Raw genomic sequence first — 40,824 nt, 5'->3', positions numbered from 1 at the left:
GCGATCTTGTAGCCGATGTTGCCCGAGGCGAGGTCTGGGAAGACGAAGACGTTGGGGCGTCCCGTCAGGGCGCTGTTTGGCGCCTTTTTGGAACGGATCGCGTCGTCGAGGGCGGCGTCGAACTGCATCTCGCCGTCGATTTCCAGCCCCGGCGCGGTGGCACGCACCAAGGCCAGCGCCTCGCGGATCTTTGTCAGGCTTGGGTGGTCGGCCGAGCCGGCGGTGGAAAAGGACAGCAGGGCCACGCGCGGCTCCTCGGCCAGCAGGCGCCGGCAGCTGTCGGCGGCCGACAGCGCGATCGAGGCCAGCCCCTCGGCATCGGGTTCGACCACCAACCCGCAATCGGCAAAGATCATGCCGCCCCTGATCGGCGCCGCCGGGCCGCAGGACAGCATCAGGAAGAAGCTCGAGACGATGCCGGCGCCCGGCGCGCGGCCGATGATCTGCAGCGCCGCGCGCACCGTGTCGGCGGTGGTGGCGACGGCGCCCGCGACGGTGCCGTCCGCCTGGCCCAGCCGGACGCGCATCGCCGCCTGGCGGATCGGGTCGCGCATCTCGGCCAGGGCGCGGTCGGCGGTCATGCCCCGGGCGGCGCGCATCCTGTGCCAGTGCTCGGCAAGCTCGGGCAGGTCGGGCGCCTCGGCCGGGGCAAGCGCCGTCACCCCCGCAACGGCCGGCCCGTCCATCAGCGTGATCCGGGCCAGGCCTTCGGCGGTCATGCGGGCGGCGGCCTCGGCCACGCGCGGATCGCCCCCTTCGGGCAGGATGATGTGGCGCGGATTGGCCTGTGCCGCAGCCAGGATACGATCGAGCGGTTTCATGGCAAGGTCCTTCTCAGCTGAGGAAGTGCAGGCCGGCGACCACAAAGACGCCGAGGAAGACGGTTTCAGCGACGATCAGCCCGATTGCGGCGCCGCCCACGTCCAGCATTTTGGCCAGCGAGGTCTTGATGCCGACGGCGGCGATCGCGATCAGCAGCGCCCAACGGCTGAGAACGCCCGCCCAATCCGCGACCACGGCCGGGATCACGCCGAGCGAGTTCAGCGCCGCCAGCACCAGAAAGCCCAGCACGAAGCCCGGCAGCAGCGGCGGGCGCTTGCCGCCATCCATGTCCGCAAGGCCCCGTGCGCGGATGACCAGCGAAAAGCACAGCACCACCGGCGCCAGCATCGAGACCCGGATCAGCTTGACCAGCGTCGCCGTCTCGCCCGTCTCGGGGCCGATGGAAAAGCCCGCCCCGACCACCTGCGCCACGTCGTGGATGGTGCCGCCCAGAAACACCCCGCTGTCGCGCGGCGTGAACCCGAACAGGCCCGACAGCATCGGGTAAAGCACCATGGCCACCGTGGACAAGACCGTCACCGACAGCACGGTGAAGGCCAGGTCGCGTTCCGAGCGTTCATGGCGCGGCAACACCGCGGCGATGGCCATGGCGGCCGAGGCGCCGCAAATTGCCACCGACCCGCCGGTCAGCAGCGCAAAGCGCCAATCCCGGTTGACGAAGCGCGCCGCGATCAGGCCGAACAGGATGGTCAGGACGACCCCGGCGATGACCAGTGCGATCGCGGCGCCACCCAGCCCCGCCAGCATGTCGACGCTGATGCGCGCCCCAAGCAGCGCCACCCCCAGCCGAAGCACCGTCCGGGCGGTCAGCGCCACGCCCGGGGCAGTGCGGGTGCCTTCCTCGGCCAGGAAGTTCAGCGCCAGCCCCAGCAGCAGCGCCAGCAGCATGGCGGGGGCGCCGTAATGCTCGGACAGGAACTGCGCCGTGGCCGCCACCAGAACCGATACGGCAAAGCCCGGAAAGGCGTCCGATACCATCTGGCGGGCGGGAAGCAGGTCGGTGCTGGCCATGGGATGTCCTTCTTGAATGCAGGGCACCATCCGGCGCGAGAGGCTCGCGCCGGAGGGATCGTTTCAGCAGGGCAGGCCGGATCAGGCGGCGCCGCGCTGCGGGCGCATGTCGGCCGGATCGATGCCGGCCACGGGAACCGGCTTCTTCATCGCGTCGCGGCGGAAGGGCTCGCCCAGCTCCTGGTTCAAGAGCACCTCGATGAAGGTGGTCTCGCCCTGCTTCATCTGCCGCTCGACCGCCTCGTGCAGGGCCTGGGTCAGCTCCTCTTGCGACTTGACCTGCACACCGTTGACGCCGCAGGCCTTGGCGATGCCGGCATAGGTGGTGTCGCGGTCCAGCTCGGTGCCGACGAAGTTGTTGGCATACCACAGCGTCGTGTTGCGCTTTTCCGCGCCCCACTGGTAGTTGCGGAAGATCACCATGGTGATCGCCGGCCAGTCCTTGCGGCCCACGGACACCATCTCGTTCATCGAGATGCCGAAGGCGCCGTCGCCGGCAAAGCCGATCACCGGCGTGTCGGGGTTGCCGATCTTGGCGCCGAGGATCGCCGGGAAGCCGTAGCCGCAGGGGCCGAACAGGCCCGGCGCCAGGTATTTGCGGCCGGCCTCGAAGCTGGGATAGGCGTTGCCGATGGCGCAGTTGTTGCCGATGTCGGAGCTGACGATGGCGTCCGCCGGCACCGCCTGCATGATCGCCCGCCAGGCCTGGCGCGGGCTCATCAGGTCGCTGTCGCGGCTGCGCGCCTCCTCGTTCCAGACCGTGCCCGGATCGTCGTCCTCGTGGTCGAGGCTGGACAGCTCCTGCGCCCAACGCGATTTTGTCTGCGCGATCACGTCGCGGCGCTGCTGGCGGCCCTCGTCGCCGGCGGTCTGACTCAGTTGGGAAAGGATCCCGCGCGCCACCTTGCCCGCGTCGCCCTGGATGCCCACGGTGACCTTCTTGGTCAGGCCGATGCGGTCGGCGTTGATGTCGACCTGGATGATCTTCGCTTCCTTGGGCCAATAGTCGATGCCGTAGCCCGGCAGGGTCGAGAACGGGTTGAGCCGCGTCCCCAGCGCCAGGACCACGTCGGCCTTGGCGATCAGTTCCATTGCGGCCTTGCTGCCGTTGTAGCCCAAGGGCCCGACCGCCAGCGGGTGGCTGCCCGGAAAGCTGTCGTTGTGCTGGTAGTTCGAGGCCACCGGTGCATCCAGCCGCTCGGCCAGCTTGGCCAGATCCGGGATCGCACCCGACAGGACGACGCCGGCACCTGACAGAATCACCGGGAACTTGGCTTCCGATAGCAGCCGCGCGGCTTCGGTCACGGCTTCCTCGCCCCCGGCCGGGCGCTCGAAGGCCACGACCTGCGGCAGATCGACGTCGATCACCTGGGTCCACATGTCGCGCGGAATGTTCATCTGCGCCGGCGCCGAGTTGCGCCAGGCCTGCATGATGACGCGGTTCAGCACCTCGGGAATGCGCGAGGGGTCGCGGACCTCTTCCTGATAGCACACGCAATCGGCAAACAGCCGCATCTGCTCCATCTCCTGGAAGCCGCCCTGGCCGATGGTCTTGTTGGCGGCCTGGGGCGTCACCAGCAAAAGCGGGGTGTGGTTCCAGTAGGCGGTCTTCACCGGCGTCACGAAGCCGGTGACCCCGGGGCCGTTCTGCGCGATCATCATCGACATCTTGCCGGTCGAGCGCGTGAACCCGTCCGCCATCAGCCCGGCATTCGTCTCGTGCGCGGTGTCCCAGAACGTGATCCCGGCCTTGGGAAAGAGGTCGCTGACCGGCATCATGGCCGAGCCGATGATCCCGAACGCATGCTCGATCCCATGCATCTGCAGAACTTTGACAAACGCTTCCTCGGTCGTCATCTTCATGGCGGATAGCTCCTTATGCCCGCTCGTCGCGGTAGTGATAGAGGTGATAGAGGCCCCACTGGCCAAGGCGCCGGAACGGTGTCCTCCAGCCTTCGTGGGGCAATTCCTCGTTGAAAATCGGGAGGTTGGGGATGCGTTCGCCGGCGACCAGCTGCGCCATGCGGCGGCCGGCCATGGCGGAATACATCACCCCGTTGCCGCCATAACCCAGCGCATAGAAGGCGCCCGGCAGGTCGGGCAGGCCGGTGATGCGCGGCATCATGTCGTGGCTGACATCGACCCAGCCCCACCAGCTGTAATCCAGCGCGATGCCGCGCAGGGCGGGGAACTTGCGCGCCATGCCTTCGCGCAACCCATTGAGATGCGAGGGATTTGCCGCATCGCGTCCGGTAATCGCAGCGCGCGAGCCGATCTGCAGCCGGTTGTCGGGCAGCAGCCGGTAATAGTGCCGCAGCGTCCGGGTATCGGTCAGGGGCGAGCCGGTGCGGATGCCCACCGCCGCAAGTTCGTCGGGCGTCAGGACCCGCGTCACGATGCTGTTCGACATGATCGGCAGCAGCCGGTCCTTGATGCGGGGGTGCAGGCCGCGGGGGGCGTAGGCCGCGGTCGCGACCGCCACACGGCGTGCACGGACCGTGCCTCCGGGCGTACACAGGGTGTGCACACCCCCCCGGTAATCCCATCGCGTGACCGGGCTGTCGGGGTGGACGGTGGCGCCCAGCTCGCGCGCCGCCCGCAGATAGCCGAAGGCCAGTTTCGCCGCGTGGATACCGATGCCGTCGGGTTCCCACAGGGCGCCATGCGCTTCATGGTCGCGGGCGACCTCGCGATGGACCTGGTCGCCGTCGAGCATCCGGGCGCCATAGCCGAAGCTGTCGTTCAAAAGCGCCGCCTCGGCCCGCAGGGTGGGCATCAGCGCGGCCTTGTGGGCGATGTAGTAATGGCCGCCGTGCTGGGCGTCGCAATCGATGGCGTGGTCGCGGATCAGGCTGCGGAACAGGTCGAAGGCCTCGGTCATCTCGGCATGCAGGCCGCGCGCCACGTCGATGCCCCAGCGCTGGGTCCACTGGCTGCGCTTGAGCCGGCCGGCGCTGATCTGGGCCTGGCCGCCGTTGCGGGTCGAGCAGCCATAGGCGACGCCGTTCGCCTCGAGCACCGTTGCCTTGATGCCGTGCATCTTGGCCAGGTGCAGCGCGCAGGAAAGGCCGGTATAGCCCGAGCCGATCACCGCCACGTCCACGTCCATGTCGCGGCGGACCGGGCCGTCGTCCGCAGGCGCGGGGCCGGCGGTGCCGATCCAGTAGGTCGGCGCATAGTCGCTGCGGGGACCAAGCTGGCGCGCCTTGAGCGGGTCGTAAAGCGGATCGTAGGGGACAGAGCCTGCGCGTGGGGCGATGGTCTGCATGATGGCTGCACTCATTTCGCGGTTGCGGTTGCGGCGGGGGTCGGGACCGGGGCGGCGGGAATGGCGGGGCGCTGCTTGCGAAGGGCCTGTTTCTCGACGATCAGGCCGGCTTCGATGCGAAAGAGGTCCGCGCCCTGCACCTCGATCCGGCTGCCGTCGGGCTGGGTGGCGCGGAAGGTCCATTGGCTGACGCCGCGCGTGCCGTCCTGGGACAGGAAATGCCGGTGGTCGGCCCATTCCACGTCCGGCATGGTTTGCCAGACCGCCTGGAAGGCGCGGGCGATGGCCTCGCGCCCCTGGATGCGGGTGCCGTATTCGGCCTCGCCCGCGACGGTATAGAACACGCAAGCGTCGGCGAAATGGGTCATCACGGCGTCGATGTCGTGGCGATTGAAGGCGTCGAAGGTGGCTTTCAGGTCGTCGGCGGTCAGGGTGCGGGTCATCTGCGGATACTCCTGTCCCGGTCGAAGGCGGCGCTGCGCCTTCGATAGGGTCGTTCGGGGGTGATTCAGGGGGTCGTCGGTTCGGAGGACGGGCGGTCAGGCGGTCAGATCTTGCCCTTCCAGGGGATCAGCGCGCGTTCGATGCGCCGGATCAGCAGGTCGAAGGCGAATGCCAGCACGCCGATCACGATGATGCCCATGATGACCGCATCCGAGGCGAGGTATTCGGCCGAGTTCAGCACCATGAAGCCCAGGCCCCGGCTTGCGGCCACCATTTCGGCGGCGACAAGCGTGGTCCAGCCGACGCCGATGCCGATGCGCATGCCGGTGAAGATTTCCGGCAGGGCGGCCTTCAGGATGACGTGGAAGATCACCTGCATCTTGGTCGCGCCCATCGCATAGGCGGCGTGGATCTGTTCGATCGAGACCGAGCGCACCCCGGCCCGCGCCGCGATCGCCATGGGCGCAAAGATCGCCAGGAAGATCAGGAAAACCTTGGGAAATTCGCCGATGCCCAGCCAGATGATGATGAGCGGCAGATAGGCCAGGGGCGGCAGCGGGCGATAGAATTCGATCACCGGGTCCAGGATGCCGCGCATCCAGCGGTTCACCCCCATCAGGATGCCGGTCGGCACCGCCACGACCAGGGCCAGGAAGAACGCGCCCAGCACCCGGCCCAGGCTGGCCAGCGTGTGCTGGATCAGGGTCGAGTTAGACACGCCCTCGGTCATGGCCTGCATGAACTTGGCCCAGACCGCGCCGGGCGAAGGCAGGAACAGCGGCTTGATCCAGCCCATGCCCGTGACCAGGAACAACAGCCCGATCAGCGCCAGCGCCGTCACCAGGCTGATCAGCGCGCTGGAGCCCGAGCCGGGCGCGCCGTAGCTGGCGCCGGCCTTGGCCGGGCGGGCGCGCATCAGCCGGTCAAGCATCGAGTTCGGCCTGCCGTTCCTGACCGGCGCGTTCGTCGCCGTAGATGATGCCAAGGATCTGTTCACGCATGCGGATGAAGTCGGGGCTGGATTTGATGGCACGGGCGTTTCCCTCCGCCAGAAAGCGTTTGTTGAAGTCCAGGTCATAGGTGTGGGTGATGCGGCCGGGGCGCGGCGACATGACGATCAGCCGCGAGCCCAGGAACAGCGCCTCCTCGACGCTGTGGGTGATGAAGAAATACATCTTGTCGGTCTGCTGCCAGATCTTGAGCAGCAGTTCCTGCACGGTTTCGCGGGTCAGCGCGTCCAGGGCCGCCATGGGTTCGTCCATCAGCAGCATGGCCGGGTCGCAGGTCAGGGCGCGGGCGATGCCGACGCGCTGCTGCATGCCGCCCGACAGGTGATAGATCATGTGCTTGTGGAAATCCTGCAGGCCGACCAGCGCCAGGTTCCTGACCGCGCGTTCGCGCCGGGTGCGGGCATCGACGCCCTGCAGCTTCAGGCCGAATTCGACATTGTCGATCACGTTCAGCCAGGGCAGCAGGGCGTGTTTCTGAAACACCACGCCGCGTTCGGCGCCCGGGCCCATGACCGGCTGGCCGCCCAGCGTGATCTGTCCCGAGGTCGGCGCCATGAAGCCCGCCATCAGGTTCAGAAGCGTGGTCTTGCCGCAACCCGAGGCCCCCAGCGCCACGACGAAATCGCCGCTGTGGATGGTCAGGTCGACACCCTTCAGGGCGACGATCTCGCGCCCCTTGAGCTGGCCGGGATAGATCAGGCTGACGTTGGCGATGTCCAGGGTCTGCATCCGGGCTCTCTCGGACAAGGGAAGGGGGGCCGCAGCGGTCATTCTGCCGCAGCCTGGGCGAAGCTTGCGTTCACATAGGGGGCGTAATCGGGCAGCGCCTTGTCGATCTGCTTCTGCTGGACCAGGAAGGCCGCGCTTTCGCCAAGCGCCCGCGTGGCGCCGCCGCCCAGCCAGCTGTCCGAGACCTGCGCCGCCGCGTCCGGAAAGGACAGCATGTTCAGCGCCTGGACCGTGCCGGCCGGATCGCCCCCGATCATCTTGACGATGCCCTTGACCGGTTCGGATTCGGCGGTCCAGGCGGCCTTGTTGGCGTTGTAATCGGCATAGGCTGCGGCCAGGGCCTTGGTGAACTCGGTCATGAAGTCCTTGTGGACTTCGGCGAAATCGCTGGCCACCACCAGCCCGTCGAAGGTCGGCACGCTGGCCGCGCCCACCTGTTCGCTGTCGGAAATCACCGTGCCGTCCGCCAGAAGCTGGGTCAGCGCCGGCGGCCAGACATAGGCCGCGTCGATGTCGCCGCGCTGCCAGGCGGCCATGATCTGCGGCGGCTTCATGTTCAGGATCTGGACCTGCTTCGGGTCGATGCCCCAGACCTTCTCCATCCCGACGAGCAGGTGGAAATGCGAGGTCGAGACGAAGGGCACCGCCACCTTCTTGCCGACCAGATCGGCGGGCTTTTCGATGCCCGAGCCGTTGCGGGCGACCAGCGCCTCGGACTTGCCGATGTTGTCGAGGATCCAGAACAGCTGGAAATCGACGCCGCGCGTCGCCGCCGCCGCGATCCCGGTCGAGCCGATCACGCCGACCGGCACGTTGCCCGAGGCGAGCGCGGTCGAGATGTCGCCGCCCGAGCTGAACTGGCGCCAGTCGATCTCTACGCCCGCCTTTTTCGCGGCGGCGTCGAGGCGTCCGTCGGCGATGGCCGCGACGAAGGGGCCAACGATCTGCTGGTAGCCCACGACCACGGTTTCGGCGCTTGCTGCGGTTCCCGACAGCAGCACGGCGGTCATGCCCAGGGCGGCCAGCCGCCGCCCGGAAAGGGTCGTCATCATGCGTTATTCTCCCTGTGTGCGGCCCGGCGGATGGTCCGGCGGGCCTTGGTCGCGTGCGTTCAGCGTCACGTCATGGCAGGAAATGTTGCAGGGGAAGGGGCCGAAGGATATGACCAGATCGAGACGATTTTAAGTCCAGATGCCGAACCGTATCCCGCCCGAGATCATCCTGCTGCGCGACAACGACGCGCCGACCCTGCAGGGCCGGCTGGCGGCGGCGATCGTGCGGGCGATTCTGGAAAGCCGGGCCCCGCCGGGGGTGCGGCTGCCCTCGTCGCGGGGGCTTGCCGATGCGCTGGGGGTGTCGCGCATGACGGTGACGCTGGTCTATCAGGAACTGGTCAGCCAGGGCTATCTGGAGACGGCGCCGCGCTCGGGCGTGATGGTCGCGGCCACGGTGCCGCACGGCCGGCTGCGGGCGCAGGGCGGCGGCGGCGCGGCCGGGGTCGGGGCTGGGGTCGACTGGGAGGGCTGGCTGGCCCATGTCCCGCAGCGCCAGCGGGTGATCCGCAAGCCGGCGAACTGGCGCGACTATCGCTATCCGTTCATCTATGGCCAGGCCGATCCGGCGCTGTTCGACCACCACGCCTGGCGCGACTGCGCGCGCCGGGCCTGGGGCACGCGCGATTTCGCGGAACTGGCGGCGGACCAGTATGGCGTCGATGACGCGTTGCTGATCGACTATATCTGCTCGAACAGCCTGCCCCGGCGCGGCATCCAGGCCCGCCCCGACGAGGTGCTGGTGACGCTGGGCGCGCAGAACGCGCTGTTCCTGGCGATCGAGCTGCTGGCCCGCCCCGACCGGCTGGCCGTGACCGAGGAGCCGGGATACCCCGATTTCGCCGAGGCGCTGCGCCGGGCGCAAAGCCCCACCACCTTTCTGCCGCTGCGGGGCGGGGGCCTTGATCCGGCCGACCTGCCGCCCGGCACCCGGCTGGTGATCGTCACGCCCAGCCACAACATCCCGACCGGCGCGACCATGCCGCTGGACCGCCGCCGCCAACTGCTGGCGCGGGCCGCGGCCGAGGATTTCCTGATCATCGAGGACGATTACGATTTCGAGATGTCCTATCTGGCGCCGCCGGCGCCCGCGCTGAAGTCCCTGGACCGGGCCGGACGGGTCATCTATATCGGCAGCTTTTCCAAGGCGTTGTTTCCCGGCTTGCGGATCGGCTACATGGTCGCGCCCGCCCCCCTGATCGCGCGGGCGCGCGACCTGCGCGCGATCATGCTGCGCCACCCGCCCGCGCATCTGCAGCGCATCACCGCCTATTTTCTGGCCCAAGGTCATTACGACGCCCATATCGTGCGGCTGCGGCAGGCGCTGAAGGCCCGGCGCCAGGTGCTCGAGGAGGCGATTTCGCGCACCTCGCTGGTGATCGCGGGCGCGGCGGCCTCGGGCGGGTCCAGCGTCTGGATCCGGGGCGCGCCGGATGTCGACAGCGCGGACCTGGCCCGGCGGCTGCGCGCCGAAAGCGTGCTGATCGAGCCGGGGCACGTCTTTTTCGAAACCCCGCCCGAGCCCTGCCCGTTCTTTCGCCTGGGCTATTCCTCGATCAATGAGGCGGCGATCCCCGAGGGGATCCGCATCATCGGCCGGATGAACCCCGGCTAGGGCCCCCTGCGCCCCGAATGACGGGCGGCGGCACCGTCCTTAGGCGTAGCGTTCCACGAAAGCGATCTGGTGATCGCCATAGCGGTCGCCGTGCGCAAACCCGGCCGGAAGGACGCGCTCGATCTCGGCGATATCCTCGGGCGCAAGGGCGGGGGGCTGCCAGTCGCGCAGGTGATCCGCCGTCCGCGTGGCCGGGATCGGGATGATGTGATCGCCCTGCGCCAGCACCCAGGCCAGGGCCGCGCCGGGGACCGTCCAGCCGCGCGCGGCGCAAAGCTTCCGGAACGGCGCGATGGCCGCCAGATTGGCCGAGAAGTTCGGCTCGGTGAACCGCGGGTTGGTGTCGCGAAAGTCGATGCCGGCGCGGAAGTCGCGTTCCATCGGTGTGCGCCCGAACATCCCCCGGCCCAGCGGAGAGAAGGCGACGAAGGCCACGCCGAGGTCGCGGCAGGCCTGGATCAGGCCAAGCTGGGGCAGCCGCGTCCACAGCGAGAACTCGTTCTGAACCGCGGTCACGGGATGGACGGCATGGGCGCGGCGCAAGGTCGAGGGCGCGATCTCGGACAGGCCATAGCCGCCGATCTTTCCTTCCTGCACCAGCCGCGCCATCGTCCCGGCCAGATCCTCGACGGGGATCTCGGGCTGGCGGCGGTGGATGTAGTAAAGATCGACATGGTCGCGCTTCAGCCTGCGCAGCGAGTCCTCGAGGCATTGGCGGATATAGGGTTCGTCGTTGCGCACCGCGCGCGAGGGCGCGGTGACGATGCCGCATTTCGTCGCAAGGTGAATGTCCCGGCGGCCCCAGCGGCCCAGGATCTGTTCCGACACGCCCATGCCATAGATGTTGGCGGTGTCGAAATGGCTGATGCCCGCATCCACCGCCGCATCGAGGCAGGCCAGCGAGGTGGTCTCGTCCGTCGCGCCGAAGATGCCGCCAAAGCTCATCGTGCCAAGGCCGATGGCGCCCACATCGCGGTGTCCAAGCCGTCTTTGTTCCATTCCTGCCCCCTGTGCCGCGCTGCGGCAGGGAAGCGCGGCCCGCCCCGCCCGTCAAGGGGCGCGATTCACCCACAATGGCTTTCCGTCGAACGCCATGATGGCGCTGACGCTGTTGGCCTTGATGATCCCCGGCGTCGCGCCCGGCCCGAGCACGCAGCGCAGGGTCGTTCAGCCCTTCAGGACCAGCGCCGCGCCGCTGACGATGGAGAAGATCAGCACCGCCAGCCGCAGGGCCGGGCCGTTGATGCGGGCGTGGACGTGGCGCGAAAGCCAGCTGCCCGCCAGCACCGCCGGCACCAGCGCCAGCGCCGCCCCGAGCTGATCGGTCCCGACGCGGCCCGCGACCAGCAGGACGGCCAGCGAGATCAACTCTCCGACCAGGAAGCAGGTGGCGACAGTGGCGCGCAGCACCGGGCCCGGGGCGTGCTGGTAAAGCAGCGCCAGCGGCGGGCCGCCGATCCCGGTCGCGGTCTCGGTCACGCCGGTGAAGAGCCCCACCCCCAGCGCCGCCGGGCGGCCGGGCGAAAAGGGCGGCGCCAGCAGCGCGATCAGCGCGGCAAGGATGGTCAGAAGCCCGACGGCGATTTCAAGCTGGCGCACCGAAAGCGCGACCAGAACCGCCATGCCCAGGAAGGTGCCGAAGAACCGCCCGGCCGTGATCCAGCTTGCGCCGGGGCGGTCGATCGCCTCGCGCTCGCGCCAGGCGACCAGGAAGTTCAGCGGCAGCATCAGGATCAGCAGCGTGACCGGCAGATAGCTTGCGTCGAAGAAGCCGAAGACCGGCGCCATGATCAGCGCAAAGCCGATGCCGACCGCGCCCTGGATGAAGGCCGCGCCGCCGACCAGCAGCGACAGCAGAAGAAAGACGGAAAGGGTCAAGCGGTCCTCGCTGCCAGCAGGCTGTCGGCGGTCGGATGGATGCGCTGGATCGGCGCGGCGGCGATGGCGGGGGTGGTCAGGGCGCGGATTTCCCGCAGCAGGGCGCGGGCGTCCCAATCGACCGGCCAGCCCTGGACCAGGCGCAGCCGGCCATTGGTGAAGACGGCGTCGATCTGGTCGCGGTTGCCATAGCGGACCAGCTCCCACGTCAGGTCGTGCGAGGGCGTGAACTCGGGCCGGTCCAGGTCGACCAGCAGGAAATCGGCGGCCAGGCCCTCGGCGATGGTGCCGGTCACGGCTCCCAGCCCGCTGGCCTCGGCCGCCATGCTGGTCGCGGCCTCGATCCACAGCCAGCCGCCGCCGCAGGAACTGTCGCCCGAGGCCAGGCCATAGCCTGCGCGCTGCATCGACTCGGCCGCATCCATCAGCCGGAAGCCGTCGGCGCGGGTGCCGTCGGTGCCCAGGCCGAAGCGGATGCCAAGCGCCTGCATCTGCAGGGCCGGCGCGATGGCATTGCCCTTCCAGACCGAGGCGACGGGGTTGTAGGCCACCGCCGTGCCGCTGTCGCAGAGCAGGTTCAGTTCCGAAGGCGTGACCAGCGTGGAATGCGCGATCAGGGTCTGGGGACCCAGCGCGCCGACATGGGCCAGGTGTTCCAGCGGCCGGCGGCCGTTGGCGACCAGCGAGCGTTCGACCGCGACCAGGTGTTCGTTCACATGGGTCTGGAAGGTCGCCCCCGCCGCGGCCGCCATGGCCGAGACGTCGCGCAGCATCCCGTCGCTGGCCACCTCGGGGATGGAAATCGCGAGCGAAGGATGGATCAGCGCGTCGTCGCAATAGGTGGCCAGATGCGCCTCGGCCCGGCGCAGGATCTGGGCCCGGTCGGGAACCTGCGCCGCGCCGCCGAGGTCGTTGCAGATCTGCGCCACGACCAGCCGCAGCCCGGTTTCGCGCGCGGCATCGACCAGCCGGCCGATATGGCCCGCCGAGCGGGTGCCGGCATCGACCGCCATGGTGAAGCCCCCGCGCAGGCATTCCAGCGCCGCCAGCTTCGAGGACAGATAGACCATATGTTCGTCCAGGCTGCCTTCGAGGGGCACCCAGATGCGGCGAAAGATCTCGGACGGCTCGCCGAAGACCAGCGACTTGCCCAGCGATTGCGTCAGGTGGGTGTGGGTGTCGACAAAGCCGGGCATGAGCAGGTGGCCAGGCAGTTCGGCCACGGCGGCCTCGGGATGGGCCGCGCGCAGTCGCCCGACGCTGTCGACACGGTGAAAGCGGCCGTCGCGGATCAGCACCGCCATGCCCGGCTGCGGACCCCGGGGCAGCATCAGCCGCCCGGGCGCAACAATCAGGTTTTCGGTTCGGGCGAAGGTCTGGCGCAGGTCGGCCATCAGGCAAGCTCCTTTTCGGTGGAACGCGGGACGGTCAGCTGGAACATCGCGTTGACCAGCGCCGCCGTGATCGTGCCCATGGCGAGGCCGTTCCCGAGGATCATCTGGCTCCATTGCGGGAACTGGGTGTAGATGCCGGGCACCAGGATCGGCATCAGCCCCATGGCGAGGCCCGAGGCCAGGGTGAACATCGCCCCGTGGTCGCGCAGGTCGACGCGGCTGAGGACATGGATGCCGATCACCCCGATGATCGAAAAGACGATGATTGCCGTGCCGCCGACCACGGGCCCGGGCAGGACGCTGGCCAGGCGCGAAACCGGGGCGATCAGCGCGATCACCACCAGGATCACCCCCGCCATGGCGGTGACGTGGCGCGAGCGCACGCCGGTCGCCCGCACGATGCCCACGTTTTCGCCCGAGGTGATGATGAGCGAGGTGCCGAACAGCCCGCCCAGGACCGAGGCCAGCGCGTCGCCCCGGATGGTGCGCGGCACGATGGCATGGGCGTCGCCGTTGCGCCCGACGATCTCGGCGGTGGCGATGGTCTGGCCGGTGGCCTCGGCCATCGAGATGACCGAGAAGACGATCAGCGGCAGCGCGGCGAGCACGTCGAATTTCGGCATGCCGAAGGGAAAGAGATGCGGCACCGCCAGAAGCGGCCCCTGCATGACGCCCGACAGGTCAAGCCGCCCCAGCGCCGCCGCGATCAGCGTGCCGGCGATCAGCCCCAGCATGACCGAGATGCGTTGCAACGTGCCGGTGAACACCCGCGAAAAGATCACTGTCAGGGCGATGGTGGCCAGCGCCAGGCCGACGTTGACGGGATCGGCGAAATGCGCCTCGCCCGCGCGGCCGGTGATGGTGCCGCCATAGATCTTGACCAGGTTCACAGCCACCAGCAGCAGCATGGTGCCGACGACGATGGGCGGAAAGAACCGCAGCAGCCGCCGGAACACCGGCAGCGCCAGGAAGTAGAACACCCCGGTCATCAGCACGGCGCCCACGGCCGTCTGCACGTCGGTCTGCGTGGCGATGGCCAGGAAGATGGCGATCGGCGCGCCGCCCGGCACCATGATGAAGGGCAGCCGCGCCCCGAAGCCGCCCGGCCCGTAGCTTTGCAGGATCGAGCCGATGCCGCAGACCAGAAAGGTCGCGCTGATGATCGAGACGGTCAGCGCCGGGTCGAAGCCCAGCGTCTGCGCGACCAGGAACACCGCCGTGATCGGCGAGGCCGCCATGACCAGCACATGCTGGAAACCATAGAGAATCAGGTCCTTAAGCGGCAGGACCTGATCGACAGGGTCCTGCGCCAGCGGCGGGTGAGGGTCGGTTGTCATGGTGTCTTCCCTGTTGAGATGGGCTGTCTGCATGTTATGCAAATCGTTTTGCTAAGGGCTTTGCTAGCATGCCCGCCGATTCGTGCAAAACGTTTTGTTGCCTCTGGTCGGCAGACTGCTACCCTGCTGCACGGAAATCGGTCACGAGGACGCATGAGCAAGCCCACCATCTCGGACCTGGCCAGGGCGGCGGGGGTTTCGGTCACCACGGTCTCGCATGCCTTCAGCGGCCGGCGGCATGTCGACCCGGACACGCGCCGGCGCATCCAGGACCTTGCGGCCCAGATGGGTTATCACCCCAGCAGCATGGCGCGGGCGCTGCGCAGCGGGCGGACGGGGACCATCGCGCTGGCGTCCTCGATGCCGTTCGCGGTCGCGGCCGGACCGTCGCGGCTGGGCTTTCTGATGGAGATCGCCGCCTCGGCCGCCATGTCGGCGCTCAGCCGCGACCTGGCCCTGTGCCTGATCCCGCCGCACCCGACCGCCCAGGCCAGCAGCGCGGCCGGCTTCGACGGGGTGATCCTGGTCGAGCCGATGCGCGACGATCCCATGGTCGCGCATTTCGAGGCGCGCAACACGCCCATCGTCTCGATCGGGACGGTGCCAGGGCGGCCGGACATCCCCTCGGTCGACATCCGCTCGGCCGAGACGGCGACGCTGCTGCTGGCGCATCTGGCGGGGCAGGGCTGCCGCCATATCGCGGCACTGATCGGCACCAGTCCCCGCACCAGCCAGATCGAGGGCGAGGCGGCCTATCGCGCCTTCGTCGCCGACCATGCGCTGCCCGCGACGCTGGACCATCTCGACGAAGCCGGGGGCGAGGAGGCCGGCTATCGCGCCACCCTGCGCCTGCTCGGGGCCGAACCCGGCATCGACGGCATCTTTGCCGCCATCGACGCCTTTGCCAGCGGGGCGGTGCGCGCCGCCCATGACCTTGGTCGCGAGATCCCGGCGCAGCTGCGCATCGTGACGCGCTATGACGGGTTGCGCGCCAAACTGTCGCAACCGCCTCTGACGGCGGTCGACCTGCACCTGCCGGCGGTGGCGGAGCAGGCCGTGCAACTGCTGCTGTCCCGCATCGAAGGCGCCGGCGGCCGGGCCCTGGCGGAGGTGCCAGAGCTGGTTCCGCGCAGATCCTCGACGGCGTCCGCAGGCTAGGCGCGCTGCCGAGTCAGCCGCCGGTCGTCCGGCCTGCGGGACGACGCGGCATCATGTCCGGGCAGGCTGCACCATGCCGGCCGTGCCAAAGGCGACCGCCGTATCGAGCAGCCCCGCCATCGGATCGGCGTCCTCTTCCTTGACCAGTTCGTTCAGGCGGCTGGCGCCCGAAAAGGCATAGAGATAGGCGCCGATCAGCAACGACATGCGCTGGTAGATCTCGCGCGTCGTCAGTTCGGGCAGCAATGCTGCGAAGGCATCGGCATAGGCGCGGGTCGGCTCGTTATGGACCAGCCGGCGCAGTTCATAGGACAGTTCCTCGGGCTCCATGTGCAGCCTGGCATGCAGGCGCAGGAACGCGCGCCCCTGCGGGTCGTCGAACAGCGCCGCGGCGGGCGCGATGAAGGCGCGCACCAGGTCCTCGACCGTATGCGGACCGGCTGTCTGAAGCTGCTGCAACCGCTCCATCCGCTGGCGCGAGATGGAAAACCCCCGCCGGGTGAACTCGGCCGGGGCGCTGATCGCCGGGCTCAAGGCGCTTGGCGCGAAGAAGGTCGCGGTCGTCACCCCCTACATGAAGCCGCTGACCGAGCTGGTCGTAAACTATATCCGCAACGAGGGGCTCGAGGTCGTCGATTACCGCGCGCTGGAAATCCAGGACAACCTGGCCGTCGCCGCGCATGACCCGATGAACCTGCCCGGCATCGTCGCCAGCATGGACACCGCCGATGCCGACGTGATCGTGCTGTCGGCCTGCGTACAGATGCCCTCGCTGCCCGCCGTTTCCGTGGTCGAGGCGCAGTCGGGCAAGCCGGTGCTGACCGCTGCCATTGCCACCACCTGGTCGATGCTGCGCGCGCTGGACCTGCCGACCCGCGTGCCGGGCGGCGGCGCGCTGCTGTCGGGCGCCTACTGAGGAGACCTGCCATGACCAATGGCTACAACGTCCACGCCAACGGCATCCGCCACCACCTGCTGCATTATCCCGGACCGGGCCCGGATCTGCTGTTGATCCCCGGCATCACCTCGCCCGCGATCACCTGGGGCTTTGTCGCCCAGCCGCTGGCCGAGCGGTACAACGTCCATGTTCTCGACGTGCGGGGCAGGGGGCTCAGCCAGGCCGGTGATCTGGACTATTCGCTGGACGCCATGGCCGACGACGCCATTGCGCTGGTCTCGGCCTGCGGGCTGCAAAAGCCGATCGTGATGGGCCATTCCATGGGCGCCCGCACGGCGATCCGCGCGGCACGAAAGAACCCCGAGCCGTTCTCGGGCCTGATCCTGCTGGACCCGCCGGTCAGCGGCCCGGGCCGGCGCGCCTATCCCAGCGCCTGGCCCTGGTATGGCGATTCGATCCGCATGGCGCAGAAGGGCTGCTCGGCCGAAGACATGCGCCGGTTCTGCCCGACCTGGATCGACGAACAGGTCGCGTTGCGCGCCGAATGGCTGCACACCTGCCAGTACACGGCGATCAAGACCGCCTATGACGGCTTTCACACCGACGACATCCACGCCGACCTGCCGCATCTGACGTTGCCGGTGCGGCTGGTCAAGGCCGGCGCCGCCCCGGTGATCGGCCCCGAGGATCTGGCCGAGATTCAGTCCCTGGTGCCGCATCTGGAAACCCGCATCGTCGAGGGCGCGGGCCACATGATCCCCTGGGACGATCTTCCCGGCTTTCTCGCCGCCACGATGGATTTCCAGGCATAACAATCTCCAACAGGAAGACGGACATGGACCACACGAGCTTTACCGAGATCTGCCTGCATCAGCTGAAGATGTCGGGCGTGCGCAACGGCGAACGCCTGATCGTGCTGACGCAGGGCACCGAGCGGCTGGACTATGCCGACGCCTTCATGGCCGCCGGCCAGCGGCTGGGCGCACAGATGTATCACATGCGCCTGCCCGCGCCCCTGCCGACCGATGGCTGGGCCGTGGGCCAGACCGGCCTTGCCGCCATGCCCGAGGCGGTCGAGGCGCTGAGGAAGTGCGACATGCTGATCGACTGCATCTTCCTGCTGTTCAGCCCCGAGCAATTCGCCATCCAGGCCGCCGGCACCCGCATCCTGACCGCCGTCGAGCCGCCCGAACTGCTGGCGCGGATGCTGCCCTATCCCGAGCTGCGCGAGAAGGTCGAGATCGCGGCCGGCATCCTGGAAAAGGCCAAGGTCATGCGCATCACCTCGGCCCACGGCACGGATGTGACCTACAAGCTGAACACCTATCCGACCGTGCCGGAATATGCCTGCACCGACACACCCGGCCGCTGGGACCACTGGCCTTCGGGCTTCGTGTTCACGGGCGGGGACGATGACGGCGTTGACGGCACCATCGTCGTGGCGCCGGGCGACATCCTGCTGCCCCAGAACCTGATGGTGCGCGAACCGATCACCTACACCATCGAGAAGGGCTGGATTACCGACATCCGTGGCGGGCTCGAGGCGCAGATCGTCAAATCCTACATGGACAGCTTCAACGACAGGCGCGGCTACGGCATGAGCCATGTGGGCTGGGGCATGAACCCGAACGCGAAATGGCACAACTTCGTGCCCGGCACCTTTGAGGGCGGCATGGGCATGGAGCCGCGCAGCTTCTACGGCAACGTCATGTTCTCGACCGGCCCGAACAACGAGCTGGGCGGCCCAAACGACACGCATTGCCACCTGGACATCCCGATGCGCAATTGCTCGTTGTTCCTTGATGACCAGGCGATCGTGAGCGACGGCGATATCGTCGTCAAGGACATCCAGCTGGCCCGCGCCTGATCCGGCCTCGGGCGGCCCGGTCGCGGGCCGCCCGCCCGGCCATCGTCGTGGTGGATTTCACCTATGGCTTCACCGATCCGCAATATCCCACCGCGGCCGACATGTCGGCCGAGATCGCGGCGACCCGCAGGCTGACCGACCTGGCCCGCGCCAAGGGGTTTCCGGTCATCTATACGGTCATCGCCTATACACCGGGCGAACTTGACAAGACGCCCTGGCTGAAAAAAGCCACGGGCATGTCGGCCTTTCTGGCGAACAGTCGTCTGGTGCAGATCGACGAGGCGACGGGCAGGCAACCGGGTGACGCGGTCGTGGTCAAGAAGGGCGCCTCGGCCTTTTTCGGCAGCGCGCTTGGCGGGCTGCTGGTGGGGGCCCGGGCCGATACGGTGGTGGTCTGCGGCACGACCACCTCGGGCTGCGTGCGCGCTACGGTGGTCGATGCCGTGCAGTCCGGGTTCAACGTCCTGGTGCCGCGCGACTGCTGCGCTGACCGCGCCTCGGGACCGCACGAGGCGAACCTTTACGACATGCAGCAGAAATATGCCGATGTGACGGATGCCGAGGATATCCTTGCCTGGCTGGAGACGCTGTAAGCGGCCCGCTTTCCGGAAGATTGCCACCGGCGGGGGTAAGAACCCACCGGTTGTGCCCGCCGCATGATCCTGGCGGCGTACCCCCTCCGCCGGGAAATGGATGAGGTCGCACCCGGACGCTGGCCTGATCGGGCCTGCGAGGAGGGTAGGGTGTGTCGTCGGCATCGCGCTCCCCCAGGCACGGGAACCTGGCGCCGACCGCCGCCTGGGCAATCGTTGCCGGCCCCGTCCGTCATCCGCACACCGTTTCGGCACATGGCCCTTGCTATGCCCGCCCAGCAAGCTATCAAGTGCCCGCAAAATAGGCGGAGAATGCTGATGGGACAGATTGACGACAAGCTTGAGGGTATTTTTACCGAGGTGATGCGGCGCAATGCCGGCGAAGCCGAGTTTCACCAGGCGGTGCGCGAGGTGCTGGAAAGCCTGGGCCGGGTGGTGGCCAAGCACCCGGAATACCTGGACCATGCCTTGATCGAGCGGATCTGCGAACCCGAACGGCAGATCATCTTTCGCGTGCCCTGGACGGATGACGCGGGCCAGGTCCGCATCAATCGCGGCTTCCGCGTCCAGTTCAACTCGGCCATGGGCCCCTACAAGGGCGGCCTGCGCTTCCATCCCTCGGTGAATGTCGGGATCATCAAGTTCCTGGGCTTCGAGCAGACCTTCAAGAATGCCCTGACCGGCCTGCCCATCGGCGGCGGCAAGGGGGGCTCGGACTTCGATCCCAAGGGCCGCTCGGATGCCGAGGTCATGCGCTTTTGCCAAAGCTTCATGACCGAGCTTTACCGCCACCTGGGCGAATACACCGACGTGCCGGCGGGCGACATCGGCGTCGGCGCGCGCGAGATCGGCTACATGTTCGGCCAGTACAAGCGCCTGACCAACCGCTATGAGGCGGGCGTGCTGACCGGCAAGGGGCTGTTCTATGGCGGCTCGCTGGCCCGCAAGGAGGCGACGGGCTACGGCAACACCTATTTCACCCGCGCCATGCTGCAGACGGCTGGCGAGGACTTCGACGGCAAGCGGGTCGTGGTCTCGGGGTCCGGGAACGTCGCGATCTATACGGTCGAGAAGGTTCAGGAATTCGGCGGCAAGGTCGTCGCCTGTTCGGACAGCAGCGGCTATGTCGTCGACGAAAGCGGCATCGATCTTGCGCTGCTGAAGGAGATCAAGGAGGTGCGTCGCGGCCGCCTGTCGGAATACGCGCAGATCAAGGGCGAAAAATCCGGCGTGTATTTCGTCCGTTCGGGTGACGGCAGCATCTGGGACGTGAGTTGCCAGGTCGCCATGCCCTCGGCCACGCAAAACGAACTGACCGGCAAGGACGCCCGGCAGCTGATCAAGAACGGGGTCATGGCGGTCGGCGAAGGCGCGAACATGCCCTGCACCCCCGAAGCGATCCGCCTGTTCCAGCAGGCGAACGTCAAGTTCGGCCCAGGCAAGGCAGCCAACGCGGGCGGCGTCGCCACCTCGGCCTTGGAAATGCAGCAGAACGCGTCGCGGGACCGCTGGAGCTTTGAAAAGACCGAGGCCAGGCTGGCCGAGATCATGCGCGACATCCACGACAGCTGCCATCAGACTGCCGAGGAATACGGCGTTCCGGGCGATTATGTCACCGGCGCCAACATCGCCGGTTTCATCCGGGTGGCCGAACCGATGCTGGCCTTTGGCGTGATCTGAACGCCGGTGGCAATCGGGATGAAGAAAGGCGGCCCTTGGGCCGCCTTTTGCCAAGTCCGGACGCGTCATCCTTTCAGCGGCCCCAAAGCTTCATCGTGGATCCCGGCCTCAAGCCGCGGATCTGCCGGGGTTTGAATATCCCCTTCCGAGCGGAAGAAGGACAGACCTGTCCGACGATGACGGCAGGAGGAATGACGGGCAGTTGCTGCGAGCGACCGAGGCCGGGCTGGCCGTCCCGGATGCCCGCTTCGCTCCGGTGGACAGCGACGGCATCCGCGCCATCCGCTTCCGGCTGGAACCACGGGGCAACGCGGATGCCACCGCGCTAGGCCACCTCGGCCGCCAGTCCGCCGCGCCCGGCCGAGGCCAGCCGGGCCAGCGCCTCGGTCACCTCGACCCGGCGGTAGGTTTCCGTGACCAATCCCTCGGCCGAGCGCAGGCCCACGCGCGTCTGCAGGGCCGCCTGCCGGTCCTTCGGATCGACCTCGGCGTCGCAGGCGACCAGCCAGTTCGCATAATCGTCGTCGTTTTCCTTGATCGGGATGCCGCTGCTGTTCACCGCCCCCGGTGCGCGGCGCATCGACACGATCTCGGACACCGGGCGCAGCGCCTGCGTCGGGTTGAACTCGGTCCGCTTGTCGGTGCCGGCGATCTCGACATCGCCGCCGGCCACCCGCCCCGAGGCGCTGTAGACAAAGGCCGAGGCGATGCGGTCCAGCGCGGCCTCGACCTCTTTTGGGCGATGGACCACGTCGCGGGGCGGGCGGTCGGGAACGGCGAGACGGGTGATGCCGCGGTCGTTGATCGCGTCCAGCACCTCGCGGTGGTCGTCGGTGCGCAGGATCACCTCGCGTCGGGCCGGCCAGAAGTCATAGGGCGCATGGGCGCCGTGGCTCTTGCCGATATGGAAGGCATAGATTTCCGGATAGACGGCGCGGCTGCTGCGGCGCGCCGGGCGGGCGTCGTAATAGGCCATCATCGCGCATTGCACCAGATGCGTGGCGCCCACCCCGCCCAGCGGCGCGTCGATGACAAGGCCGAGGCGGTCGAGCTCGGTCCAGCCGGGAAACAGCGCCTCCATCGTGGCCGGCCGGCCGCCGATGCTGATCTGGAACATGTCGGTGCGAAGCAGCCCGGCGACGTGCATGGTGGTCATCCTCCTCCTGTGCCGGCCGCGAAACGCCGCGACCGGCCGCCAACCTAGCGCGGAACGGGCGGGCTGACATCACCTTTGTTGCGGCGCACCGGCGCTGGCGCGAGGGCCGTCGCGGCTCAGCCGGCTTCCCAAGCCGCAGGGGCATCACCGCCGGTTCCCGGAGCCTTTTCTTGACATTCCACGGCCGAATCGCCTTAACTTCAGCACCTCACAAGAGGCCTGACATGGCGGAGAGCATCCAGAAGGAGGACTGGGAGCGCTTTCGGGCCTTGGGGAGCGTGCCCCCAAGCATTCGCGAAATCGTTCTCAGGTCGTGGGTAAGATCACTCGACAGCGTCGGGCTGCAGGGCCTGAAGCGTGCCCCTCTGGTCGCGGACGAGGAATTGCGCGCCATCCGCCGGCGCAATGTCCGGCTGCTGCGGGCGGCGCAGGACGCGGTCGGGCGCGCGGGTTACATGCTGGACGGCGCCGGGGCGATGCTGCTGCTGTGCGACCGCGCGGGCATGGTGCTGGATGCCGCGGGCGACACCCGCATCCGTTCGCGCGGCGAGGAAAACCACCTTCATCCGGGAGGGCTTTGGGATGAGGGCGCGATCGGCACCAACGCGATCGGCACCGCCCTGCACCTGGGCAAGGCCGTCAGCATCGCGGGGGTCGAGCATTTCTGCGAGGCGATCCAGCGCTGGTCCTGCGCGGCGGCCCCGGTTCGCGATCCGCTGACCGGCGGCATCCTGGGCGCGGTCGACATATCGGCGCCTTCGGACGAAAACCTGCGCCAGGGCGCCGCGCTGTCGGTCAGCCTGGCCATGCAGATCGAGGAAGCGCTGCGCCGGCTTGGCCTGCAGGAACATCAGATCCTTATCGACCGGCTGCTGTCCCGGCGCAACCGGGGTGGCGAGGAGTTGCTGCTGCTGGACAGGTACGGCAACCGGATCTGGGCCAGCGAAAGCTTTGGCCGCCTCGCGGAGCGTTTCGACGCCGGCCAGCGGATGATCGAGGAATTCGCCGCTGGTTCGGGCGCAGGCGGCGAAGGCGATCCCCGCGCCCTGGCGGGACGGATGCGCGAGGTGCTGCCCGAGGCAGATGTGAACCTGATCTCGGAAAACGGCGAGCCGCTGGGGCTGATGCTCGCCTTTGCCGCGCCGCGCCCGCGCGGCGGCGCCATCCGGGCCGAGCTTGCCGCCATCGCAGAGACCGGCCCGACCATGGCCGCGATCTGCGCCGAGGCGCTGGAGCTGGTCGAAAGCGGGGTGCCGCTGCTGATCAAGGGCGCGGCCGGCAGCGGCAAGGAAACGCTGGCGCGCGCCCTGCATGGCGCGGGGCCGCTGGCAAGCCTGCCGCTGGCGGTGGTGGATTGCGGGCTGATGGATGCCGAAAGCCTGCGCGGCGGCGCGGGCGGCCTTCCGGGCGCGGTGGGCGGCACCCTTGCCCAACTCGCCGAGACCGGCGGCACGCTGGTTCTGGACGAGTTGTCCGAGACGCCCGCCGCGGTGCAGGCGCTGCTGGCGCAGGCGCTTGCGCATCTGCGCCGCGAAGCCGGCGCGCCGGTGCAGTTCATCAGCCTCTCCTCGGTCCCGCTGTCGGAACGGGTGGCGACGGGGGCGCTGCGGGCGGACCTGCATTTCCGGCTGTCGGGGGCCATCCTGCGGCTGCCCGCGCTGGCCGAACGCCGCGGTGACCTGGAGCAGCTGGTGAAGCGGTTCTCCGAGATCTATTCGGACCGTCGCAAGGGCAGCGCCCTGCGCTTTACCCCCGCCGCCATGCTTCGGCTGCAAGCCCATGACTGGCCGGGCAACCTGCGCGAGCTGCGCAACATGATCGAGGCGCTGTCGGCAACGTCCTTCAGCCGGCTGGTCGACGTGACCGACCTGCCGCAGGGCATCGCGCACGGACCCGGAAAGATGCGCGAGGACACGCTGCGCGACCGCGAACGGGCCGAGATCCTGAATGCGGTGGCGCAATGCGGCGGCAACATGACCGAAACCGCGCGCCGGCTGGGGATCTCGCGTTCGACCCTTTACCTGAAGCTTGAACAATATGGCGTGCCGCGCGGTCGCCGGCACTAGGCTTTCTGCATCGCGTCATCGCGTCCGCAGCATGTCCGACGCATTGTCCGAAAACCGGACAACACACGGTCGGACCGCGAAGGCATCCTGTCATCACGCCACGGGGAGGTGGCGCAATGGGAGGAGCAAACCGTGCCATTGGACAAATCCAACAATCGAAAAGTGCAGGTGCTGGGCATCGACGCCGGCGGCACCATGACCGACACGTTCTTCGTGGACAGCGACGGCGATTTCGTCGTCGGCAAGGCGCAGTCGACGCCGCAGAACGAGGCGCTCGGCCTGATCGCCAGTTCCAAGGAGGGGCTGGAGCATTGGGGCCTGACGCTGGAGGACGCCCTGGGCGAGATCCAGACCGGCGTCTATTCCGGCACAGCGATGCTGAACCGGGTCGTGCAGCGCAAGGGCCTGCGTTGCGGCCTGATCGTCAATGCGGGGATGGAGGATTTCCACCGCATGGGCCGCGCGATCCAGGCCTATCTGGGCTTTGCCTATGAGGACCGCATCCACCTGAACACGCATTACTATGACGAGCCGCTGGTGCCGCGCCACCTGACGCGGGGCGTGATGGAACGGGTGGACATGTCCGGCACCGTGGTCATTCCGCTGCGCGAGGACACCGCCCGGCAGGCCGCGCGCGAGTTGATCGCGCAGGATGTCGAGGGCATCGTCATCTCGCTGCTGCACAGCTATCGCAACCCGGCCCATGAACGCCGGGTGCGCGACATCGTGCAGGAAGAGGTGGATGCTTCGGGCAAGAAGATCCCGGTCTTTGCCTCGACCGACTATTACCCGGTGCGCAAGGAAACCCATCGCACCAACACCACGATCCTGGAAGCCTATGCCGCCGAGCCGTCGCGCCAGACGCTGAGCAAGATCACCTCGGCCTTCAAGGAGAACGGCTCGAAATTCGACTTCCGGGTGATGGCCACGCATGGCGGCACCATCTCGTGGAAGGCCAAGGAACTGGCGCGCACCATCGTCTCGGGTCCGATCGGCGGCGTGATCGGTGCCAAATACCTGGGCGAGGTGCTGGGCTATTCCAACATCGCCTGTTCGGACATCGGCGGCACCTCGTTCGACGTGGCGCTGATCACCCAGAACGAACTGACCATCCGCAACGACCCCGACATGGCGCGGCTGGTGCTGTCGCTGCCGCTGGTCGCGATGGATTCGGTCGGCGCGGGCGCCGGTTCGTTCATCCGGCTGGACCCCTACACCAAGGCGATCAAGCTGGGCCCGGACAGCGCCGGCTATCGCGTCGGCGTCTGCTGGGAAGCCTCGGGGATCGAGACCGTCACCATCTCGGACTGTCACGTCATCCTGGGCTATCTGAACCCCGACAACTTCCTGGGCGGCCAGGTCAAGCTGGATCGCGAACGCGCCTGGAAGGCGATGAAGGAACAGATCGCCGACCCCCTGGGCCTGTCGGTCGAGGATGCGGCTGCGGGTGTGATCGAGTTGCTGGACAGCGACCTGCGCGACTATCTGCGCTCGATGATCTCGGGCAAGGGCTCGACGCCGGGCAACTTCGTCTGCTTCAGCTATGGCGGCGCCGGGCCGGTCCATACCTATGGCTATACCGAGGGGCTGGGCTTCGAGGACGTGATCGTGCCGGCCTGGGCCGCGGGTTTCAGCGCCTTTGGCTGCGCGGCGGCGGATTTCGAATACCGCTATGACAAGTCCCTGGACATCAACATCGCAAGCGACGCCTCGGCCGATCTGAAAGCGACGCAGGCCGCCACGCTGCAAGCGGCCTGGGAGGAGCTGAAGGAGCGCGTGCTGGAGGAATTCGAGATCAACGGCTATGCCGCCGACCGCGTGCAGCTGCAACCGGGCTTCCGCATGCAGTATCGCGGCCAGCTGAACGACCTGGAAATCGAATCCCCGATCATGGCGGCGCACTCCGCCGAGGACTGGGACAAGCTGGTCGAAGCGTTCAACGACACCTACGGCCGGGTCTATGCCGCATCGGCCCGCTCGCCCGAACTGGGCTATTCCGTGACCGGCGCGATCATGCGCGGCACGGTGCCGATCCCGAAGCCGAAGATCCCGAAAGAGCCCGAGGCCGGCCCGACCCCGCCCGAGGAGGCCAAGCTCGGCACGCGCAAGTTCTATCGCCACAAGCAATGGGTCGATGCCCAGCTTTACCGGATGGAGGCCTTGCAGCCGGGCAACCGCATCACCGGCCCCGCCGTCATCGAATCCGACGCCACCACCTTCGTGGTGCCGGGCGGTTTCGAGACGTTCCTGGACGGCCACCGCCTGTTCCACCTGAAAGAGCTTTGATTTCCCGGGGAGGAAACACCATGAACATGCAATCCAAGGTCGAGACCCGCGGCATCGTGCGCGGCGGCGAGACCCTGAAACAGCACCGCGACCGGCTGATGGAGGCCACGAAGCGGACGAAGCACTACGCCGGCCTCGACCGGCTGGAGCTGCGCGACAGCGACCCGATCAAGTACAACAAGCTGTTCTCGCGCCTTCGCGCCGGCGTCGTGGATGCCCGCGAAACCGCCAAGAAGATCGCCGCCTCGCCCATTGTCGAGCAGGAGGGCGAGCTGTGCTTCACCCTCTACAACGCGGCGGGCGACTCGATCCTGACCTCGACCGGGATCATCATCCACGTCGGCACCATGGGCGCCGCGATCAAGTACATGATCGAGAACGGCTGGGAGCATAACCCCGGCATCAAGGACAAGGACATCTTCTGCAACAACGACAGCCTGATCGGCAACGTCCATCCCTGCGACATCCACACCATCGTGCCGATCTTTCACCAGGGCGAGCTGATCGGCTGGGTCGGCGGCGTGACCCATGTGATCGACACCGGCTCGGTCGGGCCCGGGTCGATGTCCACGGGCCAGGTGCAGCGGTTCGGCGACGGCTATTCGATCACCTGCCGCAAGATCGGCGAGAACGACGAGCTGAAGCGCGACTGGCTGCATGAAAGCCAGCGCATGGTGCGCACGACCCGCTACTGGATGCTGGACGAACGCACCCGCGTCGCCGGTTGCCACATGATCCGCAAGCTGGTCGAGGAGGTGATCGCGGACGAGGGCATCGAGGCCTATTGGAAATTCGCCTATGAATCGGTCGAGCATGGCCGCGTCGGCCTGCAGGCCCGCATCAAGGCGATGACCATTCCCGGCAAGTACCGGCAAGTGGGCTTCGTGGACGTGCCCTATGCGCATGACGACGTGCGCGTGCCGTCCGATTTCGCCAAGGTCGACACGATCATGCACACGCCGTCGGAAATCACCATCCGGGGCGACGGCACCTGGCGGCTGGACTTCGAGGGCTCGTCCCGCTGGGGCTGGCACACCTACAACGCGCATCAGGTCAGCTTCACCAGCGGCATCTGGGTGATGATGACCCAGTCGCTGATCCCGACCGAGATGATCAACGACGGCGCCGCCTATGGCACCGAATTCCGGCTGCCGAAGGGCACCTGGATGAACCCTGACGACCGGCGGGTGGCCTTCAGCTATTCCTGGCACTTCCTGGTCTCGTCCTGGACGGCGCTCTGGCGCGGGCTGTCGCGCAGCTACTTCGGGCGCGGCTATCTGGAAGAGGTGAACGCGGGCAACGCCAACACCTCGAACTGGCTGCAGGGCGGCGGCTTCAACCAGTATGACGAGATCCACGCCGTCAACTCGTTCGAATGTGCCGCGAACGGGGTCGGGGCCTCGGCCCACCAGGACGGCATCAGCCATGCGGCCGCCGTCTGGAACCCCGAAGGCGACATGGGCGACATGGAGATCTGGGAACTGGCCGAGCCGCTGGTCTATCTGGGCCGGCAGATCAAGGCATCCTCGGGCGGCGCGGGCAAGTATCGCGGCGGCTGCGGCTTTGAAAGCCTGCGCATGGTCTGGAACGCCAAGGACTGGACGATGTTCTTCATGGGCAACGGCCATATCAGCTCGGACTGGGGGCTGATGGGCGGCTATCCCGCGGCCTCGGGCTATCGCTTCGAGGCGCATGACACCCGCCTGAAGGAGATCATCGCCGAGGGCGGCGCCATCCCGCATGGCGGCGACACCGACCCCGAGAACCCGACATGGGAGGCGATGCTGCCCGACGCCCGCATCAAGCGCGACAAGCAGGCGATCACCACCGAGGCGATGTTCAAGGACTATGACCTTTACCTGAACTACATGCGCGGGGGCCCGGGCTTCGGCGATCCCTTGGACCGCGAGCCGCAGAAGGTGGCCGACGACGTGAACGGCGGCTATCTGCTGCCCCGCTTTGCCGACAGCGTCTATGGGGTCGTGCTGCGCGATGCCGGCGACGGCATGAAGGGTGTGGACAGGGACGCGACCACGGCGCGCCGCAAGGCGATCCGCCAGCAGCGCCTGTCGGAATCGGTGCCGACGCGGGAATGGATGGCCGAGGAGCGCAAGCGCATCCTTGCCAAGGAGGCCGGGGTGCATGTCCAGCAGATGTTCGCCGCATCCTTCAAGCTGGGCCCGCGCTTCGAGCAGCAGTTCCGCAGCTTTTGGGACCTGCCGGCCGACTGGCGGCTGATGGAAGCGGATCTGCCGATCCCCTCCTACGGGCGCGAATACTCGATGGACATTTCCGAGCTTCCGGACGTGAAGACGGTCCAGTTCGTCGAGGAATGAGCGTTCCGGCTGCGCCCATTCCCCCCTGTGGCGCAGCCATCCCTTCAAGGCCAATCCAATGGAGGAACCGATGGCCTATACCAAAGCCAAGATCAAAGACCTGGTTGACGGCAAGATCGACCGCGACACCCTGCACACCATGCTGTCCACGCCGAAGGACAAGGAACGGTTCCAGATCTATCTGGAGATCCTGCAGGAGCAGGTGGACTGGGACGACCCGATCATCCTGCCGCTGGGCCCGAAGCTGTACATCGTGCAGCGCAAGTCCGACGGGAAATGGATGATCCGCAGCCAGGCGGGACATGATTTCTGCGAATGGGACCAGAACTGGAAGCTGCACGCCCGCATCCGGGTCAGGAACACCCCGGCCCAGATGGAGGAGCTTTATCCCCGGCTGATGGCGCCCTCGCCCGAATGGCAGGTGATCCGCGAATACTTCTGCCCGCTGTCCGGCGATCTGCTGGACGTCGAGGCGCCAACCCCCTGGTATCCTGTGATCCACGACTTCGAGCCGGATATCGAGACCTTCTACAGGGATTGGCTGGACCTTCCGGTGCCCGAGCGCGCCTGACCGGACCTGGGGCCGAAGGCCGGTGGAGTGTCCGAAAATCGGACGCTCCATCAGCTTTTGCCCATGATAGCCATGACCCACGAACGACCCGGAGGGAATAGGATGAAAGCGCTCGTGTACCAGGGTCCAGGCAAGAAGGACTGGATCGAGAAGGAAAAGCCCGGCATCGAAAAGCCGACCGACGTCATCGTGCGGATCACCAAGACCACGATCTGCGGCACCGACCTGCATATCCTCAAGGGGGACGTGCCGGCCGTCACCGCAGGGCGCACCCTGGGGCATGAAGGCGTCGGCGTCGTCGAGGAGGTCGGCGGTGCGGTGGCAAACTTCAAGCCCGGCGACGCGGTGCTGATCTCCTGCGTCACCTCTTGCGGGCGCTGCGCCAACTGCAAGCGCCAGCTTTACGCCCATTGCGCCGACGGCGGCTGGATCCTGGGCCACAAGATCGACGGCACCCAGGCGGAATATGTTCGCATCCCCCACGGCGACAATTCGCTTTACCCGATCCCCGAAGGCTCGGACGATGAGGCGCTGGTGATGCTGTCCGACATCATGCCGACGGGCATGGAGATCGGCGTGCAGGCCGGCGGGGTCAAGCCCGGCGACACCGTCGCCATCGTCGGCGCCGGTCCGGTCGGCATGTCGGTGTTGCTGACGGCCCAGTTCTATTCGCCCGGCCGCATCATCATGATCGACATGGACCCGGCCCGGCTGGAGCTGGCCCGCCAGTTCGGCGCGACCGACCTGGTCCAGGTCGGCGCCGAGGACGCGGCGGCGCGGGTGCTTGAGCTGACGGACGGGCAGGGCGTCGATGTCGCCATCGAGGCCGTGGGTATCCCCGCGACCTTCGACATCTGCCAGAAGATCGTCTCGGCCGGCGGCAACATCGCGAACGTCGGTGTGCACGGCAAACCCGTGCAGCTGCATATCGAAGAGCTGTGGATCAAGAACATCAACATCTCGATGGGGCTGGTCTGCACCAACACCACGCCGATGCTGCTGAAGACGCTGAAATCCGGCAAGGTGGATCCGGGCCGGCTGGTCACGCATCGCTTCAAGCTGGACGAGATCATGCAGGCCTATGAGGTCTTCGGCAATGCCGCGCGCGAAAAGGCGATGAAGGTGATCATCTCGGCCTGAGACAGCCGGGCGGGGGAAGGCTGGTCAGAAAACCGGAGCCTTCCCCGAACCCTGCACAGGCAGGGCGTAGGATTTCGGGCCGCCGGAATTGACAGCCCTGCACGGTTCCGGCAAGTCTTGGGAAACAGGGTCGCGGATGCGCCTTGCTTGAACCATGCCCCGGCGGGGCTGCAAGTTTGATGATCCGTTGTCGGAGCCGCCTTGACCGATCCTGTCCCGGTGTCTGCCGCACCCCCGCCTTATCCCCTGGCCCTTGCGCTGTCGAATGCGCGCCTTGGGGTGTTCCGCCTGCGCCCGGGCGAGGATCCCGTCCTTGCCCTGCGCGCGGTGCAGCGGCGCACCGGCGCGCGAGCCATGGCGGTGGTCACCTGCGTGGGCAGCCTGACGCGGGCCGAGATCCGGCATGCGAACCGCCCCGAGGGCACGCGCTATCAGGGCCATTTCGAAATCACCTCGCTGACCGGCACGGTCGATCCGGACGGAGAGCATCTGCACCTGACCATAACCGACGGCGATGGCCACGCCTTTGGCGGGCATCTGCTGCCCGGCTCGGCAGTCTATACCACGGCCGAGATCGTGGTGGCGCTGCTGGACGATCTGGCCTTCGCCCGCGAGCCATGCCCCCTTTCGGGTTATGACGAACTCGTCATCCACGACGCCTTGCCGCCAAAGGAACCCCAGGCATGACATCCAACCGCTTTTCCACCCGCAATCTGGTTCTGGTCGCCATCGGCATCGCGCTGAACCTCGCCCTGGGCCAGGCGGCGTCCTTTCTCAACCTGCCGATCTTTCTCGATTCCGTCGGGACCGTGCTGGCGGCGGTGCTGGCCGGGCCGGTGATCGGCGGGCTGACCGGGTTGCTGACCAACCTGCTGTGGGGGCTGCTGCAAGGGCCCACTGCGGCCTTCTTCGCGCCGGTCGCCATGATGATCGGCGTCGCGGCGGGCCTGCTTGCCCGTGCGGGGCTGTTCCGGACCTGGTGGCAGGCGGCGATCTCGGGCGCGGTGATCGCGGTCGCCCTGGCGGTGGTGGCGGTGCCGATCCGCATCTATCTGTTCGGCGGCGTGACCGGCAGCGGTGCCGACTTTGCCGTGGCCTATCTGCTGAAGGTCGGCGAAAGCCTGTTCGGCTCGGTCCTGATCACGGTGATCGGCACGAACCTGGTGGACAAGATTGTCACGGCGCTGCTGGTCTGGGGGATCCTGCGCGGCCTGCCCACGCGGGCTGTCGGGGACTGGCCCTTTCTTGCCCACAGCCGGGCCTGACCGGCGGCCGCGATGTTCCAGCCCGGCCCGGACAGCGCCTTTCGCCGCGCCAACCCGCTGACACGGCTGGCCCTTGTCGCGGCAGTGGCGGCGATGCTGCCGTTGTGGCCGGCGCCGGTGCTGCTGGCGGCGCTTGCGGTCGTGCTGACCGGGGGCGCGGCCCTGGGCTTTGGCCGGTTGCTCGCTTGGCGGATGGTGCTGCTGATGCTGCCCCTGGCGATTGCGCTGGCCGTCGTTCAGGGCCTGCTGGTCCCGCGGGGGCCGGTGGCGGCCTGCGGCCCGCTTGCCTGTTATCCCGAGGGCCTGGCTTACGGGCTGAGGGTGTTCGCGCGGCTGGCGCTTCTGCTTGGCATCGGCCTCGTCTTCGTGATGACGACGCGGCCGTCGGACCTGGCACGCGCGCTGGACGGGGCAGGCGTGCCCCCCTCGATCTCCTACCTGCTGACCGCGCCGCTTGCCCTGGTCGAGACGGTGGGCCAGGAGGCGCGCGAGGTCCGCGACAGCCTGCAGCTGCGCGGGTTCTCGGCCCGGGACGGGCTGCGCGCGCGGGTGAGGATCCTGGCCGCGATGATGAACCCGCTGGCGCGCAGCCTGATTACCGACGCCCCGGCCCGCGCCGAGGTGCTGGAAATGCGCGGCTTCCGCGCCTTTCCGCGCCGGGGCCTGATCGACCCGATCCAGGACAGCGCGGCCGAGATCCGGCTGCGGCGCGCCTTCCTGGTCCTGGCGCTGCTGCAACTGGGGCTGGCGGCGGCATGACCCTGGACGCCAGCAATCTTGAATTTGCCTGGCCCGGCGGCACGCCGCTGTTCCAGGGGCTCGACCTGTGCCTTGACCGGGGCGAGCGGCTGGCGATCCTGGGCGGCAACGGTTCGGGAAAGTCCACGCTGGGCCGCTGCCTGGCCGGGTTTCTGCCGGTGCAGGGCCGTCTGGCGTGGAAGGGCCGCCCCTGGTCGGCGTTGTCGCGCGCAGACCATGCGGCGGCGGTGCAATATGTCGGCCAGCGCCCGCACCTGCATCTGAGCGGGCGCGGCTTCACCCTGCGCGAGGAGGTCGCCTTCGGCCCCGAAAACCTGGGCCTGCCCTCGGCCCAGATCCGGGCCAGGGTGGACGAGGCGATGGCCTTCCTGGGCCTTTCGCATCTGGCCGGGCGCGATTGCCACCGCCTGTCAGGGGGCGAGACGCAGCGCGCGGTCCTGGCCGGTGCCCTGGCGATGCGCCCGGAGCTTCTGATCCTGGACGAGCCGATGACCGATCTTGATGCGGAAAGCCGCGACGGGCTGGCCGCGCATCTGCGCGAACTGCCCTGGAGCATGACGGTGATCGTCCTTGATCTCGGCTATCAGGACTGGATGGAGGACCTGGTGCCGAGGCATCTGCTTCTGGACGCCGGGCAGGTCCAGGGTCCGTTCGACAACGCCGAACTGTTCAGCCGGCCGCTGCCGGAGCGGCTTCTGCGGCCCGCCCGACTGTCGCCATGACCGCCGGCGTCGAGATCGAGGGGCTGAGTTTCGGCTATCCGGGCCAGCCGCTGCTGTTCTCGGGACTGGACCTCAGCCTGCGCGCCGGCACGGGCCTGGCGGTGCTGGGGCCGAATGGCCGGGGCAAAAGCAGCCTGCTGCGTCTGCTGTCAGGCCTGGAGCGTCCGCTGCGGGGCCGTATCCGGGTCGCCGGGCTTGACCTGTCCCGCGCCCTGGCGCGGGATGTCGCGCGGCTGGTCGGCATGGTGGCGCAATCCTCCGACCGCCAGTTCCTGCGGGCGCGGGTGATCGACGAGGTCGCCCTGGGCGCCCGGACCCTCGGCCTTGCCGATCCCGGGATGCTGGCACAGGGCGCGCTTGAACGGCTGGGCATCGCGGATCTGGCCCCGTGCCATCCCCTGGACCTGGATGCGGGCCAGCGGCGCCTTGTGGCCCTGGCGGCAGCCGTCGCCCATCGCCCGCGCCTCTTGCTGCTGGACGAGGCGCAGCGCGGGCTCGACCGGCTCAACCGCGGTTTTCTCGAGCGGCTGATCCAGTCCGAAACCGTTCTCGGCACGACCGTGCTGGCCGTGACCCATGATACGGATTTCGCCCGGCGGATCGCCAGCCACCTGCTGCTGGTGTCGCAGACTGGGGTGGAGGTCCGCGCCTGCAAAGATTGGCCCGGAGGATGACGAAGGTAGGCAGGACGCTGCCCTGCCGATTGGACTGACTGGGCACGCCGCAGGCCTTATCTTCGAACACTGTGCAAGGTGGGCATCGCCCAGCTTTCGATGCTGCGGCAGGCGGCCTCCTGCTGCGACAACGCGCCTGCTTTCCCATTGATGTATTTTTTCAATTCCTTACGGGAACATGCCTGGCAGCCAATTCGTTGAGAGACCATCTTGACCCTTGAGAAAGGCAGACGAATTGACCGCACGGGCCGATGCTGAACGAAGGGCTCCCTCGAACCGGGAATATGCCGTCGATCTGATGCGCGCATTCGGCGGCGCGGTGATTTTCGCGTTCCCGCTTCTGATGACGATGGAGATGTGGTGGCTGGGCTTCTACATCGACCCCCTGCGGCTTCTGGTGTTCCTGACGCTGAACCTTGTCATCCTGTTCGGGCTGTCCTGCTTTGCCGGGTTTCGAAAGACCTTCCGCCTCAAGGAAGATGCGCTTGACGCCTTCGCAGCCTATGGCGTCGGCACGATCTGCTCGGCCGCGCTTCTGGCGCTGTTCGGGATCATCACCTGGGACATGCCGCTCAGCGAAATCGTCGGCAAGATCGCCGTTCAGGCCGTTCCCGCCAGCGTCGGCGCCATGGCCGCGCGCAGCCAGCTCGGCGATAACGAGGAGGAAGAGGAGAAAGCCGCGGACGGCTATGCGGGTCAGCTGTTTCTCATGCTGGCAGGGGCGCTGTTTCTGGCCTTCAATGTCGCACCGACCGAGGAGATGATCCTGATCTCGTTCCTGATGACGCCCTGGCATGGCTTGGCCTTGGTGGTCGTCTCGATTCTGGCGCTGCACGCCTTCGTTTATTCGCTGGACTTTTCGGGCCAGGAAGAGCTGCCGGGCGACGGCGGCTTCTGGCGGACCTTTTTCGGCTACAGCATCGCCGGCTACGGGATCGCGCTGCTGGTCAGCGTATATGTGCTTTGGACGTTTGGACGCCTCGACGGCGTGGGCATGGGGCAGGTCGCCATGATGACGGCCGTGCTGGGCTTCCCGTCGGCGCTTGGCGCCGCGCTGGCTCGGCTGGTCGTGTGAGACAACAGGAATGGAGCATCGGCAGGTGTCGGATCAGCAAGACAAGCGGCAGGACAGCGGAACCCCGGCCCTCGAATGGATCGCGGCGGGCATCGGGCTTGTCCTGACCGTGGCGATGCTGGGGTTCATCGGCTGGCAGGCATGGAAAAGCACGGGAGAGGAGCGTCCCGCGATCAAGGTGGATGTCCAGCGGATCGTCCCGTCGGCCGATGGCTGGCTTGTCGAGGTCGCGGCGCGGAACCTGTCGGCCGCTACCGCCGCCGCCGTCCAGATCGAGGGAGAGTTGCTGGACGGCGAGCGTGTGATTGCCACCAGCCAGGTCACGCTCGACTACGTCCCCGGCAACTCGGAGCGCCGTGGCGGCCTGTTCTTTCGCGAGGACCCCGAGGCGCACGGGCTGAAGGTGCGCGCCCTGGGCTATGCCGAACCGTGAGCGCGTTGCACAAAGGACGGGGTCGCGCGGCAGCGGGAAGTTGCGGTGGGCCGGGATGCTGCTGACCGTATCGCCGGTTCCCCTGGCCGCGACGAGGAAAAGCTCTATCGCAGCCGCTGATCCGTCAGGCTGACGCAGACAGGCCGTCTATCGCACGGTCACGGAGCGGCTTGTCCGGGCCGCCCGCAGCGCCGCCCGGCCTTGGCTTTCCGACGCGCGTTTCGGAACGGTTTTGCCCCTGGCGCCGTTCCTGAACCAACCGAAGGAGAAGCCCGATGATCCGAACGGTTCTCGTCACGGCCGTCGCTTTCGCCGCCGCCTGGGGGGCAGGGGCCCCGGACCCCGGACGCCATCCGGTGCAGTCCGGGACCGATGGCGCGGCCCCGGCCCACGCTGTCCCGCAAGCTCAGCCGCAAGCCCCGGCGACCGGCTTTCAGGCCTTGGGCGCGGCCTTCGATCGCGCCGACCGGGCGCTGATGCGGTCAGGGCCGCTGCCCGAAACCGCCGCCCGGCCGGCGATGCGGCCGACCGGGATCGGGACGGACCGGCCATTTGCGCGGCCCGCGACGGCGGGGCAGATCGCACGGGGCGCCCGCATTCCGCCGCCGCCGGCCTCTCTGCGCAATGCAAGCGACCTGTCCTGCATCGCCGTCGCCATCTATCACGAGGCCCGAAACCAGGACGACTTCGGCCAGCGGGCCATCGCCTCGGTCATCCTGCAGCGCGCGGCTCTGTCGCGGCGTTGGGGCGATACGGCCTGCGACATCGTCGTTCCGAGGCAGTTCAGCTTCATGACCTCGCGCTACGATTATCCGCCGATCGACGACATGAGGGCCTGGAAAAAGGCCGTGCGCCTTGCCGCCCGCGTCATGATCGAGGGTCCGATGCCCGAACTGAAGGGGGCGGATCATTATCACGCCAAGGCCGTCACCCCCGACTGGGCGTCGAGCATGGTCCGCGTCCGTCTGGTGGGCGACCACATCTTCTATGTCGATCCCCGCTCCTCGGCGATCTAGCAGCGCTCCGGGCTGGGGTGCGAAGGGCGGAATGCAAACACCACGCATCCGCCAAGCGCCCAGCAGCAGATGAAGCCAAGCCTCGACCGGCCGCAGCCGTGTCAGCCAGCCGTGGCTGTGCTCCAGCGTCATCCAACCTGTCCTTCGCCAGGCGCTGCTACCGGATTCCTGGGCCGGCAAGGATTTAGACCAGGCGATGCTGTCGAGCACGGTGCCGGCGACCGCAGGGTTCAGAAGCAGATTCAGCAGTTCGCCGCGGGCATCGACCAACCGAAAAACCAGCCTTTCGCCTCCGAACTCGATCAGGCTGAACGAGACCGGCTCCATCCGCCGCGTGCCGGTGTCAGCGTCCGCGTCGCCTGCGCGCGGCATGCAAATCGCGCCGTGGGGCTCGGCAAGGGTTTCGCTGGTCATGGCCACGCGTCCTGTCACCTGCCCTCGGGCCGCATTCCGCCGCCGTCCACAAATATGATGTCCCACAATTGCCCCGGCGCACGCGGAGGTTTGTAAGGAATTGTTTCGGGCAGGCGCAGGGAAGCCTTTCGTTACAAATTGGGCATCGGCGGAAACCTCCCGACACAGACAGGACCAACGGTGGAAACAGCCAGCAGCTATTTTGATCGCGGGCTAGGGAACCCGGCACAGTTCTGATCCTGGTTCGAATCGCCTGAAGCAAGGAAAGACATCCGATGCGAAAGCCCGTGACAGTCGCGCTGATCGTGGCCGTCCTGCTGGGCGGGGTCCCGGCGTTGCGCCTGACTGGCATCACGCCGGGCAGCGCCGCCGCGCCAGCCTACCTGACCGCGCCGGTGGCGCGCGGCTCGGTTGAGGTCTCGGTGCTGGCCGAGGGTCGGCTCAAGCCCTCGAACCTGGTTGCGGTGGGGGCGCAGGTCTCGGGGCGGATCACCGCGCTGGCGGTCAAGGTTGGCGACCGGGTAGGGCAGGGCGACCTGATCGCCGAGATCGACTCGGTCACGCAAAGAAACGACCTGCGCAAGGCCGAGGCGGCGCTCGCCAACATCAAGGCTCAACTGGTCGAGAAGCGGGCGGTGCTGGCGTTGGCGGAAAAGATGCTCGCCCGGCAGCAGAATCTGATCCGCTCGGCCGCCTCCTCCCGCAGCGACTTCGACACCGCCGAGCAGGATGTCGAGGTCGCCCATGCCCAGATCGCCGCGCTCGAGGCACAGACCGCCGAGGCCGAGGTCGCCATCGAGACCGCGCGGGCCAACCTGGACTATACTCGCATCACTGCCCCCAGCGCCGGCACGGTGCTGGCCATCGTCAACCAGGCTGGCCAGACTGTTAACTCAGCGCAAAGCTCGCCGACCATCGCGGTGCTAGGCGATCTGGCCCGAATGAATGTCCATGCCGAAATTTCCGAGGCCGACATCGGCAAGGTGAAGCCGGAGCAGAAGGTGCGCTTCAGCTTGCTGGACGACAGTGGCCGCACCTATCAGGGCGCGCTGGAATCGATCGCCCCGGCGCCGCAGGCCATCGTCAACGACAGCCTGATCAATCCCGACACCACTGCCGATAGCGACAGCGAGGCGGTTTACTACATCGGCATCGTTCCAGTGGAGAACCCGGACGGCAACCTGCGCAGCTACATGACCGCACAGGTCAGCATCCTGCTGGGCGAGGCGCAGGACGTTCTGACCGTCCCAGCCCTGGCGCTCGGCCAGCGCAACGGCGACGGCAGCTACAAGGTGCGCGTGCTGGCGCGCGACGGCAGTGTCGAGAGCCGCAATGTTGGCATCGGCCTAAACGACAAGGTGGTGGCCGAGGTGATCTCGGGCCTCAATGAGGGCGAGCACGTGGTGATGGGCGAGCAGGCAGTGGGTATGTCGATGTCGGGCGGCGGCGGAACCGGCGGGGGACGCGGCATGATGGGCCCGCCTCCGATGGGGGGCTGAGCATGGGCGAGCCGCTGATCCGGCTTCGCGGCGCCGGCCGCGAATACCCCTCGGGCGACGGCGTGCTGCGGGTGCTCAGGGACATCGACCTCGACATCGCGCAGGGCGAGTTCGTCGCCATAATAGGCCCCTCGGGCTCGGGCAAGTCGACGCTGATGAACATCCTCGGCTGCCTCGACCGGCCCAGTTCGGGCAGTTACCGGTTGGCCGGGCGCGAGGTTTCGCGGCTCGGCGCGGGCGAGCTGGCGGCGCTCAGGCGCGAGTTCTTTGGCTTTATCTTCCAGCGCTACCACCTGTTGGCCGAGATGACGGCGCTGGGGAATGTGGAGGTGCCGGCGATCTATCGCGGCCGGTCGTCCGAGGCGCGGCGCGATAAAGCGTGCGGCCTGCTGGGCCGGCTGGGCATGGGCGAGCGTTTGGAGCATCGGCCCGGCCAGCTTTCGGGCGGTCAGCAGCAGCGGGTCTCGATCGCGCGGGCGCTGGTCAACGACGCACGGGTGATCCTGGCTGACGAACCCACTGGGGCGCTGGACAGCCGTAGCGGCGAGGAAGTGCTGGCCATCCTGGACGAGTTGAACTCCGAAGGCCGCACCGTGGTCATCGTCACCCACGATCCCAAGATCGCCACCCGCGCCCGCCGCGTGGTCGAGATTGCCGACGGCCGCATCGTCTCGGACCGCAGCGGCGGCGCCGGGAGTCCGGCAGCGGCCCCCGCGCGGGTTCCCGCCGCGGCGGATCGCGCGGCCGTGCTGGCGGTTGGACGGCTGGCCGAGACGCTGCGGATGGCAGTGCTGGCCTTGCGCGCCCACAAGCTGCGCAGCTTCCTGACCATGCTGGGCATCATCATCGGCATTGCTTCGGTGGTCTCGGTGGTGGCGCTTGGCGAAGGTTCCCGCCAGCGCGTGCTGCAGAACATCTCGGGCCTAGGGACGAATACCCTGCAGATTATGCCTGGGCGGGATTTCGGCGACATGCGCTCGGGTCGCGTGACCACGCTGGTCATGGCCGACGGCCATGCGCTGGCGCGGCAGTCCTATGTCGCGTCGGTCAGCCCTACGGTTAGCGCGACCGAGACGCTGCGCTACGGCGCGGTCGAGGCCAGCGCCCAAATCAGCGGCGTGGGCGACCAGTATTTCGACGTCGCCGGCGTCAGGCTGACCCGCGGCCGCGCCTTCGACGAAGCTGACGTCGCGGCGATGAGCCAGAACGTCGTCATCGACGAGAACACCCGCCAGAGCCTGTTCGGCAAGGAGGGCAAGGCGCTGGGGCGGATCTTTATGGCGGGCAAGGTGCCGCTGCGGGTGATCGGCGTGGCCGAGGTGCAGAGCCGCGGTCCCGGCGGTAGCACCAGCCTGGGGGTCTATGCGCCCTATACCACGGTGCAGGCGCGCTACCTAGGCACCACCAGCGTCAGTGGCCTGACGCTACGCGTGCATGACAACGTGGATATGGCGCTGGCCGAGCAATCGGTCACCGAATTCCTGACCCGGCGCCACGGCATCAAGGATTTCTTTGTCGTCAACAACGACGAGATTCGCCAGTCCATCATCGCAACTACCCAGACCCTAACGCTGCTGATTTCAGCCATCGCCATCATCTCGCTGCTGGTCGGCGGCGTCGGGGTGATGAACATCATGCTGGTCTCGGTCACCGAGCGCATCGGCGAGATCGGGCTGCGCATGGCGGTGGGAGCCCGGCGCGCTGACATCCAAGCGCAATTCCTGACCGAGGCGGTGCTTGTCTGCGTCATCGGCGGCTTGGCCGGCATCCTGGCCGCGCTTGGCTTTGGCTTGGCCTTCGAGCGGTTCAGCAGCAATTTCACCCTGGTCTATTCCCCCCTCTCCATGGTGGTAGCCCTGGCAAGCTCTTCCGCCATTGGGCTCGTCTTCGGATATGTCCCGGCCGTGAATGCTTCACGCCTGGACCCTATCAACGCTCTTGCAAAAGGTTAAATCGATGAAAAAGGAAAGAAAGTGAAAGCCATTCCCATTCTTGCTATGCTCGCCGTACTGGTTGCCTGCTCAGAGAAGGATGAACCGACGGCACATATTTACCGCTATCCCGAGGGTGCAGAGCCGCTGAGTGGTGGGCTTGTGATACGCAGCGGACAGAGCGTACGGGTCGACCATCACAATCACGCTTTGCCAGAACCCGAGGACAGCCAGCATTGGGAACTGCAGCCTGGCGCTTTCTTGCTGATGAATGCCTCGGGGCAAGTGCTCTCAACCGTGCCAGCGCTTTATTCCGGGCTTTGAAATTGCGGGATTTACTAGAAGGCGGCGACCGGATTACCCGATCGCCGCCTCTTGCCAGCTTGTGGGTAAGCGGGAAGCTGATGCCGTTCAGGGCGTGTAGTTCCAAGGCATGAGGACGTCGATTTTGGCGCTCGGCCATTGGTTGGCGATGCGTTCGAGGGTCTGCGTCAGCCAGGCCGTAGGATCGACGTTGTTCATCTTGCAGGTCTGCAGGAGGGTGGCGATGGTGGCCCATGTGCGGCCACCGCCGTCCGAGCCAGCGAAGAGGCTGTTCTTGCGGGTGATGGTCATCACCCGTTCATTCTGCCCATGTCGGGCAATTTGTTGAGGTGCATTACCGCTGGCACGCGCTTTTCGGCCGACAGTTTCGGGTCGAGCGC

36 protein-coding genes and 2 pseudogenes are annotated in these 40,824 nt (G+C 67.5%); 23 read left to right on the top strand and 15 right to left on the bottom strand.

What is annotated here, in order from left to right; translation table 11 throughout:
* From BU28_RS0114585 to tauA, 8 genes are all read right to left on the bottom strand, one after another.
* A partial coding sequence (locus BU28_RS0114585; protein WP_028720130.1) for a phosphate acetyltransferase occupies nt 1-821 on the bottom strand: 821 nt, incomplete at its 3' end.
* A gap of 13 nt (nt 822-834) precedes the next feature.
* Nucleotides 835-1,854: a YeiH family protein gene (locus tag BU28_RS0114580; RefSeq protein ID WP_028720129.1), complete on the bottom strand. Its 1,020-nt coding sequence runs from the start codon at nt 1,852-1,854 to the stop codon at nt 835-837.
* Between the two features lie 81 nt (nt 1,855-1,935).
* Nucleotides 1,936-3,717 (bottom strand): sulfoacetaldehyde acetyltransferase, encoded by a 1,782-nt coding sequence (xsc, locus tag BU28_RS0114575; protein ID WP_028720128.1) that lies wholly within the window; start codon nt 3,715-3,717, stop codon nt 1,936-1,938.
* Nucleotides 3,718-3,730: 13 nt separating this feature from the next.
* On the bottom strand, nt 3,731-5,122 hold the full coding sequence (locus BU28_RS0114570; protein WP_028720127.1) for an NAD(P)/FAD-dependent oxidoreductase: 1,392 nt from the start codon (nt 5,120-5,122) through the stop codon (nt 3,731-3,733).
* Between the two features lie 11 nt (nt 5,123-5,133).
* Nucleotides 5,134-5,565 (bottom strand): nuclear transport factor 2 family protein, encoded by a 432-nt coding sequence (locus BU28_RS23180; protein WP_051578221.1) that lies wholly within the window; start codon nt 5,563-5,565, stop codon nt 5,134-5,136.
* 104 nt (nt 5,566-5,669) lie between these two features.
* A complete protein-coding gene (locus tag BU28_RS0114560; RefSeq protein ID WP_028720126.1) occupies nt 5,670-6,497 on the bottom strand; it encodes an ABC transporter permease subunit in 828 nt (275 codons plus the stop codon).
* Nucleotides 6,490-7,305 carry a taurine ABC transporter ATP-binding protein gene (locus tag BU28_RS0114555; protein ID WP_028720125.1) on the bottom strand — a complete coding sequence of 272 codons (816 nt, stop codon included), beginning with the start codon at nt 7,303-7,305 and terminating at the stop codon, nt 6,490-6,492. Before BU28_RS0114555 ends, BU28_RS0114560 begins: the two co-directional genes overlap by 8 nt.
* A 38-nt stretch (nt 7,306-7,343) precedes the next feature.
* A complete protein-coding gene (gene tauA, locus BU28_RS0114550) occupies nt 7,344-8,357 on the bottom strand; it encodes a taurine ABC transporter substrate-binding protein (protein WP_028720124.1) in 1,014 nt (337 codons plus the stop codon).
* Between the two features lie 139 nt (nt 8,358-8,496).
* Between tauA and pdxR the strand changes: the two genes are divergently transcribed.
* On the top strand, nt 8,497-9,972 hold the full coding sequence (gene pdxR, locus BU28_RS0114545) for a MocR-like pyridoxine biosynthesis transcription factor PdxR (protein WP_036762999.1): 1,476 nt from the start codon (nt 8,497-8,499) through the stop codon (nt 9,970-9,972).
* A gap of 39 nt (nt 9,973-10,011) precedes the next feature.
* Here pdxR and BU28_RS0114540 read toward each other — a convergent pair whose 3' ends face one another.
* The 4 genes from BU28_RS0114540 to BU28_RS0114525 form a co-directional block, all read right to left on the bottom strand.
* On the bottom strand, nt 10,012-10,971 hold the full coding sequence (locus BU28_RS0114540) for an aldo/keto reductase (RefSeq protein WP_028720122.1): 960 nt from the start codon (nt 10,969-10,971) through the stop codon (nt 10,012-10,014).
* 168 nt (nt 10,972-11,139) lie between these two features.
* Nucleotides 11,140-11,850 carry a sulfite exporter TauE/SafE family protein gene (locus BU28_RS0114535; RefSeq protein ID WP_028720121.1) on the bottom strand — a complete coding sequence of 237 codons (711 nt, stop codon included), beginning with the start codon at nt 11,848-11,850 and terminating at the stop codon, nt 11,140-11,142.
* Nucleotides 11,847-13,244: an amidohydrolase family protein gene (locus tag BU28_RS0114530; RefSeq protein WP_028720120.1), complete on the bottom strand. Its 1,398-nt coding sequence runs from the start codon at nt 13,242-13,244 to the stop codon at nt 11,847-11,849. Before BU28_RS0114530 ends, BU28_RS0114535 begins: the two co-directional genes overlap by 4 nt.
* Nucleotides 13,244-14,581 (bottom strand): uracil-xanthine permease family protein, encoded by a 1,338-nt coding sequence (locus BU28_RS0114525; protein ID WP_036762997.1) that lies wholly within the window; start codon nt 14,579-14,581, stop codon nt 13,244-13,246. The genes BU28_RS0114530 and BU28_RS0114525 overlap by 1 nt, the downstream gene beginning before the upstream one ends.
* Before the next feature lie 153 nt (nt 14,582-14,734).
* On the opposite strand from BU28_RS0114525, the gene BU28_RS0114520 reads away from it, so the two are divergent.
* Nucleotides 14,735-15,739 carry a substrate-binding domain-containing protein gene (locus BU28_RS0114520; RefSeq protein ID WP_028720118.1) on the top strand — a complete coding sequence of 335 codons (1,005 nt, stop codon included), beginning with the start codon at nt 14,735-14,737 and terminating at the stop codon, nt 15,737-15,739.
* A 51-nt stretch (nt 15,740-15,790) separates the two neighbouring features.
* Here BU28_RS0114520 and BU28_RS23175 read toward each other — a convergent pair whose 3' ends face one another.
* On the bottom strand, nt 15,791-16,198 hold the full coding sequence (locus BU28_RS23175; RefSeq protein WP_051578220.1) for a hypothetical protein: 408 nt from the start codon (nt 16,196-16,198) through the stop codon (nt 15,791-15,793).
* 40 nt (nt 16,199-16,238) lie between these two features.
* Here BU28_RS23175 and BU28_RS23170 point away from each other — a divergent pair.
* From BU28_RS23170 to gdhA, 5 genes and pseudogenes are all read left to right on the top strand, one after another.
* A pseudogene (locus tag BU28_RS23170) lies at nt 16,239-16,655 on the top strand (maleate cis-trans isomerase family protein); the annotation flags it as partial.
* Nucleotides 16,656-16,666: 11 nt separating this feature from the next.
* On the top strand, nt 16,667-17,449 hold the full coding sequence (locus tag BU28_RS0114505) for an alpha/beta fold hydrolase (RefSeq protein WP_028720117.1): 783 nt from the start codon (nt 16,667-16,669) through the stop codon (nt 17,447-17,449).
* 23 nt (nt 17,450-17,472) lie between these two features.
* Nucleotides 17,473-18,504, top strand: a complete 1,032-nt coding sequence (locus BU28_RS0114500) for a 2,5-dihydroxypyridine 5,6-dioxygenase NicX family protein (protein ID WP_028720116.1) — start codon at nt 17,473-17,475, stop codon at nt 18,502-18,504.
* A 47-nt stretch (nt 18,505-18,551) separates the two neighbouring features.
* A complete protein-coding gene (locus BU28_RS0114495; protein ID WP_269845829.1) occupies nt 18,552-19,097 on the top strand; it encodes an isochorismatase family protein in 546 nt (181 codons plus the stop codon).
* Between the two features lie 318 nt (nt 19,098-19,415).
* Nucleotides 19,416-20,777 carry an NADP-specific glutamate dehydrogenase gene (gene gdhA / locus BU28_RS0114490; protein WP_028720114.1) on the top strand — a complete coding sequence of 454 codons (1,362 nt, stop codon included), beginning with the start codon at nt 19,416-19,418 and terminating at the stop codon, nt 20,775-20,777.
* 325 nt (nt 20,778-21,102) lie between these two features.
* Here gdhA and BU28_RS0114485 read toward each other — a convergent pair whose 3' ends face one another.
* Complete coding sequence (locus BU28_RS0114485) at nt 21,103-21,933, bottom strand: hypothetical protein (RefSeq protein ID WP_028720113.1); 831 nt, start codon at nt 21,931-21,933, stop codon at nt 21,103-21,105.
* 224 nt (nt 21,934-22,157) lie between these two features.
* Here BU28_RS0114485 and BU28_RS0114480 point away from each other — a divergent pair, with 224 nt between their 5' ends.
* The 16 genes from BU28_RS0114480 to BU28_RS24755 all read left to right on the top strand — a co-directional run bounded on the left by BU28_RS0114480 (nt 22,158) and on the right by BU28_RS24755 (nt 40,444).
* Nucleotides 22,158-23,999: a sigma-54-dependent Fis family transcriptional regulator gene (locus BU28_RS0114480; RefSeq protein WP_028720112.1), complete on the top strand. Its 1,842-nt coding sequence runs from the start codon at nt 22,158-22,160 to the stop codon at nt 23,997-23,999.
* A gap of 138 nt (nt 24,000-24,137) precedes the next feature.
* A complete protein-coding gene (locus BU28_RS0114475; RefSeq protein WP_028720111.1) occupies nt 24,138-26,285 on the top strand; it encodes a hydantoinase/oxoprolinase family protein in 2,148 nt (715 codons plus the stop codon).
* A gap of 20 nt (nt 26,286-26,305) precedes the next feature.
* Entirely contained in the window at nt 26,306-28,621 is a 2,316-nt protein-coding gene (locus BU28_RS0114470; RefSeq protein WP_028720110.1) for a hydantoinase B/oxoprolinase family protein, read from the top strand.
* 70 nt (nt 28,622-28,691) lie between these two features.
* Nucleotides 28,692-29,192 (top strand): acetone carboxylase subunit gamma, encoded by a 501-nt coding sequence (locus BU28_RS0114465; RefSeq protein ID WP_028720109.1) that lies wholly within the window; start codon nt 28,692-28,694, stop codon nt 29,190-29,192.
* A 102-nt stretch (nt 29,193-29,294) separates the two neighbouring features.
* Nucleotides 29,295-30,332, top strand: coding sequence for a zinc-dependent alcohol dehydrogenase family protein (locus tag BU28_RS0114460; protein ID WP_028720108.1), 1,038 nt, complete (start codon nt 29,295-29,297; stop codon nt 30,330-30,332).
* 201 nt (nt 30,333-30,533) lie between these two features.
* A complete protein-coding gene (locus BU28_RS0114455; RefSeq protein ID WP_198944933.1) occupies nt 30,534-31,019 on the top strand; it encodes a PPC domain-containing DNA-binding protein in 486 nt (161 codons plus the stop codon).
* Nucleotides 31,016-31,597 (top strand): ECF transporter S component, encoded by a 582-nt coding sequence (locus BU28_RS0114450; protein ID WP_028720106.1) that lies wholly within the window; start codon nt 31,016-31,018, stop codon nt 31,595-31,597. The genes BU28_RS0114455 and BU28_RS0114450 overlap by 4 nt, the downstream gene beginning before the upstream one ends.
* Nucleotides 31,598-31,609: 12 nt before the next feature.
* Nucleotides 31,610-32,356: an energy-coupling factor transporter transmembrane component T gene (locus BU28_RS0114445; protein ID WP_028720105.1), complete on the top strand. Its 747-nt coding sequence runs from the start codon at nt 31,610-31,612 to the stop codon at nt 32,354-32,356.
* On the top strand, nt 32,353-33,078 hold the full coding sequence (locus BU28_RS23165) for an energy-coupling factor ABC transporter ATP-binding protein (protein ID WP_051578217.1): 726 nt from the start codon (nt 32,353-32,355) through the stop codon (nt 33,076-33,078). The genes BU28_RS0114445 and BU28_RS23165 overlap by 4 nt, the downstream gene beginning before the upstream one ends.
* Nucleotides 33,075-33,752, top strand: a complete 678-nt coding sequence (locus tag BU28_RS23160; RefSeq protein ID WP_051578216.1) for an ATP-binding cassette domain-containing protein — start codon at nt 33,075-33,077, stop codon at nt 33,750-33,752. The genes BU28_RS23165 and BU28_RS23160 overlap by 4 nt, the downstream gene beginning before the upstream one ends.
* 235 nt (nt 33,753-33,987) lie before the next feature.
* The gene (locus BU28_RS0114430) at nt 33,988-34,827 is read left to right on the top strand and encodes a TIGR02587 family membrane protein (protein WP_028720104.1); all 840 of its coding nucleotides are present in this window, start codon (nt 33,988-33,990) and stop codon (nt 34,825-34,827) included.
* A gap of 25 nt (nt 34,828-34,852) precedes the next feature.
* The gene (locus tag BU28_RS24250) at nt 34,853-35,260 is read left to right on the top strand and encodes a TIGR02588 family protein (RefSeq protein ID WP_158212776.1); all 408 of its coding nucleotides are present in this window, start codon (nt 34,853-34,855) and stop codon (nt 35,258-35,260) included.
* Nucleotides 35,261-35,535: 275 nt separating this feature from the next.
* Nucleotides 35,536-36,276, top strand: a complete 741-nt coding sequence (locus BU28_RS0114420) for a cell wall hydrolase (RefSeq protein WP_028720103.1) — start codon at nt 35,536-35,538, stop codon at nt 36,274-36,276.
* A 689-nt stretch (nt 36,277-36,965) separates the two neighbouring features.
* Entirely contained in the window at nt 36,966-38,189 is a 1,224-nt protein-coding gene (locus BU28_RS0114415) for an efflux RND transporter periplasmic adaptor subunit (protein WP_028720102.1), read from the top strand.
* A gap of 2 nt (nt 38,190-38,191) precedes the next feature.
* Nucleotides 38,192-40,141 carry a MacB family efflux pump subunit gene (locus BU28_RS0114410; protein ID WP_028720101.1) on the top strand — a complete coding sequence of 650 codons (1,950 nt, stop codon included), beginning with the start codon at nt 38,192-38,194 and terminating at the stop codon, nt 40,139-40,141.
* Nucleotides 40,142-40,162: 21 nt separating this feature from the next.
* Entirely contained in the window at nt 40,163-40,444 is a 282-nt protein-coding gene (locus BU28_RS24755; RefSeq protein WP_143809872.1) for an RcnB family protein, read from the top strand.
* Between the two features lie 87 nt (nt 40,445-40,531).
* On the opposite strand, the pseudogene BU28_RS0114400 reads toward BU28_RS24755, so the two are convergent.
* Nucleotides 40,532-40,741: pseudogene (locus BU28_RS0114400) on the bottom strand (transposase domain-containing protein); the annotation flags it as partial.
* Between the last annotated feature and the right edge of the window lie 83 nt (nt 40,742-40,824).

It is taken from the genome of Paracoccus yeei ATCC BAA-599 (assembly GCF_000622145.1).
Lineage (GTDB): Bacteria > Pseudomonadota > Alphaproteobacteria > Rhodobacterales > Rhodobacteraceae > Paracoccus > Paracoccus yeei.
The sequence above is the reverse complement of the archived record's forward strand: the minus strand, read 5'-3'. Positions and strand labels throughout refer to the sequence as shown.

Bases quoted from the DNA above. Each gene is read 5' to 3' on its own strand.
- BU28_RS0114580 (WP_028720129.1), bottom strand. From the start codon at position 1,854: ATGGCCAGCACCGACCTGCTTCCCGCCCGCCAGATGGTATCGGACGCC.
- xsc (WP_028720128.1), bottom strand. From the start codon at position 3,717: ATGAAGATGACGACCGAGGAAGCGTTTGTCAAAGTTCTGCAGATGCAT.
- BU28_RS0114570 (WP_028720127.1), bottom strand. From the start codon at position 5,122: ATGCAGACCATCGCCCCACGCGCAGGCTCTGTCCCCTACGATCCGCTT.
- BU28_RS23180 (WP_051578221.1), bottom strand. From the start codon at position 5,565: ATGACCCGCACCCTGACCGCCGACGACCTGAAAGCCACCTTCGACGCC.
- BU28_RS0114560 (WP_028720126.1), bottom strand. From the start codon at position 6,497: ATGCTTGACCGGCTGATGCGCGCCCGCCCGGCCAAGGCCGGCGCCAGC.
- BU28_RS0114555 (WP_028720125.1), bottom strand. From the start codon at position 7,305: ATGCAGACCCTGGACATCGCCAACGTCAGCCTGATCTATCCCGGCCAG.
- tauA (WP_028720124.1), bottom strand. From the start codon at position 8,357: ATGATGACGACCCTTTCCGGGCGGCGGCTGGCCGCCCTGGGCATGACC.
- pdxR (WP_036762999.1), top strand. From the start codon at position 8,497: ATGCCGAACCGTATCCCGCCCGAGATCATCCTGCTGCGCGACAACGAC.
- BU28_RS0114540 (WP_028720122.1), bottom strand. From the start codon at position 10,971: ATGGAACAAAGACGGCTTGGACACCGCGATGTGGGCGCCATCGGCCTT.
- BU28_RS0114530 (WP_028720120.1), bottom strand. From the start codon at position 13,244: ATGGCCGACCTGCGCCAGACCTTCGCCCGAACCGAAAACCTGATTGTT.
- BU28_RS0114525 (WP_036762997.1), bottom strand. From the start codon at position 14,581: ATGACAACCGACCCTCACCCGCCGCTGGCGCAGGACCCTGTCGATCAG.
- BU28_RS0114520 (WP_028720118.1), top strand. From the start codon at position 14,735: ATGAGCAAGCCCACCATCTCGGACCTGGCCAGGGCGGCGGGGGTTTCG.
- BU28_RS0114505 (WP_028720117.1), top strand. From the start codon at position 16,667: ATGACCAATGGCTACAACGTCCACGCCAACGGCATCCGCCACCACCTG.
- BU28_RS0114500 (WP_028720116.1), top strand. From the start codon at position 17,473: ATGGACCACACGAGCTTTACCGAGATCTGCCTGCATCAGCTGAAGATG.
- gdhA (WP_028720114.1), top strand. From the start codon at position 19,416: ATGGGACAGATTGACGACAAGCTTGAGGGTATTTTTACCGAGGTGATG.
- BU28_RS0114485 (WP_028720113.1), bottom strand. From the start codon at position 21,933: ATGACCACCATGCACGTCGCCGGGCTGCTTCGCACCGACATGTTCCAG.
- BU28_RS0114480 (WP_028720112.1), top strand. From the start codon at position 22,158: ATGGCGGAGAGCATCCAGAAGGAGGACTGGGAGCGCTTTCGGGCCTTG.
- BU28_RS0114470 (WP_028720110.1), top strand. From the start codon at position 26,306: ATGAACATGCAATCCAAGGTCGAGACCCGCGGCATCGTGCGCGGCGGC.
- BU28_RS0114465 (WP_028720109.1), top strand. From the start codon at position 28,692: ATGGCCTATACCAAAGCCAAGATCAAAGACCTGGTTGACGGCAAGATC.
- BU28_RS0114460 (WP_028720108.1), top strand. From the start codon at position 29,295: ATGAAAGCGCTCGTGTACCAGGGTCCAGGCAAGAAGGACTGGATCGAG.
- BU28_RS0114450 (WP_028720106.1), top strand. From the start codon at position 31,016: ATGACATCCAACCGCTTTTCCACCCGCAATCTGGTTCTGGTCGCCATC.
- BU28_RS0114445 (WP_028720105.1), top strand. From the start codon at position 31,610: ATGTTCCAGCCCGGCCCGGACAGCGCCTTTCGCCGCGCCAACCCGCTG.
- BU28_RS23165 (WP_051578217.1), top strand. From the start codon at position 32,353: ATGACCCTGGACGCCAGCAATCTTGAATTTGCCTGGCCCGGCGGCACG.
- BU28_RS23160 (WP_051578216.1), top strand. From the start codon at position 33,075: ATGACCGCCGGCGTCGAGATCGAGGGGCTGAGTTTCGGCTATCCGGGC.
- BU28_RS0114420 (WP_028720103.1), top strand. From the start codon at position 35,536: ATGATCCGAACGGTTCTCGTCACGGCCGTCGCTTTCGCCGCCGCCTGG.
- BU28_RS0114415 (WP_028720102.1), top strand. From the start codon at position 36,966: ATGCGAAAGCCCGTGACAGTCGCGCTGATCGTGGCCGTCCTGCTGGGC.
- BU28_RS0114410 (WP_028720101.1), top strand. From the start codon at position 38,192: ATGGGCGAGCCGCTGATCCGGCTTCGCGGCGCCGGCCGCGAATACCCC.